We start from the raw sequence: 57,671 nt of genomic DNA on the forward strand, positions 1-57,671 counted from the left end.
AAAGAAGATATGATGGTTCTGATTGCCGGCTTGATCGAAGAAGTACTCAACGATCCTGAAAACGAAGAGGTTATCGCAAGAGTTAGAAGCAAGGTAAACGAAACAATGAAAAACTATCCTTTGTTTGCATACTAAAACTTTTTATCATATTTATAATGGCGGGGTGTCAGGAAATTTATTTTTCCGGCTTCCCGCTTTTTATTTATTATAAAATGATGAAAAACCTAATATGATTTTATCAAATAATCTGACAAAATGCGTATGACAATTCGATTATCTGAAAATTAAAACCTCTTGGACGAAAATAACGGCTGTATTTATGTGCATTTTTATCTTTGTGATATTCAATCTATTACCATAATACAGTCCCGTTTTGTGCATAAAACAACAACGATTATGAAGCCGTTATTTTGTGATTGGCATCTAATTACAGTCCATTCGGTACCTTATTGCAGTGCAACAGGATACTTGTTGGAACGCAACGAGTATCTAAACAGACGACAATTAGCTGCCAAACGCATCACAACAAGTATCCTATTACGAAATAAAGCAAAGAAAAAGTAATTTTAAAACGCAAAAAACAATTTTTGAAATCCTATTTCACAAAAAACAGAGGCATTTTTTTATGATATTATCATTACATTAATGGCTTTTCCCAAATAAAATAACACATGCCTCAGAAATAGGTTTGAACCTTTTAGAGGCATGCGCTATTTTCTCTTTAAATATACCTTTTTACTTCTTTCGCATTTTCATCAAAGCATAAAAACCCTAAAAGAATACGGAGGTAGCGTAACGGTCATCTTACCATCTGCCTTTACGCTATATGTACCACGTTCTGGAATTACTGTGGATTGCCCGGGCTTTCCACTTATACCCTCATACCTTACAACATCGGCAACAGGAATACTTTCTGCATTTAACGTCACATTCAATTCCACAGGAAGAACATTGGCAATCTTCAAGAAAGCCTGTCCCGTATTGTTATCACGCACAATGCTCGCCGCCACACGATGTCTGGCAATGCTGTCAATACTCAACGATGATTTAACGTATCTGTTTCCTGAATATGTGGAAAACAGACGTTGTGTCTCATAACTCGGTGTCCGCTGTATTTTTTCATTATCGAAATACAGCATATCAGGACTCCAATTACTATGACCGTTTTTAGATAGCAGAGGAGCATAAGATGTCATTGTGACTATATCGGCATTTCTCTCTATATTGCACAGATGCACGGCCTCAGCCAAAGCGCAGTCTATATTGCCTTTCCCTTGGCGGGCGGCGTATTCTCCAAGATACACTTTAGGGCCTTTGCGGTCGTAGTTGTCGTAATAATGCTGATTATTCAAGAACCACCCCACGCTCTCATAATAATGCTCATCAACCATGTCTATCACTTCAGCATGTTCCCTGGCAAACTTCCATCCCTCGACATAATCGGACGAAGGTGCATGGAAAGGGCCAACAGTGCCGCATACGATAATATTCGGATAGCGTTCCTTTATCGCTTTACATATCATGAGACATCGTTCCTCAAATGCAGTCGAAATAATATCCTCATTACCAATACCGATATATTTCAGGTTGAAAGGTGCCGGATGACCGGCATCGGCTCTCATCTTTGCCCATTTACTCGTAGCTGGATCGCCATTGGCCCAATCTATCATGTCAAGCAGTTCCTGTATATATGCCGGCATATCTTTCATTGGAATTCCTCCCTGTTGCCCTCCGTAACCGTCTTTGTCCGGAGCAGAATTCTGACATGGTACACCCGCAGCCAATACAGGAAGAGGCTCAGCTCCAATGTCTTCGCAATACAGGAAATATTCAAAGAAGCCGAGCCCCCTTGTCTGGTGATAACGCCATACATTTTTATCGGGTATACGGTCTTGAAGCGGACCTATTGTATGCCACCAATGATATATATTGTCCAATCCGTCTCCATGGCTCATACACCCTCCCGGGAAGCGGACAAACTTTGGATGCAAGTCAGCTATTGCTTGCGCAAGGTCTTTTCGTAGCCCGTTTTTCCTGCCGTTAAACGTATCTTTTGGGAAAAGACTTATCATATCCACGGCAACCTCATTATCTTTCTCGGGAATTATGGCCAATTCAGCCTTTGATACGCTTTCGTTAGCAGCCAAAACCGTCTCGTACTTATTCCATGTACCATGTATGCCCTTGGTTGATATACGTGCGGAAGCAACAATATTGCCATCTGAAATAAGTGCTACAGTAAACCGCTTGGCCTTACTTTCTATGTTGTTCACAAAGAAAGAGAATTCATATTGGGCACCTTTCTTGACCGGAATTCCATCCCATCCAGTATTAATTAATGTATCGGAAGTGAGTATGGCGTAGTTAGGATTGTTTTTGCTCAAAGGCATTGATGAAGAAATTCTTAATTCATTGCCGGATGTGCGCCATGCCGTAGACGGTCCCCAACCGTTACGGTCTTTTGGCGAATATTCAAAATCACGGTTTTGAACCAGTTCCGCATACAGTCCCCCGTCGGCGGCATGACTTATATCTTCGAAAAACACACCGATCAGTTTGTCGCTGATTGCTTTTTGTTTCTTTCCATCCATGTGAAGAATGGCATTCACCGGCTTGCCTCCAAGTTTGTCAAATAGTTTACCGTCATCGGCCAACTTCTCACCATTCAGGCTGTTACGACTATTCCACAAATCAAAATAGGTCTTCACGTCATTTTTAAGTTTCCCGTCCACGTCCCACTTATAACCGACATGTCGCTTTCCCGCAATATCAATAGTGTCTTTCTTTGTCTGTCTGACCACGGCCTCATATTCACCTACCGGTATGGCGACATCTTGTGTGAAATGACGAAAAGCGGCATCCGTGACGGTTTTTCTCGCTTCACCATCCTTTGTTTTAAACAATATAGAATACTTATTTTCGCCATCTTTACGTATCACGGGAGCAATACACCCTTTCACAGACATCCTCGGATAGTCTTGTGGTCTCCATGTTGTCAAATCGTCTGAATATGCCACGGCAAAACAAGGAGAGTAGTCATTAACCTGGAATACGGCAGCATATCCTTTACCATCAAGCCGTGTAATGAAAGGAGAATACATACGTTTCTCTGATCCCCACTGAGAATAATCGGAAGAAAAGAGCTGCCCCAGATGTTCATTCTTGCCGTTTTCGGCTACATGAGCAACATGAAAACCATGTCGTTCATTCGGACAATAAAAAAACAAGGCATGGGTCTCGACCTTTGGGGAAGCTTGTTTCTGCTCCCGTTTGATTTTTGCCTCAATGCCACATGTCATCAGGACTGTAACAGCCAATAACTGAGATCTAATGTTCATAATTAATAAATTGTATTTATAGTTTCCCCAAATAGATAATATACAAGGCGACGAATGAAAAACCATCTATGTCCATCCGATTTACTTCACAACTTGCGCCACGGCATAACCTATACTGTACAAAGATAGAAATAAATAATTTAATAGACAAAAAAAATAAACATAACACGACCTGTTTCCGAATTTTGGATTAACTTTGCATAGTTAAATGACAAATACACACCAACTTGTAATGAGCCTGTCTGAACCACAAAATATATTAACAGTACAAAATAGAAAGGAGTTTCGCCTATGGTTGGAAGCCTATCACACTACTGAAAAGGAATGCTGGTTGAAAGTAAAAAGGGGACGGCCGTACGGAGACATGCACTTCTGGTATATTGACGCTGTGGAAGAGGCTTTGTGCTTTGGTTGGATAGACAGTACGATAAAACGTATTGACGGTGTAGTGCAACAACGTTTTACACCACGGACAAAGAAAAGCACATGGACAGAATTAAATAAAGAACGCTGCCGGAGAATGGAACGGCTTGGAAAAATGACCGATGCGGGAAGGGCCGTGCTTCCGAATATGTCTGAGAATGGTTTCCGCATTGACAAAGACATACTTGAGATATTACAGAACGATGATACTGTATGGAACAATTTCTGTCATTTTCCACCATTGTATATGCGTGTACGTATCAACACGATACAGATAGCCAAACGGGAACAGACACTATTTGAGCGCAGACTGAGTAAGTTTATAGATTATACCCGCAAGAATATTATGTATGGGGAATGGAACGATAACGGAAGATTACTTGAAGAATAAAAACATAAAGGTGTCGACAAATGATTTGTCGACACCTTTATAATAATATATGCTTACAATTTGTCGCATTCTTGTATCCAAAGTGCCCCGGATATATCACTTGACATGCGCCAATCACCGCGTGGACTTAAACTTACACTCCCCACTTTAGGGCCGTCTGGCATACATGAACGCTTGAATTGCTGGCTGAAAAAGCGCCGGAAAAATGTTTTTAACCAATGCTTTATAGTATCGCCGTCATACTTAATGGTGGCTGTTAGGGGTGAGTTAAAAGCGTTCAAAGCCAGCATATATATTTTTGCGGGACTGAAACCAAAACGCAAGAAATGATACAAGAAGAAATCGTGCAACTCATAGGGACCTACCAAATCCTCAGTTTTCTGCTTTATCTCTCCGTCCTCTTCTGCCGGAATTAGTTCCGGGCTTATTGGGGTGTCTATTATATCCCAAAGCGTTGCTTTCGATTTGACATCCATCTCATTATCCGCAATGTAGCCCACAAGATAGCGTATCAGTGTCTTGGGTACCCCTGAATTTACCCCATACATGGACATGTGGTCTCCATTATATGTCGCCCATCCCAATGAGAGCTCACTTAAATCACCTGTTCCGATAACCAATCCTCCCACTTCGTTTGACAAATCCATGAGTATCTGTGTCCTTTCACGTGCCTGACTGTTCTCGTAAGTCACATCATGCACGTTTACATCATGATCAATATCTTTAAAATGTAGTAATACACTCTCGGAGATATTTATCTCTTTAACGGTGATTCCCAAAGAACACATCAAAGAAACCGCATTGTCATGAGTGCGATCCGTTGTTCCAAATCCTGGCATTGTGACACCGACAATTCCCTTGCGGTCAAGTTTGAGACGGTCGAATGCACGCACACAAACTAATAAGGCCAATGTGGAATCAAGTCCTCCACTGATACCAATAACAGCTTTTTTACTGTTTGTATGTGAAAGACGTTTTACCAATCCCATTGTCTGGATGTTAAGTATCTCTTCGCATGCCGATGATATTTTATCGCATTGCGGTATAAACGGATTGGGATTGACCGGGCGAATAAGTCTAAATTCCTTTTCTGTAATTGGCTTACAATTAACTGTACGAATACTATCAGTACGCTCCCTTTCCATAAACGTGCTGTTGGCACGGCGCTCATGACGAAGTTTTTCTATGTCAATCTGTGTTATCATCAATTGACTATCTAATGAAAAACGCTCACTTTCGCAAAGCAACTGCCCATTTTCATATATAAGAGCATTTCCACCATATACAACATCCTGAGTGCTTTCACCATATCCACAACTTGAATATACATAACCACTGATAAGTCGTGCGCTTTGGGTCGAAAGTAAAGATTTCAGATAATCGTGTTTACCTATAAGTTCATCACTTGCCGAAAGATTAAAGATTATATCGGCACCACCTAATGCCAAACAACAACTTGGGGGTATCGGCGCCCATAAATCCTCACATATTTCAATCCCAAACTTAGCTCCCGAACTTGTCGTAAAAATGGTTGGCCCGGATGTCAACATGATTTGTCGGCCGGCAATTACGATAGTCTCTAAGCGCAAATCCGAAGCGGATGCAAACCAGCGCTTCTCATAAAACTCTCCATAATTGGGCAGGTTTACTTTAGGTACAACTCCAAGAATATCACCTCCCTGTATGACCATGGCACAATTAAGCAACATTCCGTTTACAGGAACAGGCAGACCAAGGATTATAATGATATTCAATTCTTTTGTAAAATCAAGCAAACAAGATACCGATTCATTTGTTTTTTTTAACAACAAATCATCATTAAACATATCTTGACAAGAATAACCGGTAATCCCCAATTCTGGGAAACATAATATTTCCACGCCTTGCTCCTCCGCTTGAGATATAAGCGTCGTCATTTCATGAACATTATAATCAACGTCAGCAACACTGACATTCGGAACCGCAGATGCTACTGTAATAAATCCGTATTTCATTGCTTTGCATTACTTGATTGTGACCTGGGTTGCTCCATAACCGTATTCACGAAATGAAGCATCCTGATATGGATAATTCTTAAACCTGTACCGTAATTCATTTATTATGGCATGTCGTAAAACACCTTCGCCTTTACCATGAATGAATACAATCTTTCTACCTTTCTGTTTGGCATATTCGGCCAATGTCTTACGAAATGTATCAAGTTGATAATTCAGTATATCAACAGCCGACATACCTTTTGTTGTATCAAGCAGTTCATTGGCATGCAAGTCTATGACAACCGGGGAGTTTTTTTCTTCCAACTTGTCTTTTTTATTTCCTGATACGATTTTAACTGAATCTGTCACGACTTTGCTCATCAACTCTTTCTTGAATTTATCCGGATCCAAAACCAGAGTTCTTTCTTGTTTATCATTTTCAATGAGGGTATATATTAGAGCCGATTGCTCAAAAAAATCATTCTCTTGAAATGTATGTAGCTTATAAAACTTAACCGTATCTACACGTAACTGTAAATCCACAACTGGTTTGAGCATAAAACTCTTATTTCGCTTGTAAGAATTAATCTGTATACAAATTCTTTCCAAATCATTTAATTGCTCACGGCCGAACTCCTCCATGAACAACTTCGTATTAGGCTCTACCTCACCTGCTGACCTCAGGCACCAATTAGCACCATCAACAGTAAAAAGATGATAACGCATATAATAGTTACTGTCATTCACAAAATATGCCTCAAAGCGAGTTGACATGAGCGAAGTTATATCGACAGGCACAAATGCTATATACGCACTGAGCATATCACCACCTCTGCGTTCCTCGACAGGTGTTTTAAATGTCACCGGCCTATCAGCTGGGTCATAATCCTCTTCCTCATCTATTTGTATCGTTTTTTTTCTCTTGTCGCTATCAACCATATTGGCTGTATCATAATTCTCATCGCCACCAACAACTACAACATCTGTCATCGCCGTTGGTATTTGAAAACCATCCTCATCTTCCACTAAAACAATATTGCCGGACTGAATCCCTGCTATTATTCCACCACCGACATCGTTCAAAAAACGAACCTTATCTCCTATCTTCATTTTATTCTATTCTTTAAGGTATTAATAAAGAGCTATCTCCATAACTTAAAAATCTAAAATCATGTGATAACGCATAGTCATATATCTTTCTCCAATTTCCATTTACAAACGCACTGACCAAAAGTAAAAGAGTACTCTGCGGTTGATGAAAATTGGTTATAAGCATTTTTACTATTTTATATTCGTATCCAGGAACGATTATTATCTGTGTACTTGAATGCAAAACTTCTATTTTTTTACTCTCCATATATGCCAGCAAACACTCTATCGCTTCCAATGGGGTAATATTTGCTGTCGTTTCATAAGGTTCCCATTGGTCAATATGTAATTCTTCACCTGACGAATTGGCATTTTTAAATAAACGTAATCCCATATAATAGAGACTTTCAAGGGTTCTTACACTTGTGGTCCCTACAGCAATGGCCTGACCGTTATACTCTTTTAATCGTTCCAATGTACTTTTATGAACACTGATATACTCCGTGTGCATTTCATGTCCTTCGATCGTTTCACTCTTAACAGGCTTAAAAGTACCGGCTCCAACATGCAATGTTATCTCATCGCGCTCAATACCTCTCATGTCTATATCCGAAAGAACACGTTGCGTAAAATGAAGTCCAGCAGTCGGAGCCGCCACACTTCCTTTTATTTTGGAATATACTGTCTGATAAGTATTCTTGTCGCTCTCTTGTGTTTCCCTATTTAAATATGGAGGAATCGGTAACTCCCCTGCTGCGTCCAAAATATCAGCAAATGTAACTTCTTCATTCCACTCAAAGTCTATGCGATGACATGTATGATATAAATCACCTCTCTTCGCTGTCAAAACAATATGCTTCCCATTAACATCAAATTCAGACGTTAAAACTCCTTCTTTCCATTTTTTCAAATTACCCACAAGACATAGCCAAGAACATTCATGAGTGGTTTGAAAAACTCGCTCATAATCGGATGGAGAATACGGTTCCAACAAAAAAACCTCAATCAAGGCTCCTGTCAACTTCTTAAAATGAAGACGTGCTTGAATAACCTTTGTATTATTAAACACCATCAATGAATTAGATGGTAAATAATCCGTAAGATTATAAAATCTGTCCGTTATGATTTCTCCATGATTATATATCAACAAACTAGAATTATCTCGCTCCTCCTTGGGATATTTAGCAATACGCTCATCTGGTAGATTATAATTATAATCACTTATATTTATATTCTTTATATCCATAAACATCTTCTTCTAATTAAAAACACGCACGAAACAATGCATAAATAAATGTATAAACTAATACTGATATGATAACATCCAAGTCCGTATTGAGATATCCTTGCGATGTATATTGTGACGAAATAAACCGCATTCCACTTGATATATAACGGTTTATACGGAAGTAAACAATATAATATACAAATAATCCAACACAACCACCCCAGATTAATCCGCATATTATATCTCCCGGATAATGCACGCCCAAATACATCCTTGTCCAACAATTCAATAAAGACCAGAAAATAAGCATTACCGAGAATATCTTGCTACGAACAAGCATACTGAAAAAAATCGCTATACTAAATGTATTTGCCGCATGAGCTGAAAAAAAACCATATTTCCCTCCCCTATATCCATCGACAACATCAACAAGCATCGCTATTTGCGAATCATGGGAAGGACGAAGCCGTGCAATATTGGGCTTCACAAACATATCATCAACTGTACCGGATAATAGAACGCACAATGCAGCACAACAAATAATCAAAAGTATTTGCTTCATACTTTCATTATTACGCACCACTATATAAAATAGTGATATATATAATGGGACCCAAGTGACTGCTGATGTCAAAACCATGGCCAAATTGTCCACAAAAAGAGAAGTACTTCCATTCACGGACAATAATAATTCTTTGTCTAACTGTATTAATGCGTCTAAATCCATATCATATTCTTTCTATGTTTGATGTTTCTATCCAGCCCTTTCTTCCATCCAAAAGACGTATCTCTTTCCACTCCATCAGTTCACCATCCAAGATTTGGACCTTTGTTCCCTCATGCAACATAAAAAGATCTGAACCTCCACTTGAAGGACTTTTCTTTATCAAAACAAACGGTGTCAAAATAATAGCTTCATTACGCTCTATCAATTTCTGGTTCTGTTCATAAGCAAATATTGTAGCTGTAACAAATATCACAACAAAAATACTTCCTCCAAAAAATCCTATCTTTCTTAGAACAATACGACGAGAAAAGAAATAAAGCAAGAAAAAGATTATTACCATACCTAATGCAACAAATCCTAAATCGACCCACCCATCAACATTCATAAGATTCATTGCTGAATTGTACCACTCTACGAAAAATATTTTCGGACGAGGAACAATCTTGTCTATTATCCTATTATTCGCAATCCGCAAATTCGTCTTAATATCGTCATCACTAGGATCTAATAACAACGCACGCTCATAATTTATAATAGCTCTCGTTATATTACCTGATTTATAATAAGCATTACCCAAATTATAATATAAATCAGAACTTACTCCCTTACTAAGTACCAATTCATAATCCTTTACTGCCAACTTGTATTGTTTCATCAAATACAAACTATCTGCCTCATCCTTTGTTATAGCAAATAATGAAAGGGGAGCTAAAACAAGTATTATAACAAAATACAATCTCAGTCCAATAATTCTTTTGCCAAAGGATTTTTTCCCCTTCATTCCATCTTCTATTTGCATAATAGCATCCATTACAGTATTAAATGTTTTGTTCATATTTCCTTTTGCATCACCAGGTGCATAACGTTCAAATTCACATTCATCAAGTGCTTCTATAAAACGTTTTATTATTTCATTATCAATTCCAAAGTCAAATAACTTCTGACTTATATTATCACGAGATAGTTGTTCTACTGGAATTCGAAGTTTATATCCTATATATCCCCATAAAGCCCTTAACACTTCATCATAAAATCCAGCTTGGTTGTCCTCCGACATCAACTTCTTGGCTGTCCTCAATCGTTTGGCAGCAACCTTATTAGCCCTATTCTCTTTTTGCTTATACCAATCTGTTCCATTTTTCTTATATTTAAAAATAAAAAACATGCCTATAAACAATAAGAAAAAGAGCGTTAACACCAACTTATATCTAAAAGAACCAAAGAAAATATCGTCAGAAATGACAGATGGCCCAATCTTAATATCTCTTATATCATTGTCACTTAATGCTTGCGACTTTGCCACCTCAATATCATCCTTGGGATTCTTAGAAACGTTTAAAACCAATTTAGAAGACTTTAAGGTCTTATAGCTATTCGATTCTAAATCATAGTATATGAATTCAACAGGGGGAATTTCAAATTTTCCTTGATTTCGAGGCACGGCCAAATAATCATATACCATGCTTCCCTCAACCCCACGACTTGTCAATTCCGTTTTGTCTGTAGTTTGAACATCGTACCTGTCAAAATCCTTTGGATAATTTACACTTGGGGCTTTTATTAACTTCAGATTTCCTGTTCCATTAACAGTCACGCTTACTTTTATCGGCTCATTTGTTTTAACTTCATTCTTATTCAAACCAACAGATAATGTGAATTTACCTACTCCGCCGGAAAAACCAGCAGGTCTGTTTGGCAATGGAACGACTTGAAGTGTCAATCCTGGAGCTTTTATACTATGCTTGACTTCTGTATACCCGGAACCACCATTGAAAAAAGCCTCAAATGGATCCACATTAAGATTCTTAAGCGCAACAATACCATTAAATGTTATACTTGGTATATCCAATTTTCCCACAACCTGTGGAAACATGACATATTGACTCCATGTTACAGTACGATATGGACGTCCGTTAAACATCTCTACTTTAAAATTCTTTTGCTGGGGCAATTCCAGTTCTTGTGTATGAAAACCCTTTAAATCCGGCATTTTCCCAATCAATTGTGTCAAATCAACCAATGTATAAACCTTATATGTCAATAAAACCGGTTCTTGCTCATAAACACTACGTTTATTGGCACTGACCTTCACAAATAAATCGGAACCGGATATCTTTGTACCGGAACCATGAGCAATTGGTTTACCCTGACTTCCTTTATTGGTATTCGATGATTGTGGATTTGAACCGACATATACTTTTACCGAATTAGATTCTATTCTTTTATTACCTACGATTATTTGGGCGGAAGGGATGACAAACGTTCCTTTCTTACTTGCAAACAAAACATAGGTATATGTAAGTGTTTGGGAAGAACTGGCTTTACCATTTACTAATTGATAACTCGATTGATATGATGTTTTAGGTCCAATCAAGACTTCCAATTCTTCCGGTATTTTTCCTATCCTAAACTCTTTTACATCCTGGCTGTTCACCGTGTATGTCAAATGAAACTGTTCACCAACAACGATATTTGGTGATACTTCCGCAATAATTTTTTGCCCAAAAACCGATATTGCAAATACAAAACTTAAAAAAGAAACTATAAATATCCTCATTTTACCAATTCTTTTGATTTCTTCTTGAGCGAGGTTGCTGCATTGCTTTCTTCATTTTCTGCTGGGCATCTTTTTCTTGCTGAATAACAGCATTAAGCAACTGCTCTGCATTTTCCTTACTCATTCCACCTTTTGGCTTGTCCTGTTCCTGATTATCTTTTGGCTGCTGTTTCTGACGTTTATCTTCTTTTTGATTGTCCTCTTTATTATTTTGCTTCATTTTTTGATTATCTTTCTTTTCTTGCTCCTTCTGCTGTTTCAACTGTCGTTTGCATAACTCCAAATTATATCTGGTTTCATCATCATTCGGGTTAAGACGAAGAGAATTCTTATATGATTCTATTGCCTCCGAGTACATTTTATGATTTTGACAGATGACTCCTATATTATGAAATGATCTTGCTTTACGAAATATATTTGTTTCTATACGTGCTGCTTCTTCATATTGACGAATGGCAACAGAATCCTTTTTCTGCATTAATAGAGCATTGCCCAAATTATATATGGCTTGGGGATTTTTTTTGTTTTTTTCTTGAGCTTTTCTATAATAGACCTCTGCTTCGGAGTAATTAGCTTTCTTATAATCCTTATTACCTGAACGAATATAAGATCTATCTACTTGCCCATACATTGGTACTGAAAATAATGCCATCATAATAATGAGCAAGAGTGTTTTTCTATTATCAAAAAGCCTTATATTACGGAATATCGGATTTTTACGCTCAAATATACAAATCTCAATAATGATAACCAATAAAGCTATCAAACAAAATACTTGAAATTGTTCACCATGCTCTGTATACATATTATTAGAAATCTCATTCTTAGATAATTTTGCCAATTCTATATCCAACAGCCTCTGTGCATCACTATTATTATTCACATGTATATAGGCACCTCCACCTGCTTTTGCAATTTCTTCACACATGGCCTCATTCAATGCAGACATAACGATATTACCATTAATATCTTTTATTTCTCTTCCATCAACTATAATTGGTGAGCCCTGTGTTGTTCCTATACCTAAAACAAAAACAGCCATACCGTTTTCTTTCGCTCTCAAGGCTGCCTCATTTGCTCCTCCTTCATGGTTCTCACCATCCGTTATAAGAATTATAGCCTTTCCTATTCCCCTTTGCTTAGTAAAACTATTTGAAGCCATATCTATAGCACCGGCAATATCTGTTCCTTGTGCATCAATTAACGATGGCTCAATCGTATTCAAAAACATTTTTGCTGAAACAAAATCACTTGTAATAGGTAATTGAACAAAAGACTCACCTGCAAAAACTATTAAACCAACCTTGTCATTAGTAAACTTATCTATAAGATTCTCTACTAACATTTTGCTTCTAACCAAACGATTAGGCTCTACATCCTCCGCCAACATTGAATTACTAATATCCAAAGCTATTATAGTTTCAATACCGACACGTTTATCATTAATAACACTTGTCCCAATTTGAGGACGAGCTATTGCAATAACCAATACCGCTATCCCTAACTCCAATAACCAAAATTTTATTCTTGGGCGCCAAACCGAAACATCCGGCATCAAATCTTTTACTAAATTTAAATCACCGAATATACGTAATTTTTGTTTTTGACGATGTATAACATAAAACCGAACTAATGCTAAAATAGGAATTAGCACTAATAAATATAAATACTCCGGATTTCCAAATCTAAACATATTATTATGGTATCTTTCTAAAAACCGTTATTCTCAAAAGTATTTCTAATAACAGAGATATTATTGCAACAATAGCAAATGGCTGATATGCCTCATATTTCTTACTATACTTCTTTAAACTTAATTTAGTCTTTTCTAATTTATCAATCTCTTTATATATATATTGTAACTCACGAGTATTTGTTGCACGATAAAAACCACCTTGTGTCTCTCTTGCTATATCGTCCAATACTTTTGTATCTATTTCAACAGGAAGATATACATATTGTATTTGACCGGCAACCTCTTTCGGATAAGGAGCCAACTTATCCGTACCTACCCCAATCGTATATATCCTAATACCAAAACTTCTGGCTATTTCCGCCGCAGTCATAGGAGACAAATCACCCATATTATTACTTCCATCAGTGAGAAGTATAACTACTTTACTTTTAGCTTTTGAATCTTTCAAACGACTTATTGCATTAGCCAATCCCATACCGATAGCCGTTCCATCTTGTATTAACCCTCTCGCTGCAATATCAGTTCTAACATTCTTCAATAAATTAAGTAAAGATGCATGATCAATTGTCATGGGACATTGAGTAAATGCCTCACCCGCAAATATCGTTAACCCAATATTGTCATTGGGCCGATCCACGATAAACTCTGATGCAACTTGTTTTGATGCCTCCAGCCTATTGGGCTTCAAATCCTCTGCCAACATACTTGTGGAAACATCCATAACCATCATTATATCAATTCCCTCCACAAACTCATTATTCCAAGAGTTATTTGTTTGGGGACGAGCCATGGCAAATACTATAAAAACAAAAGCAATTATACGAAGAAGTATCTGTACTGGCATTAATCTTATCCTCCAACTTTTAGGAAAATATTGGTATGCCGACGAATCACTGACCCGAATTGTTGATTCTGTTTTGTTCTTATACATTATATGCCATATCAAATATGGTATTATTAGTAATAATAAAAACAGATATTCTTTATTCGCAAATTCTATCACATTCATTGTTATCAAACAATTCTATATTCATTGATGCTTAAACTTTATAAAATTAGTATTTGACTAATTTCATATACAATATAACACAATAATGTCAAACACGAGATTGCTATTCCAATTATTATTATTCTCAAAAAATTACGGGTTTTAATAGATTGGACCTCTTTATTGGTTAATTGCGGATAATGGTCTTTTTCATCTATAACCTTTTCTATTTTTGTAGAATTAATAAATGCAATAGCATTTACAAGGTTTTTATCATCTTCATTTATAAGCGTTGAGTACTTCGCAAATTTAACTAAATCTGCCACTTGAAACAAAGAACCAAGCTCATATATATCTTTTGGCTCCTGTATATTTTTCAATCTTTCAATAATTTCATTACTAGTCATTTCCATCGCATTAAATCCAAATCGCTCCTGAATATATTTACGCAGGGCATCCGTCAGTTTGGTATAGTACTCTTTTGGATTGTCCGATGCGGGATATTTTTCGGCTTTAATTTGTTCTATGGCCTTAATTGCTTTTTGATGTGGTAAAAGACGTTTTACAAATTTTACTTTCTTTATAATTGGTTTATTATCACGTAAACGCAAATAAAAATAATAATCCAAAGACAACAATATTAGCATTAATATACTCAGTCCAAACAACCAACTCCAATCACTCCATTTAAACGGATTTGTCTGAATATCTTTTGGACCATAATACTTAAATACATCAGTTGTGTCCACATTTACAGACAGTACTTTCAATGCCAAACTTTCACTTTTATATACTTTTTTGTCTACATTTATTTCAAATGGTGGTAAATAATATAAACCCGCATCAAACGAAGTTAAAGTATATACACGTGAATACAACACTCCATTTTCTATTGCATCTATTTTTGTTTCACTTGTATTTAAAACCTCAACTCCGGGAATTATCTGTTGCTGGGGGGTAAATACCGGAAAAAAAACATTCGCAGATTTATCTGTTGTTACTGATAACGTAATTTGCACTTGTTGGCCTATGAATATTTCAACAGAGTCCAACCGTGCATCAACTGACACCTTTGCTATCGCAGATAGTTTAAGAACAAATAATATGGTTAGAATAAATAGTCGCTTTCTCATTCTCAACTTCTCTGTTTAAACATTATCATCAATGACTTTACATAATCCTCATCAGTCGAAATACAGATATTGTCAACATTACTTTTATTAAAAATATCTTTCAACATCCTTTGACGCTTCAACCAATAATTATAATGAGCCTCACGTAAACGTTTACTTCCCGTATCAATATACTGTTCAATACCTGTTTCCGCATCAATAATTCTCATTATTCCAATATCAGGTAATTCTTTTGCTCGTTTATCATAAACCTGAATAGCAATAACATCATGCTTACGACTACATATACTCAAAGGTTGTAAAATGTCATTTTTTACATAAAAATCACTAAGGATAAACATTGTACATTGTCGTTTCATCATGCCTGACATAAATTCCAAAGCACCTTTTAAATCTGTTTTTTTACTATCAGGCTTAAAATTAAGCATTTCATGGATTATATACAAAATATGCCTACGTCCTTTCTTTGGTGGAATATACTTTTCTATTCTATCAGAGAAAAAAACTACTCCGATTTTGTCATTATTCAAAATAGCACTAAATGCTAATGTAGCGGCAATTTCAGCCACCATATTACTTTTAGTTTGATGATGGGTACCAAAGTCAAGAGAACCGCTGACATCGATTAATAACATCACGGTTAATTCTCTTTCTTCTTCGAAAACCTTCACATAAGGATGTCCAAAACGTGCTGTAACATTCCAGTCTATATCACGAACATTATCGCCAAACTGATATTCACGAACCTCACTAAATGCCATTCCACGCCCTTTAAACGCAGAATGATATTGTCCAGCAAAAATATTAGCACTCAGACGACGAGTCTTTATCTCTATTTTGCGTACTTTGGTTATAAGTTCATGAGCTTCCATCAAGGCACTTCTACCTTATTTATTATTCTACTTATAATTTCTTCACTTGTAACGTTATTTGCCTCTGCCTCATAAGTCAGCCCGATGCGATGACGGAGGACATCATGTGCAACCGCACGTACATCTTCTGGTATCACATATCCGCGACGTTTAATGAAAGCATAAGCACGAGATGCTTTTGCTAAGTTTATACTTGCACGTGGACTACCACCAAACGAAATAATCCCTTTCATATCATTTAATCCATAACGTTCTGGGAACCTTGTCGCAAAAACAATGTCTGCAATATATTGTTCTATCTTCTCATCTATATAAACGTCATATACTACCGTACGAGCTTTCAATATCTCTTCTGATGATATCACTGGTTTTATTTCTTTTGGTACACCTGATATATTCTCCCGTATAATTCGTTTTTCTTCTTCTAATGTTGGATAGTCAATAATTACTTTAAGCATGAAACGATCAACTTGTGCTTCTGGCAATAAATATGTCCCCTCTTGCTCTATTGGATTTTGAGTTGCCATAACAAAAAAGGGATTAGGTAACTCAAAAGAATCACTGCCTATAGTAACTTGTTTCTCCTGCATTGCTTCCAACAACGCACTTTGAACCTTTGCTGGCGCACGATTTATTTCATCAGCTAATACAAAATTGGCAAAAACTGGTCCTCGTTTTACTTGAAATGTTTCCTCTTTCTGAGAATATATCATTGTCCCTAAAACATCCGCCGGAAGCAAATCTGGCGTAAACTGTATTCTGCTATAATCTGTATCTATTAATTGTGATAAAGTTTTTATAGCCAATGTCTTCGCTAATCCCGGAACACCTTCCAATAAAATATGTCCATCACTTAACAAACCTATTAATAGAGATTCTACAAGGTGTTTTTGACCAACAATAATTTGATCCATCCCTTTTATCAAATTTGTAATAAATGAACTTTGTTGCTCTATCCGTATATTTAATTCACGAATATCAATTGCCTCTGACATAATTATTATTTTAATTCTACTATATTATATATTCAGAATACAAAAGTAGTCAATAAATAAGTTTTTTTCAGAAAACTACACCTTAATAAATCAAAAAAAGTTTCTTAATTTTTATATTTTAAGAAACTTTTATATTCAACTTACTTTCGTTTTTTCTTTAATTCCAATTTAGGTATTTTTATTTTTTGCCCCTCTTTTATTTTTGCATTCTGCTCCAAATCATTATAAACCTCAATATAGCATACCATACCATCACCCAAAGTGACCCGAGATATACCAGTAAGAGTTTCCCCCGCTTTAACTGTTCTCACATGATCTGTCCCAATAATACGATAAGCACCTGTTCTCACACGATGATCTTTTGCTTCATATTGGTCATAATTCGATATTTGAATATTATCAAGAACAGTATTTTCTTGCTTTTGCAATGTATCTTTTTTGAATGCAGCCTCACTCACATCTGATATCTCTTTTTTCTCAACTTTCGTTATTTTCTTTTTTATATTGATATTGGCCTTTTTAGCAACTGAAAATTTTGGAGTTTGAACATTTGGAGTTGAATCATATATTCCATAACGATAACCTCCATATGCAAATGCACAACATGCTATTGCTGAAATTATAAAAAAAACAATCTTATTGTCTTTTTTAGTTGATAACATTATACTGTTAATATTATCATCCGTCATATTTTGAGAATCTAACTCTCCTTTGGTTTCACTATTAATTTGAGAACTTAATAAAGAACTCTTACATTCCATTGGTCCTGCTACATTTTGCTTTTTATCTTCAACTTCATCATTCTCTATATCATCAATCTTGCTATCCAAGAATACTTCTGTGTTATTTTCATTTATTACAGAATCACCGTCATCTTTTTTTTCGACTTCGTCCGCTTCTTGAACATTCTCATCTATATTAACTATTTCAATATCCTCCCCCAAAATAACTGTATCAAATTGTGAAAATGGTTTATTAACCAACTCTTTCATTGTTGAATCTGGTGTGAAAGTTATTTTTCCATGACTTTCTATCACAACTCGTTCTCCAGTATTAACATTAACACTTTCACGAGCATCAACTCCAATTATTTTAAAAGTCCCCAATCCTTTAACTTTGACAAACCCGTCATTGTCTAATCCCGTCCTTATTACATTAAATATTGCATTGGCAAAGCCTTCGGACTCCAGACTCCCCAACTGATACCTTTCAATTAATACCTTTGATATTTCTTGTATTGAAATTCTCCCCATTTTACTTATCCTTACTTTCTGTCTTTAACTTATCTTTCCATGACGTATTGGGTTTGAACCCCAGTACAAGCTTTGGAGGAACAAGCATACGCTGCTGTGTTGAAGGATTAATCATTATACGCTCCAGCTTCTTCTTTACTTCGAAACAACCAAAATTTGATATCATCACAGAATCTCCATCCATGAATTTATCACTCATAACATCTATGATATCTGTAACCATTCTTTGTGTATCAGATATACCATAACCTGTATCACGAGCCAATGCTGAAATAAACTCTTTATTATTCATTATTCTCAATTTTGTATGACAGTTCCAAATAAATCAAAACTTTCTGCATCAACAATCTTCACATCATAAAAACCACCTATAATCAATCGTCTCTCCGCAATAGGAATCAAAACTTCTGGATCTACTTCTGGAGAACTGTATTCTGTACGTCCTACATAATACTCTCCTTCTTTTCTATCTATCAACACACGTACTATATTTCCGATCCTTTCTGCTTCAAATTCTGCATTTATTCGTTGCTGCAAAGTCATAATTTTATCAAGACGTTGCTGCTTTATTTCTTCAGGAACATCATCTTCGTAATGTAATGCAGAATACGTATTTTCTTCTTCTGAATAAACGAATGCCCCCATACGTTCAAAACGCATTTCACGAACAAAATCGATCAGTTCATTAAATTCCTCTTCCGTCTCTCCAGGAAAACCGACCATTAATGTTGTCCTAATATAAATTCCTGGCACTTTCCTACGTATACTTTCTATCAACTCATAAGTTTCTTTTTTAGTAATATTCCTATGCATACGCTTTAATACATTATCCGACACATGTTGTAAAGCAATATCCAAGTATTTACATACATTCTGCTTTTCGCGCATCACATCCAATAATTCTAAAGGGAAATTTGCAGGATAAGCATAATGCAAACGAATCCATTCCACCCCCGGAACATCTGCCATGCGGGATATCAATTCCGCAATATGCTGTCTACCATCTATATCTACACCATAATATGTAAGTTCTTGAGCGATTATCTGAAACTCCTTTGTTCCATCTGATACAAGTGAACGTACCTCATTTAATATTTCGTCCATCTGACGACTCTTATGCTTGCCTGTGATAATGGGTATTGCACAATAAGCACACCGTCTGTCGCAGCCTTCACTTATCTTTAGATAAGCATAATGCCGTGGAGTTGTTATATGATGTCTAATTCTTTCGGTCTCATCATCAGAAACTCCAAGTTCATTGAGTAATTCCGTATAATCAAACTTCCCATAATATTTATCGACTTGTGGTATCTCCGCTTCAAGTTCACCCTTGTATCTTTGTGACAAGCACCCCATCACATAAAGTCTCTCTATCTTACCTTCATCTTTCGCCTGTGCAAATTCCAATATTGTATTTATACTTTCCTGTTTGGCGTCTCCAATAAATCCACATGTATTTATTACAACTATTTCTCCATGAGGATTTTCACTATCATGAGTACAATAATACCCCTTATTTTCAAATTTGTTCATAAGAATTTCAGTATCCACCAAATTCTTAGAACACCCCATTGTGATAAAATCAATCGTTTTCTTCACTTTTCAATCTGTTGTATTAAACAGAGAATTTACAAAATGATGTTTTCTAAACAACTGTAAATCTTCCATACCCTCACCAAGTCCTATATATTTCACAGGCACTTTCAATTGATCGCTTATGCCAATCACAACACCACCTTTGGCTGTGCCATCAAGTTTAGTTATAGCCAATGATGTAATCTGCGTAACCGCAGCAAACTGCTTGGCTTGTTCAAAAGCATTTTGGCCCGTACTTCCATCTAGCACAAGCATGACTTCATCCGGTGTTTGTGGAAGTACCTTTTTCATTACATCCTTTATTTTTTTTAACTCATTCATCAAGCCTATTTTATTATGAAGACGACCAGCCGTATCAATAATTACAACATCAGCATCATTTGCTTTTGCACTACTTAGTGTGTCAAACGCCACAGATGCCGGGTCACTACCCATTTGCTGCTTAACAACAGGGACACCGACACGTTCTCCCCAAATGCAAAGTTGCTCCACAGCCGCAGCTCTAAATGTATCGGCTGCACCAAGATAGACTTTCTTTCCTGCTTTCTTAAATTGATAGGCAAGTTTTCCTATTGTTGTTGTTTTTCCAACACCATTTACTCCAACAACAAGTATTACATAAGGCTTATGACCAGAAGGCAACTCCCAATCATCATTATTCCCATTATTATTTTCAGCAAGTAAAGATGCAATCTCATCACAAAGAATACGATTAAGCTCGGAAGTACTTACATATTTATCTCGTGCCACCCTATCCTCAATTCGCTGTATAATTTTCAGAGTTGTATCTACTCCTACATCACTCGTTATAAGTACTTCTTCCAAGTTGTCCAGAACGTCATCATCAACCTTCGACTTGCCTGCAACCGCACGTGTCAATTTGTCAAATACACTTGTTTTAGTCTTTTCCAAGCCCTTATCAAGCGTTTCTTTTTTGTTCTTATTAAAAAAGCCGAAAATTCCCATATTAATACATTTTAGTTGCAAAGGTACAACAAAAAAATTGATAGACGGAGAAAAACAAAGGAAAAACAAGAAAATACAAAACTCAAATGTGTTTATGTAATAAAATAAGAGTTCTGAAATATTTATTCCAGAACTCTTATGCGGTGCGTACGGGACTCGAACCCGTGACCCCATGCGTGACAGGCATGTATTCTAACCAACTGAACTAACGCACCAATCTTTCTCCATTTGCGGATGCAAAGGTACTAATAAAAAATTGAACAACCAAATTTATTCTGTAAAAATCACAAAAAAGTTTGTACCAATAGTGCATTTTGAAACCTATTACCGTCATACAACCAATCATGTAATACTCCACCGATTGAGTATCCCATTTTTTCAAACAAGTGTATAGATGCATTATTAGTTTCAGCTACAAATGCATAAAGTTGATGCAAATGCAATATATTCTTAGAATACGTTGCAAGATGATTTAATATACTTCCGGCATATCCCTGATTACGATATTTGTCAATAACAACAATACTGACTTCTGCACGCAAATGACGAGGATCAAAATTTATGACATCAGCGATCCCAACAATTTCATTATCTTTGTTTTCAACCATTAATCTTACTTGTTTGTCTGTATATATATCTCCGGTAACAGATAAGATATAATCATGCAGTGTAAATTTTGAATATGGCACATTAGTTATTCCGACATTCCACAACGCTACATTATTTTCTATTTCATAGAGAATTTCAAGATCTTCCGGTTCCAACGCCCGTAATTTTACATGTGGAAAAATATCCATATCTCTCATTTATCTTATTATTTCATCCGGAGTTATAAGTATCCCTGTATTAACGTTAAATGTTCCCAACTTGACATTAGTATCCTTATTTTTTGACATAAAATTAATTATATTCTCATAACTGTACACTGTTGTATCAAAAACTATATATGTCACCGCCTTTCCATCCGCACAAACTGAGAAAGGTATTTTCCTTATTTCATTCTCATTTTTCACACAAAACGATTCTGTCGTTAATCCCATACGATGGGATATTTCTATACACGATTTCAACATTCTTTCATTTCCGATAAATATAAACTTAGGCTCATTACCAAACTTTTCTACAAAACCGAGAGATTTACGCATCCATTTAGTCATCATCACAACAAACGCAATAAAAGCCTTCATATATATGGCAACCTTTATAGGCAAAACAACCCCCAATTTAAGATGTCCATAATGCTTACGAAAAAAGATCAACATGGCTTGATAAAACACATGAACGTATCTAAAAGATGTCTTGTGCGTGCTTTCTCCTTTATAATGCAATATTTGAAACGGCAAATACCAGTTATCAAATCCCCCCTTCAGTAATCTATATGACAAATCAATATCCTCTCCATACATAAAAAAATCAGTATCAAGAAGTCCCACTTTATCAAGCGCAGAGCGCCTTACCAAAAAGAATGCTCCGCTTACCACATCTATTTTTGCCGGTTTGTCCCAGTCCAAATAACTCATATAATAACGTCCGAAACGTTTACTTTTCGGAAATTTTGCGCAAAGTCCGCACATTTTATAAAAAGAAGTCATTGGTGTAGGTAAACCACGTCGCGATTCCATTGCCACAGTCCCGTCTGCATTATACATCTTAACCCCGACTCCTCCTGCATTCAAATGCTTATCCGAAAATTCTAAAGCCCCACGAATTGTATTCTCACCCACAAACGTATCAGGATTAAGCAGCAATATATATTCTCCCGAAGAGCGTCTTATCGCAATATTATTAGCTCTTGCAAACCCTAAATTTCTATTAGACTCTATTATATTTACATATTCAAACCGCTTACGAAGATACCCGATAGAATCATCTTCTGAATGATTGTCAACTACAAAAATTTCACTTTCTATACCTTTGAGAGCTTTCTCCAAACTATTAAGACACTGCTCTATATAGTATTTTACATTATAGTTTACGATTACAACTGTCAGTTTCATCCCCTTGCATTATATAGTTCCTCCTCACATTTTGTCTTGCCTGGATACACAAAAAACATGCTTATAAATACTATAATAGCAAGATAACCGAATGAACTTTGCATGAATAGATAATACAACAAAATATTCATTGCAAACAAACTGCCAAGGATAACCAACCTTATCTTGCCCCATTTTACTAACGCACGTTTTCCACTGAAAGCCAATTCCTTACGAACTTTGGTAAACTTAAACAACCGAAGTGAGACTGGTATACATATTATGGTTACCAATTCCATAACAGACATAACGACAAACTCTAATTGACCGTATGCATCTAAAAGTATTCCTTGTCCTATACCCCAAAGCTCAAAAAAGCCAACAAATAATAATGGCAACAATATCGCAATAATGAATATTGTCAATAGATTTTTTCTTGTTTTATCCATATTAGATTTATTTTTTATCAAATGGTGTCCTGTTTAATATAGATCTACCAAGAGTAACTTCGTCTGTATACTCCAATTCGTCTCCAACAGATATGCCTCTTGCGATAACGCTAAGTTCAATATCAAACGACGATAGTTTCCTGTATATGTAAAAGTTGGTCGTATCACCTTCCATAGTCGAACTCAGAGCCAATATCACCTCTTTTATATCACCTTCAGATACCCTGTTTACAAGAGACTCTATCTCTATATCTCCTGGGCCAATACCATCCATAGGCGATATTACTCCACCAAGAACATGATATAAACCATCGAACTGCTGCGTATTTTCGACAGCCATAACATCCTGAATATTTTCCACTACACATATAACAGTGCTGTCACGCCTCATATCTGCACATATAGGACAAATATCCGTATCGCTGATATTATGGCATTTAGAACAATGCTTTACTTCATTGCGCATTTTACTTATTGAACCCGCAAAAGCATTTACAGATTCCACGTCCTGCCGCAATAGATGAAGAACCAACCTAAGAGCGGTCTTGCGCCCCACTCCCGGTAGTTTGGCAAACTCGCCCACCGCCTTTTCAAGTAATCGTGAAGGATAATGATGTTCCATGCCTGAATTACTTTATTTCTATCTCACTAAGTTCAAGCCATCTCATACTTTTCTCTTCCAGTTCTTGTTGTAATACGGGAAGTCGCTTACTATTCTCAGTCAATTCATCAACACTAAGTGTTCCGCTGCACAATGCAGCTTCAATATTCTTCTGTTCATGCTCCAAATCTGATATTTCTTTTTCCAATATAGAGAACTCCATCTTTTCTTTGTAAGTCATCCTACGCCTTGTATCATTATGGTAGTTCTTTTTACCCGATACCTTTTTGTCACATCCCACCTTTCTATCTTCCTTAGCCGACTCCAATGCATTCCACGATCTGTATTGCGTATAATTACCGGGAAAATCCTTTATTTCCCCATTGCCCTTGAATACTAGAAGATGATCAACTACCTTATCCATAAAATAACGGTCATGGCTCACAACAATGACACACCCTGGAAAATCGGCAAGATACTCCTCCAACACCTGAAGTGTCACTATGTCAAGATCATTCGTCGGCTCGTCTAATACAAGAAAATTAGGATTACGCATCAGAACCGTACATAAATAAAGTTTACGCCGCTCGCCGCCACTCAACTTATATACGTAGTTATGCTGCTGCTCGGGAGTAAACATGAAATACTGCAGAAATTGAGATGCCGTCATATGACGTCCGCCACCTAAATCAATATAGTCAGCAATTGCCGTTATAACATCTATAACTTTTTGTCTTTCATCAAATACAAGACCTTCTTGGGAAAAATAACCGAACCGTACAGTCTCACCAACAACGATTTTACCAGAATCAGGTTTCTCTTGCCCAATTAGCATTTTGACAAATGTCGACTTTCCTGTACCATTATTTCCTACTATACCCATTTTCTCATACCGTGAAAAATTATAATAGAAATCATTCATCACCACACACTCAGGCGACCATGCTTTGGATATATACTGGCATTCAAAAATTTTTGTACCTATATATACACTACTTGATTTCAACCGTATCTGTCGCTCCTCTACACGCCGTTTAGCCACCTTTTCCAACTCATAGAAAGCCTCCTCCCTGTATCTTGCCTTATGCCCTCGAGCCTGAGGCATACGCCGCATCCAATCCAACTCTGTTCTATAAAGATTATTAGCCCGTGCAATCTCAGCGTTTTTGGCATCTATACGTTCTTGTCGTTTTTCTAAATAATAACTATAGTTTCCACGATAGGTATATATTTTATTGTCGTCAAGCTCCAAAATAACACTGCACACCCTGTCAAGAAAGAACCTGTCATGGGTCACCATCAGTAAAGTTTTGTTACCGCGGGCAAGAAACAATTCCAACCACTCTATCATTTCAAGATCAAGATGGTTTGTCGGCTCATCGAGTATCAATAAATCAGGCTCCGTAATAAGTACATTTGCCAATGCGACCCTTTTTTGCTGACCTCCACTAAGTTGATTGATCTGTTGAGAAAGATCTGTAATTTTAAGCTTTGTCAATATTTGCTTGGCCTTAAGCACCATTTCATCGTCACCACGATGATTGAAGCAAGCGTCAAGTACGGAATCTTCCGGATTAAATTTAGGAGACTGTTCAAGGTACCCTATTTTCAAATTGCGCCTAAAAACAATTTCTCCGGAATCATAAGTATCTTGCCCAGATATAATAGACAATAACGTTGATTTACCCGTACCGTTTTTTGCTATAAGTCCTACTTTCTTGCCTTCTGCTATGCTGAAACTTATATCCTCAAATAATGTAAGAGCACCAAATGATTTTGTCAGGTTCTGAACATCTAAATATGGAATTTCTTTTGCCATTGCGTTATTTTATTCAGCAAATGTCTTGTTTACTGCTTCTATATAATTAAGTACTTCATCCCGTCCTTGCCTATTTTCTGACGATGTTACAAACATTGGTGGAAGTTCTTCCCATGTCTCACCTAGTTTCTTTTTATAAGATATAAGGTTTGATTGCACTTTTGTTGTATTAAGTTTGTCTGCTTTCGTGAAAACAATTGCAAAAGGCACACTGCTAGCACCAAGCCAATTTATAAAGTCTATATCTATTTTCTGGGCTTCAAGACGAATATCCACAAGTACAAAAACATTTACAAGCTGTTCTCTTTGCAATATATATCCATTTATCATCTGTTCCAGTTTCGCTATCTCTTTTTTTGAACGTTTTGCGAAACCATATCCAGGCAAGTCGACAAGATACCATTCTTTATTTATTATAAAATGATTTATCAGCATTGTTTTGCCAGGTGTAGCGGATGTTTTTGCCAATTTTTTATTTCTACACAACATATTTATCAGGCTCGACTTACCCACATTGGATCTTCCGATAAATGCATATTCAGGTTTCACATCCTTAGGGCACATTGATACCATGGGGGAACTTATGACATACTCAGCGTTCTTTATTTCCATATCAATAATACTATTTAAGGTGCAAATTTACGGTAAAATAGACAAAACACAAAATAAAAACAATACTTTTAGACTTATGTTATAATGTATATAAAATAAAAAGAGAAGCGGAAGTGCTTCTCTTTGTGACTCCTATAGGATTCAAACCTATAACCTTCTGATCCGTAGTCAGATGCTCTATTCAGTTGAGCTAAGGAGCCTCTTTTTGTATTGTTTGCGCCTCATTTCTGAATTGCGATGCAAAGGTAGTCACTTTTTTTGATACTACCAAACATTTCACAAACTTTTTTCAAAAAAAATCAATATTTTATTGAAAAGGACACCAAAACTAATAAAATTAAGCATAAATATTCACGTCAACTTTTATTCGCATCAATACCACAAAAACATAACTGCCCATTGTGCCTTTATCCACAAATTTATTAAAATATCAATTACCCTTTGGATAATTATTAATCATTTTCACATAGGCCTCATGATATTTGTCTATTATTTTTATCAACCAGACAATATTTTCGAGTTTCAAACGCCTTAATAGACACAAAACGATAAACCAGTTGCATTTTATCGATATACAATAAAAAAATCAGATGGTGGCCTGAGTCCCCAATTAGCAGACAACAAATAACTCTTAGCATATATTAGAGCAAGTTACCTGACAAACGGCAAAGCAAAAAAAATATAACTAGCAAACATCTCATTGGGAAAAAGATTATAATTTTAAATCAATCATGAACTCTTTTTCTACAATACTCCTCCATTTATAACTCTATTTCACCCATTTATTATACGGAAAAATAGGATAATTATATTTACAAATAAAACAATAACATTCATTTTGATTAAATTTTATCAAAAATATGTTTTTAAACATACAATTTGATTTGCGAGTATTAGAATAAAGATTTACCTTTGGGGCAGTTATCCTGAATACAATCTTTTTACCTTAAAAAAGCTAATACCTATTGAAGAAGAATGTCTCACACTGTGAAGTGCGAGACATTTATTATATACTTACGGTGTGACTCATTAATTTTCCAATGCAATCTATCATCCTAAATGTCCAACCTCGCTTACATATAATCTGGGTTCAGTTCATAGAAATTTAGTGGGGATTTTTTCGTTGTTTTAAAGAAACTCCCGATTTTTACTTTATGGAAACAAATCAATTAGAGGTTTTGGCGCACATCGTGCTTCCCTCAGAAATCCTCAACTACTTTTCAGTAGTCGGTATTAAGCAAACATCTACAGAAATACACATTCATCTGGATGAATTAATGAATCCGGACTTGTCTGGTAACGTTCACTTTGAATCCAAAGGCTTCATGAATGCAGTAAGCGTCACCTACTTCCCAATCCGTGACCATAGGGTCATCTTGATGATACGCCGCCGTCGCTGTACTGACACGCGTACAGGCAAAAGTTTCAGTATCCCCATCGATCTGGATGTGGTTTGTAAAGGCACCCGTTACTCCAAGGTATTTGGAGCTTTTTTAAAAGAGACGTATGGAGACATCCCCGGTGACCTGCCATACGCTTGAGGAGTTCTATCATATAAATGGTCATACATTTGAGAAACAGTATAAGGAAACACTCAGTGGGTTCTGGGATTGGGAACAACTCGATCATGCGGACAGATGGATGTTGTTCCCTGACAACATAGGTCCACATTTGGCTATAGACAAGTCGTCTCTATCGAACGGTGAACTATATACCTTTATCACCAACCGTGACCGGCATGGTCGTGAGGGGTGTCTCGTGGCAGTCATGGCAGGGGCTAAGTCGGAGGATGTCATACAAAGCAAATAGACGAGGATACACGAGAAGCGGTGGAGGAAGTGACTCTTGACCTGTCCGATTCCATGCGCAAGATTGTTTCCGTTGCTTTCCCGAAAGCTAAACGTGTCATAGACCGTTTTCATATACAGAAACTTGCCTGTGATGCCGTACAGGAAATCAGTGTAGTTCACCGGTGGGACGCGTCGCAACAAAGCAATGAAGAAATGGAGGAATGCAAACAGACTGGAAAAGCGTACATGCCTTACCGTTTTCCAAACGGAGACACACGTCCGGAACTACTTATCAGAAGTAGGTATCTCCTGTTCAAGCCTGCAGACAAATGGACTGAACGACAGAAAGAAAGAGCTGGAATTCTATTTGAAGAATATCCAGACATTCAAATGGCGTATGGACTCTCGCATTCCTTAAGGATGATATTTTCTAAAAACACAATTAAGGACGCCGCAAGACTGGGCATGGCCCGGTGGTACAATAAAGTGGATGAGTCAAAGATAAAATCGTTCAATGTTATAGCAGCTACATTCTATGAACACTATGATGACATCCTGAATTTCTACAATAACAGGGCCTCAAATGCGGCAGCGGAGTCATTCAATGCAAAAATTAAACTCTTTAGGGCAAACTTACATGGAGTAGTGGATAAAAAGTTCTTCCTTTTTAGAATAGCAAAGATATATGCATATCCCCACTAAATTTCTACTGACCCATATCTGGCTTACATTAACATAACTATACATAAACTCATACAGCCTTCATAAAATTTCCTCGCATCGTTATTAAAGAAATAAACGATGCGAGGAAAACCGAAATTGATTATCATCACGACAACCAACTTTTCATTAACCTTAATAATCTAATACCATGAAAAACACAGTGCAAAATTATAACATAAATTATACCTGCGCCATGATATAGTGATAATTAAGCATATTTTCTTGACCTATTTAAATATATTACCATCCCATTTTAATGTTTTAGGAATAAATAGGCTTCCTATCTCACCCTTATCTTCCTCTGTAAGAAGAGGTATTGACAATTTAAGAATTAAATCTGTTGTCTCTGGTGATAGATTGGCCGATACCATGAATGGACATAATTTGTCGGTCAAAATTCTAAGTCTTTCATCACTTACAGTATGATCTTCAATCATAAAATTGGATATTTCAAACTTAATTGGCACCAAAGACTTCATGGATTTCCAACTGGTGGTATAGAACTGAACAGAACTTTCTTTTATGTCACTGCCAACAGATGAGACCATACATATTATTAATGAATCTCTGAAACTGTTACCATGATATGGCAGTATCTTCAATTCAACAGATGACGACGGACTTAATCTCAAATACAAATAATCATGAGTAAGTCTGGTTAATGTCACACTGTCACCTAAATTATCATTTACCTGTGCTTCCATCCCTGATTCCGCAAAATCTATTAAATCAAGCTTATTACCGCTTGACATATATGGTAACAGCGTATCCGGCATATTGACGAATATGGTACGCATGGATACTTCCTGAGCAAACAGTTGAATACTCATAGGGAAAAGCAATAATGTTATTATAGTCTTTATATTCATTCTGATTTATGTTTCCAAATGTCGTTTGTCACTTTATTGCGGATTATAAGACTGTTTATCATTGTTATAAAAACAAACAAAACACCTCCAAATACCATCGAAGGCAATAACGTTCCCCCATTGAGATTGGGATATATACTCTCTATTGTATCCATATAATATCTGCGGACAAAATATATTATTACGCACGCTACCGCAACGATAGATAGGTTCAATAATGCCGTAAGCATTTGATATGGAAACGCCACTTGTCTTGGGCTATATCCTATAAGCAACAAATTCTCCAATTTTGACGAGTTTTTCTGCACCAAAAGATAAATACTGAGCATGAGTATATAAAAACTCAGAACGCTTATAATGATACCGACCGACATGACAAGTGATACTACCATTCGAAGAAAGAACATATTCTTTTCTGCATTCAGTTTATTGTCTTCCACCTCATAACCGTTTTCGTCAATGAATCGCGATATACGATCATCTGTCGGATTACCTACTTCAATAACTATTCGTGTCGGTTCCTCTGGCTGCCTGTCGGAATATTTGGCATTACTCCAATCCATAAATGCTTGTGGTACAAGTATAGTGTTCAACCGGCTGGAAAATCCAATTACCTTTCCCTTGTATTCGTCTTTCATACCGTTACCAGAGATAAGTATGCGGAAATCAATCATGCCGACTAATCCTTCGCTGATCTTAGGTAGCGAACGTGATTGGGCGAATCCGAAATTATACATATTAATATATGTACGCGGCAAGATGATAGGTACCACACTACTACCTTTATCCCATGTCCAATCATCCTCAGAAGCATCCACAAAATCATCCGGAACGCTTTCAAAAAAAATCTCGGAGCTCAATATGGGAGAACCACCCACTCCCATATAGGCACTCACATTATATAATGTAGAAGTAAATTGCCCTGTTTTATTTACAAATCTCTGACTGGAAATATCGTTTATCTCCGCTCCAGTAAACGTATTGGATTGACCAGACAATGTATTTCCTATACTGATTTGTTTACTGATAATAAGATAATCTGCACTCATGAAAGAATCCGGTTGTGTAAACACTGGCTCTACATCACGATAGAACTGAAAACCGAGAATAACTATCAGCACTCCCATAAGATTAGCAAAAAAGAACCCTACGAACTGCGGCACACTGATATGATGCCGAAGTAATTTCCAAACAAGCTTCATAACCTTAATGTTTTTTCGTATTTCATATCTATATGCTTTCCAATACTTGTCATTATTATTCCTGCTCCCTGGCGTTGTGCCTCGGCAACAATCATTTTCCCCATTATAACAGCATTATTGTCATCAAGGTGACTTATCGGCTCATCGGCAATAATGAAATCAAACGGTTGCACCAATGCTCTCATAAGAGCGACACGCTGCTGTTGACCAAACGACATATACCTCACCGGAACATTCAATTTATCAGCTATTCCCAATACTTCAAACCAATCTTTTATTTCTTTTTCTTCTTTAAAACCGACAAGATTGTTTTTTATAATGACATTCTCCAACGCTGTCAATTCCGGAAACAACCTTAGTTCCTGAAACAAATGACTTATATGATTCTTTCTTATATCACACCAGTTACTTACCGTAAAGCTTTTAATATCTTCATGATCAAAACTTATTTTACCGGAATAATCATTCCGATATCCTAACATATAACTGCAAAACGTACTTTTACCTTTACCGCTTTCAGATTCCATCAAGTAGACATGCCCGCGTTCAAAAGTCACGTTACTATTCCATACATCCGAACACAGTCTGTCATTATCAGCAAAGACAGAAGGCAAAACGGAACATAATTCTAGTTTATCCATATTTATTTCATGCTATATACAACGACATTGACATTTCCGAATATAGACGAAAAAATGTCCATCGCTGTTTGTAATTGCGGCATCTGCTTGGTAAGAGCATCTAAGCTCACTATAACGCAAGCACGTTTCCCACGTATCCCATTTCTCACACACTCCGACAAACGCTCTCCTGACGGTAAACCGGCCGTTTGAGCCAAGTTCTCTGTTGTACTTATATATAATTGGTTCTGTTTATTTATACCGAAATACATATTCCACCCGGCACCGGAATAAAAGAACTCACGATCATTTTTGTTCCTTATTTCATAACCACTCGGGGTCGTCTTTTTCCAATAATCCACATCAGCCAACCAATCCGTATCACGAACGTTTGCCAACAACTGAAAATCAAAATTCTTTCCTTTCGCAGAAGGCATTGCCATCAATATATCTCCATCAATACTTTTCAATATCATATCTATATCCAATGCCGTATTCAATCCTATAAGCAGTGTACGGAATGGTATATTATTACGTAAAAGATTTAAATAATTCTCACCATTCACGCCGCTTAGAATTGTCAACACATTATTCAATGATATACAATCTATATATTTGCCTTCTATAGGATGATAGGTTGCCAACGACGATTTTATAGACAAGTCTATATCGTTATCAAAAGAAAATGTCTCACCAACAATATTGAGACATCCGTCACTGACAGTTGCTGATGCAGCCATTAAAATATCATTCGGCTTTGCTTTGGACAATGCACCCATAGAAAAAAGAGAGAGCATCTTTTCCGGCAGTGCTTGCCCTCTTATTATCATGGCTATCGGAGTTTCTATTGAATCCAGACGTTCATACATTGGAGTGTTAACTATACTGTTATCATTTTCTGTTCCAAGATACTTAGTAATCTTTGCCTGCAACTTTGATTGTCCAGATCCAATGGTAGGTCCCATCAATATTATCGCACTTTTAGAAAAACCTGCCACAAAACTATCATTGAATACGGAGAATTTATATCCTTTCCTCTCTTTTATTTTCGTACATTTATTCTTTTGTGATAATTCTTCAAACCATGACTCAACTTTCTTTTCATTATCAACACATGCCACAAGCCCCAACATTCCTTCCGCATCCTCAAACAGATATATGCGTTCATTTAAATCAATACCACTTTGACCGATATCTTCTATTTGCAAAATACTGTTGATAATACTTTTATCACCAGCATTATCTGCTTCAGAAATTCCTTTTACATCCAAAGAAAGTAACGCTATGCTATTTGCAGGAATGGCATTTCTGTAATCAGATGAGCATGAACTCAATACTACGCCAATCGTTATTATATATATAATTATTCTTTTCATCATTTACCATTTAATTTGTCGGACAGTTGCATCATCATCAAAGCTGCTATCGCAGCTGTCTCTGTACGAAATCTGCTTTCTCCCAAATGCACTGGTACATATCCTTTATCTATTGCCAAACGCACTTCTTCAATAGAAAAATCCCCTTCAGGCCCAATTAAAACCGTCACATCATCCATCTGCCCTTGTGTTTTCAATTCATCAAAAAAGTATTTCCTTGGTATCTCTGTATAACAATGAGCTATAAATTTAAGCCCGGCACGTGGTGTTGAAATAAACTGCTTGAAAGCAATCATGTCATTAACTTGCGGTTTCCATGCCTTATGGCTCTGTTTAATTGCAGAAATAACTATTTTATCAATTCTCGGCAGTTTTATTATTCTACGTTCGGAAAATTTACAGTTAAGAAAGGAGAATTCATCTATTCCTATTTCCGTTGCCTTTTCTACCATCCACTCCATACGCTCCATCATCTTGGTTGGGGCTATCGCTATATGATAATGCCGTGCCCATTGACATTTCTGAGGATGTTCCTCTAAAATCTTATATACGCAACGTTTATTGGAAGCGAAAGTTACTTCTGCATTGTAATACTTACCGCATCCATCCATAAGGACTATTTCATCTCCTACATTTAATCGTAGAACCCTAAGCGCATGCAGGGCCTCTTCTTCGGGCAATTCTTCGGAAATGCTTGCATTCGGCACATAAAAAAATCTTGTTTCTTTCATAATACAATCATTTTCTGTTTTCCAATTCTTCTTTGATATATGATGCCAACCTGTAATTCTCCTGCTCTATCGCTTTCTTCAACTCCTCTTTTAATTGCTGTGTGGTAATGGAATTTATTGGTATAGACATTCTGCTTGAATTCAATTTGTACTGTTCACTTTGCTTTAACATCAGTTTAGTGTCTATGTAGAGGGGTATACTACATATTAGTGATAATAGAACCGCATCGCTAAGTCTAATAGGATATGAACTTAAAGCGTTTGCATCCAATAATGCTACTTTATATTCTCCTTCGTCAATGCCATGAATCATTATCTCAAACCTCTGAATATCAACCAAGTCTTTCAACAAATGAACAAGAACTTCTGGTACAAATGTTTTCGAAAGAGTTTTATCCGAAAGTCTGATACTTATCTGATACTTCATGATTTCATCACAGACAAAACTCAATGCTCTTTTCTTTTCCATATCAGTAAGTACAATAACACTCATCTTACTATTGCCTACCACTTCCGATATGCCATTAAAGTAAAGCTGTATTCTGCTCATTTATTTAACTTATCTTTATTCGGTCGGAATACTAAAGCAAAGAGAACACCAACAGTAAGTGCATAAGCCGCAAATATGTACCAGCAAGTCTTCCATTCTACACCTTCGGAAGACGTATGTAATGTTACTACCGCTTGGGCGATCAATGCTCCAACAGTAGCACCGACTCCATTTGTCATCATCATAAACAGTCCCTGAGCACTTGAACGAATAGACGCATCGGTCGTTTTATCTACAAATAGCGAACCGGATATATTGAAAAAATCAAATGCGACTCCATATATTATCATAGAGGCAATAAACAGCCAGACACCATTGCCTGGATTTCCGGCTCCAAGCAATCCAAATCGGAATACCCATGCAAACATTGCTATCAGCATTACATTCTTTATTCCAAACCGTTTCATGAAAAATGGAATCAAAAGAATACAACATGTCTCACTAACTTGAGATAAGGAATAAAGTATATTAGCATGTTGAACCCCAAAAGTATCAACATATTCCGTCATTGACTTAAAACTTTCTATATATGGTGTCGCAAAACCATTCGTTATTTGCAGACATACACCGAGCAATGCTGAGAAAATAAAAAATATCGCCATGTCTTTATGACGGAACAAGGAAAAGGCCTTCAATCCAAATGCATCAACAAAACTTTGCTTATCCCCGTCTCTGGCAATCGGACATGCAGGTAAAGTAAAAGTATATAGGAACAATAAAAGACTCAACACTCCCGAAGTAACAAATTGATTATGATTTGACATAAAGCCTGTAATATCGACAAACCACATCGCACATATAAAACCGATAGTACCGAAGACTCTTATCGGAGGAAAATCCTTAACGGTATCCATACCAGCTTTTACCAACGCACTATATGCCACCGAATTTGTCAATGCCAACGTAGGCATATAAAAAGCCATACTTATGGAATAAAGGGAAAACAAAACAGCAAACTCCGAGTTGTTCCCTTCCGTATACCCATACCATGCTGCCGCCAACATAAACAATCCGGCCATAAGATGACACAAACCGAGCAATCGTTGTGCAGGTACCCATCTGTCCGCAATAATACCCATTATTGCCGGCATGAAAATAGAGACTATACCCTGTATCATAAAGAAATAGCCAATCATGGATGCCATTCCTATTTTAGTAAGATATACTCCCACACATGTTAAATATGCTCCCCATACGGCGAACTCCAAATAGTTCAATAATGCCAAACGTACTTTTAGATTCATAATGTTAACTTTTTCTTTATTGTTATTAATTCATGTAGCTGTATAAAACACTTATATAAATCTTGCCCCGTTTCTGTAAGCGATGATATTACCACACTCATCATTTCGCAACTCCATGACACCACCGACCCACTCCACCATAGGCTCTTCCGCATTAAACTGATGATATCCGGTTATAATCCCATCATCAATATCCAATATACACATATTTAATGTCTGTCCATTAAAAATAACCTCATGGACCGCAATATGCCTTCTTCTACCCTTTTCCACTCTTACCCGGTTTTAAAAGCATCCGTTTCTCTTTACGTACATTCAATATTGTCGTATCAGAAATATTATTCTTCATTGCTGAATCAGGAACAGCCTTTAAAGCATCATGTTTTTCCGGACTAATACTATCCGATAACAGCTTGTGAAACCTGACAAACTGGATATTATCTATAAACATGACCTTTTGAGTCCGTGACTCATCATTACCTCTATTAAGATAAATAAATCCTCTAAGATCCTTTATGCCATTATCATCATTACCTTTTATACGCAACTGTGACAGACCAGACACTGTTACATGGGTTGAATGTGTCGAAATACTATCATTGTCGTATCGAACAGCTATGTACGCCACTGCATCCTTGGTTCCACTTTGATAAAAGAACGTTGTCATGAAATTAAACAAAAATGAATCTCCTTTTTTGAATGTCGAATCACCCTCTATCGTAAAGACCAACTTATCATAAGGAGATACCGGCATCAATATGGCAGCCTGTTCTCCCTTCCATATATTTGCTGTATCTCCATCTGTTGTCAACATTGAATATTTCCCCATTTCACCGACAGAAGCACCTAATCCTAACGCCTCATTCTCCAAACGGTCGCCAACGCTCTTATATATTTTATAAAGTCGCTCCGAATGTGTATAATAATACACCATGGATGAATCAAATTGTGCTTCTGTCACCCCATGTTTCTTCAATACCGCATAGTAATAAAGACTTTTGTTGAATGACACCGAGTTTGACTCAGACGCACGTCCACCCACTGCTTGGGATATATAATAATCATATAATATATCTTCCATATCGTCAGGCTGAATAAACTCGCCAGGTACTGTCGGTTTACAAGCCACCAACAATAACGAAAACACTATTGCCTTTAATATATTAGTAATTGTACTGACTTCACACCTCATCTGCACCCAACAAACTAAATATATTTATTTTCTTAATGTTATTTCACTCAATTCTTTGCGATAGAAAAGAAGCAACAACACAACTCCGACACTTATACTTGCATCTGCGAAATTAAATATCGGGCTGAAAAATATAAACTCACTTCCTCCATATACCGGAATCCACTCGGGCCATGTGGTGACAATCAACGGGAAGTAAAACATATCAACGACCTTTCCCATTAGAAAAGGCGCGTAACCTGTACCGAAAGGAACGACAAAAGATGTATAGTACTCAGACGACGCATTAAATATCAGACCATAAAACATACAATCAATCACATTACCGACGGCACCGGCGATGACCAATGCCAAACAAGCTATATAACCGAACTTAGCTCTTCTTATCGTTTGAAGATATAAATAATAAACACCAACACTTATAGCGACAATACGAAATAAGGATAATAGTAATTTACTTCCGATTTCCATGCCATATGCCATGCCGTTATTCTCTATAAAACAAATCTTAAACCATGAAGTAACTGAAATCACCTCATGAAGAGTCATGTTGGTCTTTACCCAAATCTTTATTATCTGATCTATCAAAAGAATGGCTATAACGATAAGCATAGCCATTCTTCCTCTTGTAAATACGTCTTTTATACTCATTTCTTTCTGTTCTGTTTCGACTCCACGCTTAATGTCGCATGAGGCACCGCACGTAGGCGCTCTTTCGGAATTAACTTACCGGTTATTCTATCTATACCATAAGTCTTATTCTTTATACGCATCAATGCCGCCTCTAATCCGGCTATAAACTTCTGTTGTCGACTTGCAAGCTGGATGATCTCCTCTTTGCTTTGAGCAGCACTTCCCTCTTCAAGGATCTTATATGTCGGCGACGTATCATCAACATCATTACCATCCTGATTCATAAGCACTTTCATCATCTGCTCATAATCACGCTTGGCCAATGCCAATTTCTCATTTATGATATTGCGGAACTCTTCAAGTTCCTCATCACTATAATGTGTTTTTTCTGTCATAATAAAAAGGTTTTTAGATTAATACTATTTCTGTTTAAACTTTCTCTATCTTTATATTCACCTTTATCGTGTCAAACTCAAACTCCTGTCCGTCATTATCAACCACATCGATGGAATCGGCCAAAACCTGTGTCTTTATGTATTCGCAGTACTCATTGACAGCCTGACAGATACCATCACGAGGTGAAACAGAAATCCTGATACGGTCAGTGATTTCCAAACCAGATTCCTTACGTACATTCTGTATACGGTTTATCAATTCGCGGGCAACGCCTTCATTGAGCAACTCATCTGTCAGTTTTACTTCAAGAGCAACCGTAAGATTTCCCTCATTGCTTACCAACCATCCAGGAATATCCTCGCTGATTATTTCCACATCGGAGAGTTCCACTGTCACATCCTGTCCTTCCACAATCACACCGATAAGCCCATTATTCTCCAATATGCCGATCTCTTCCTGAGTGAGAGCGTCCATACATGCAGCCACGCCCTTCATCAACTTTCCGAACTTCTTGCCCATTGTCCTGAAGTTGCACTTCACTTTCTTAACCAGAATGCCAGAGCCTTCGGCAAATTTCAATTCTTTTACATTTACCTCATTCATTATCAGTTCTTTAACGGCATCAACGCAAGCTTTTTGTCGGTCGTCTATTGCAGGTACCATTATCATCTGTAACGGTTGACGCACCTTTATATTAACCTTGCGGCGAAGTGCAAGCACCATAGAGGTTATCTTTTGAGCAATACCCATCCGCTCTTCAAGACTTTCGTCTATCAGATTATCGTCAGCTTCTGGGAACGCGGCCAAATGCACAGAACAAACATTATCGCGTCCTGTCGCCTTGGTCAAGTCAAGATACAAGCGATCAGCATAGAAAGGAGAGAACGGAGCCAATAATTTGGCTACAGTTTCAAGACAAACGTACAAAGTCTGATAAGCAGACAATTTGTCGGCACTCATCTCCTTGCCCCAAAAGCGTTTACGGTTCAAGCGTACATACCAATTGGACAAATCGTCATTCACAAACGATTCTATCAGTCGACCTGCACGTGTCGGGTCATAACCACCCAATTCATGGTCCACACCCTTTATCAGAGAATGAAGCACCGAAAGAATCCAGCGGTCAATCTCCGGACGCTCGTTTACCGGTACTTCCGGTTGGGAATAGTCAAATCCGTCAACATTTGCATATAGGCTGAAGAAAGAATATGTATTATATAATGTGCCGAAGAATTTACGACGTACTTCATCTACTCCCTCCGGATCAAACTTCAAGTTATCCCAAGGCTCAGAGTTTGTCATCATGTAAAAACGTACCGGATCTGCCCCATACTTATCCATCATTTCAAACGGATCTGTAACATTGCCGACATGCTTGCTCATCTTATTGCCTTTGGCATCGAGCACGAGACCTGTCGATATCACATTCTTGAACGCCACACTGTCAAACACCATAGTTGCTATCGCATGCAATGTGAAGAACCAACCACGAGTCTGATCCACGCCTTCATTAATAAAATCAGCGGGGAACGCCAATCGTTTGTCTATCAGTTCTTTATTCTCGAATGGATAATGTATCTGCGCATATGGCATTGCACCGGAGTCAAACCAAACATCAATGAGGTCGGTCTCACGCTTCATCGGCTTTCCGCTCTCGCTCACCAAAACAATGTTATCTACATAAGGACGATGAAGGTCTATCTTGTCGTAGTTCCCGGCCGAGTAATCTCCGGGTATAAAACCATTCTCTTTAAGAGGATTGGACTTCATAAATCCGACTGCTACGGATTTATCTATTTCATCGGACAATTCCCGCAAACTGCCGATACACTTCTCTCCACCATCCTCGTCGCGCCAAATGGGAAGTGGCGTACCCCAAAATCTTGAACGTGAAAGGTTCCAGTCGTTAAGATTTTCCAGCCAGTTGCCGAAACGTCCCGTTCCCGTAGACTCCGGTTGCCAGTTTATGGTCTTGTTCAACTCGGCCATACGCTCTTTCTTTGCCGTAGAACGGATGAACCAACTGTCGAGCGGATAATAAAGAACAGGCTTGTCCGTACGCCAGCAATGAGGATAGTTGTGCGTTTGCTTCTCTATCCTGAAAGCCGTTCCGGCCTGCTTCATCTCCATACATATTACAATATTGAGGTCTTCCGCCTTATTCGCCGCTTTCTCATCGTATTTCCCATTTACTGTAAATTCAGCCTTATATGCGTTTTTAACATAGTCACCGGCATGATGTCCGTATGCTACTCCGTCAACACATACACTTACAAAATTGTTGTCAAGTTCTTCCGTAATATAGTATTTTCCTTCAAGATCAACCATCGGACGTGTCTCGCCTTTCTTATTAATAAGGAACAACGCTGGTATTTCAGCATCGTTAGCCACCTTGGCGTCATCCGCTCCAAATGTTGGGGCTATATGTACGATACCCGTACCGTCTTCTGTCGTCACATAGTCTCCCGGAATTACACGGAACGCTTTTTCGCCCATTTCAACGAAAATATCCTTGCCGTTTTCACAGGTGAAAATCTTTTCTGGGTGCTGCTCGGCATAAGTATTCACGTAAGCGGGAGCATTCGCCCCTGTCTTTTGACACGGCTTAACCCAAGGCATCAACTGATTGTAGCCTATTCCTACGAGTTCCGAGCCAATATATGACCCAACTATTCTGTATGGAATTACTTTGTCACCATGCTTATAATCTTCCATCGGCACATCTTTGCCTTCCGGCTTGAAATATGCCGACACTCTTGCCTCAGCCATTACAATCGTCACAGGCTCATCATTATATGGATTGTATGTCTGTACTGCCACATAGTTGATCTTCGGGCCCACACATAGGGCTGTATTTGATGGAAGAGTCCATGGTGTGGTGGTCCATGCGGCGAAATATGGAGTTCCCCACCCTGTCCATTCGGCCTTGGGTTTTGTTATCTTGAATAAAGCCGTGACCGTGGTATCTTTCACGTCACGATAACATCCTGGCTGGTTCAACTCGTGCGAACTGAGTCCGGTTCCGGCAGCGGGAGAATAAGGCTGGATAGTATATCCTTTATAGAGCAAACCCTTCTGGTAAAGCTGTTTCAAAAGCCACCACAGTGTCTCGATGTATTTATTGTCATAAGTGATATAAGGATTGTCCAGGTCTACGAAATAGCCCATTTCCTCTGTCAGCTTACGCCATTCGGCTGTAAATTTCATTACATTCTCACGGCACTTTTTATTATAATCTTCTACCGAGATGTACTTGGCCGACTCCTTGTTGTCTATATCGGCTTTTGTTATACCCAATTCTTTCTCTACCCCAAGTTCCACCGGCAATCCATGAGTATCCCACCCGGCCTTGCGGTGTACCTGATAACCTTTCATGGTCTTATATCTGTTGAAAGTATCTTTAATTGAACGTGCCAGGACATGGTGAATACCAGGATGTCCGTTAGCAGAGGGAGGCCCTTCGAAAAACACGAACTGCGGACATCCTTCACGTTCGTCTATAGACTTATGAAAAACATCATTATCGTTCCATGCCTTCAACACTTCATTATTAACCTGAGTAAGATTCAATCCGTTATACTCGGTGAATTTTTTAGCCATACTTATATTGTTATTTATTATACATTGTTATATAAGCCGCAAAGATAGTGCTTTTTTTTAAGCGAACAAAATAAATAAATATTTTTAATAAATAAGATAAAGGTATGGCATGTTATATCGGATTTACATGCACTTTGACTATTTCTGATTTATCATTTTCATTTTTTATGCCAAAAATAAGATTCTGCATTTTTTGAATTAAAGAAACGTTGCGAATGACTTACATCATAATATTGTAAATAACAAATAACATGGTTACAGAGTCTATAAAAACCATTGAAAGCAAACAATGAAAATATCATACAAAACAGCTTCCACAATTCGAGTATTTAAAAATAAAAAACTTCTGGTCGAAAAAATTCAAGTATTTCATGTGCAAATGTAACAACCAATAAATCACCAACATAAATCATAATAAATCTATTTTGTGCAAAAACATTTTGAGTTTTCAGTAATACAATTCCGCAATGAGGTACTTGTTACGTTGCATTTAGTATCCCATTGCGAGCTAACGAGCATCCCGTCATCTTGCAATAAGATGCCCAATGCGTCCTAACAAGCGGCTTAATGCAAACGAAAAAGAATATTTATTCAAATAACCATATAAAAACAGATAGCAAAGAGGCATTTAACAGACTATTATTTTTCTATTTCACAAAAAATAAAAGGTACTTTTTTATGATACTATTTTTACATATTTACATACAAATCATAGAATATCATCATACATACGCTGTATAATACGAATCAGTTCAAAGAAATATTGAAACAACTTCTTAAAGAGAATGTTCATAGAAGCTCATTTACCAACATCATAAAACTCAAAAACGCGCCACTCACCAATTATTTATATAATATTTTTCGTACTTTTGCATGCAAAACAATACCAGATATAAATGATAAAAAGAACGATATTCGCTATAATGACACTTTTTTTAGCTACACACGCAATGGCTGGCAACAAAAAAATAAATATCAGAATAATAGAGACAAGTGATGTACACGGATGCTTTTTCCCTTACGATTTCATTGAGAGAAAGCCCAAAATCGGCAGTCTCGCAAGAGTAAGCACATATGTGAATAAGTTGCGTAAGAGCTATGGAGACAATGTCATATTGCTTGACAATGGAGATATTTTGCAAGGACAGCCTGTGTGTTATTACTCAAATTACATTGCCGACAAAGAACCGAACATAGCCGCCGAGGTGGTAAACTACATGAAATATGACGCTCAGGCATTCGGAAATCATGATGTGGAAACCGGACATAACGTGTACGACAAATGGATAAATGAGACTAAATGCCCTGTAATTGCAGCCAATATTATCAACATCGAAACCGGCAAGCCGTATGTACAGCCATATACTATAATAAACAAGGAAGGCATAAAGATTGCCATATTGGGCATGCTTACCCCCGCAATACCTAATTGGCTAAGTCCCGACCTATGGAGCGGAATGACATTTGAGAGTATAAAGAAATCTGCCGCATTCTGGATTGACTACCTGAAAAAAAATGAAAACCCCGATGTAATAGTGGGGCTCTTCCACAGCGGATGGGATGGCGGAATAAAAACGGCCGACTATATGGAAGACGAGACAAGCGAAGTAGCAAGAACAATTCCCGGTTTTGACATCATATTTTTCGGACACGACCATACAGAAAAGAACGAGACTATAACAAACAATTACGGTGAAAAAGTATTGTGTCTCGATCCGTCGTGCAACGCCATGATGGTGGCTGACGCTGAATTGGAAATAGAGATGTGCGGAAGCGAAATCATAAGCAAAAAAATAACCGGCAAAATACAAGATATACGCAACGAGGGTATAGACGAAGATTTCATTTACAGATTTGAAGAAAGTATCAGCAAAATAAACAGTTATGTAAATCGCAAGATAGCAGATATAACTTCAACAATAAGTATGAGAGACTGTTTCTTCGGCAATGCTCCCTTCACGGATTTGGTACACAACATACAGTTAAAACAGACCGGTGCCGATATATCGTTCTGTGCCCCACTGTCTTTTGACATTCAGATACCTGAGGGGCCTGTGTTTGTAAGCGATATGTTCAAAATCTGCCGGTTTGAAAACCAAGTATACGTACTGAACATGACCGGCGAGGAGATACGTAAATATCTTGAAATGAGTTATGGGTTATGGGCAAATACGATGAAAACTCCTGATGACCATATAATGCTGCTTGATGATGCAAATCAAGACGACATGCAACGAAGAGGATTCAAGAACTTCACTTTCAACTTTGACAGTGCTGCCGGCATAGACTATGAGGTTGATGTGACACGCCCCGAAGGAAATAGGATAAACATTATTAGGATGAGCAACGGAAAGCCATTCGACAAAAACGCATGGTATAAGGTCGTGATGAACAGTTACAGAGGAAGCGGAGGCGGAGAGCTACTGACAAAGGGTGCCGGAATACCCAAAGACTCATTGGCAGGAAGAACGGTATATCAGAGTGAAAAAGACCAGAGATATTATATAATGAAAGAAATAGAGGATACCGGCATTGTAACGCCGACAGCTAACAGAAACTGGAAATTTGTGCCTGAAAAATGGACTATACAGGCAATAAAAAGAGACAGACAAATTATTTTCGGGAAATAAGTACTATCATGAAGAAGCATTACTTTGTATTCCACAAAGACTATATCCTGCTGGAAAAGCATGAAGACGGTTCTTTCAACATACCATACTCTGAAGTTCCACCAACAACAATTACGAATAGAGCGGACATTATGACCGTCACAGCAGCTGACGGAGAGGAAGTATTGACGTACAGCGTAGACATTCCCATTGCTGACAACTCTGGACTTGAACTATGCGGACTGAGAGAGAGTTACTACAAACTGCCATACAGTCAATACCTGAAAGCCGGAAAATGCAAAGAATTATTGTATTGGGATCACAACTCTAAATTTTGCGGCGCATGTGGCGGACTTATGCAAAAAAGCACAGACATCAGCAAGAAATGCGGTAAGTGCGGGAAAGAAGTCTGGCCCCAGTTGGCCACCGCTGTCATCGTTTTGATTAGTAAAGGCAACGATATATTGCTTGTACACGCAAAGAATTTCCGTGGTAATTTCTATGGGTTGGTGGCAGGCTTTGTTGAGACGGGTGAGACACTTGAACAAGCCGTATCGCGCGAGGTTCTCGAAGAAACCGGACTAAAAATTAAAAATATCAAATACTTCGGAAGTCAACCTTGGCCATACCCTTGCGGACTGATGATTGGTTTCACGGCAGACTATCAAGAGGGAGAAATAAGCCTGCAACAATCCGAACTTACGTCTGGTTCATGGTTTGATGCGGCAAACCTCCCCACCATACCGGAAAAACTGTCTATCGCCCGAATGTTAATCGACGACTGGCTGAAAAAGCAAAAGAATAAAAACTAATACTCTATCAACTCCATCGACATTTTACCATCAAAGGATATTCTTGTATCAAGCAAATAACAACTGGCACCATCAGGCACACAGATAATGGTATTAAAGTGAAATCCTTTCGAGTCTACCGAATCAAACTCTATATTGCTCAATATTGCCTGTGAGAGGAAACCGTCAGGAACGAACCTTGAATACATTCGCTTGTTGAAATCACGAGAATATAACTTTTTAGTACCATTAAAGACACTGATGTGAATGATATTATCATAATAAACGCTCTCCACCTTCACCCCATCGTCATTGTAGGAATACTTTATCACCTTATACGTTGTAGGATTTACGGCTATATAACAATGATAGCGTACGCTGTTATACACCACAACCGTATCTTTCTTCAAATCGTGTGTAACGATTGGCAATTGAGGCTTTTCTATTTTAAAGGCTTTTTCTTTATCCGGTTCCATGCTTTTCACCAGTTTCAGAACATCACCATTATGATTTTTCAACAAAAACAAGTTCTTTGTCAATTTCAAAATCGGATATTTGGTTATGTCACGACCGATACATAATGTATCCGCACTGACACGGAAAAATGTCGGCTGACTTGTGGTATCAGGATAAAAGATAGTATCCTTTTCTATCTTAAAAACAGGGGCTTCGGTTTCGAAGTCGACCCAAATTCCTTGTAAATTTGCTTTGGCTTCTTTGTCTTCCGTTATAAAACCAACCTGTGATTGTTTTTCATTTTGTCCACACCCGCAAACAAAAACAACAATGAGGAATAAAAGAAAAAGCCACTTGTTCATTCTATAAGTATTATCTGTATATATCATTTGCCAATACAATGATACTCGAAACCGTTCTCTTTAAGCTCCTCGCTATCAAATATATTACGCCCGTCTATCACCAGAGGATATTTCATGGCTTTCTTTATGACCATCCATGTAGGCAAACGAAATTCTTTCCATTCAGTAAGCAGAAGCAAAGCATCTGCATCAAGCACCGCATCATATTTGTCACGACAATAAGTAACCTTATCACCGATGCGCCGTTTGCACTCATCCATGGCTACCGGGTCATAGACCCGGACTGTGCAACCGGCTGAAAGCAAATGTTCTATCATGACAAGAGCTGTACTTTCCCGCATGTCATCCGTTTCCGGCTTGAAAGACAAACCCCACAAAGCAATCGTCTTACCTTGTAAGCCGACTTCCTTATATACATTTTTCAATTTGTCAAACAACACTGCTTTCTGCTTTTCATTGACTCGTTCAACGGCTTTAAGGACTTCCATAGAATATCCTTTCTTGTCAGCTGTCTTTATCAAAGCCTTGACATCTTTTGGAAAACAAGAACCGCCATAGCCGCATCCGGCATACAAGAACTTCCTGCCTATACGTGTATCAGCCCCTATTCCCGCTCTTACCATATTGACATCCGCACCGACCAACTCACACAAATTAGCAATATCGTTCATAAAGGAGATGCGGGTAGCCAACATCGAGTTTGCGGCATATTTAGTCATTTCGGCCGAAGGAATATCCATAAATATGACACGGAAGTTGTTTATAAGGAATGGTTTATATAATTTAGTCAGGACTTTCTTTGCCTGTTCACTCTCGACTCCAACAACAACACGATCGGGAGACATGAAATCACTTACGGCATTACCTTCCTTTAAAAACTCAGGGTTACTTGCCACATCAAATTTCACGTCTACCCCACGCTTATCCAGCTCATCCTGGATTGTCGCACGCACTTTGGCCGCAGTTCCGACAGGAACCGTACTCTTGGTTACCACCACGAGATATTTAGTCAAATTCTTGCCAATGGTGCTCGCTACCTCCAACACATATTTGAGATCTGCACTACCGTCTTCATCCGGTGGGGTGCCAACAGCCGAGAAAACAATCTCCTGATCATTCAGTACAGAAGCTAAATCGGTCGTAAACCTCAATCTCCCGGCCTTTACGTTTTTCACAACCAACTCATCCAGCCCCGGCTCATAAATAGGTATTTCGCCTCTTTTAAGACGCTCGATTTTATTTAAATCGACATCTACACATGTGACATTCGCCCCTGTATCAGCAAAACACGTTCCGGATACAAGACCAACATAGCCGGTACCTATTATAGCTATATTCATTTTTCAGATATTAATACTCAATCAAACAAAACCGCATCTTTAAGCAATTGCGCTTTGAGATCCTTGTCGCTCATCACAACATTATTTTCCTCAATCGGCCACTTAATTCCAAGCGCAGGATCATTATACAATATACTCGCCTCGCTCTGTGGCGAATAAACATTGTCCACCTTATAGGTAAACACCGCTTCATCGCTCATTACAAGAAACCCATGAGCAAAACCACGCGGTATAAAAAACTGTCGCTTGTTCTCTTCACTAAGTTCAACCATCACATGTTGCCCGAAAGTAGGACTGCTTTTACGCAGGTCGACCGCAACGTCAAGTACTTTCCCTTTTATGACACGGACCAATTTGGCCTGAGAAAATTCTCCTTTTTGATAATGCAGACCGCGCAATACACCATAACTTGATTTTGACTCATTGTCTTGTATGAAATCGACATGACCTATATTGCTTTCAAAGTCAGCTTTTTTCCAAGCCTCGAAAAAATATCCACGTGCGTCATTAAAGACTTTCGGCTCTATAATATAAACACCTTCTATACTTGTTTTTTTGTATTCCATAAGATAATAAAGATTTATATTTCCGTTGTGCAAATGTAATAAATAAATTCCGTTTAGATATTGTTTTGCCAATTTAATTCTACATTAACTTGCTTTTATTTGCAAATATCCGCGAAAAGACTTAATTTTGCAGCCATGATTGAATTGGAAAGACATATTGAGATTCTTTTACTTGGTAATGACTGTGTAATAGTCCCCGGATTAGGAGGCTTTATGGCACATCACTCAGAGGCGCGTTATGACGACAACGAACATTTATACCTGCCGCCATTGCGCACAATAGGATTCAATCCACAACTTAAATTAAATGATTCTTTACTTGCCCAGTCATATATTGAGGCATACGATATAAGTTATCCGGAGGCAATACGAAGGATAGAAGAAGAAGTACATGAGTTGAAACAACATCTTCGGAACGACGGTAAATACGAGCTGAACGATATTGGGATATTATACATCAACGAAGAAAACAAGTATAATTTCGAGCCATGTGAATGCGGAATACTATCGCCGGATTTATACGGTTTGGATTCTGTTGAAATAAAAAAAATATCAAAAGATGAAATGACTTCATCCATAGCCGATATTGACAAGGAGGTCATTATATCCGAGAATACCGAAATTGAGGATGACAACCTTTCAGACGATAAAACAATAAGAATCAAGGTCGCATGGATTAGAAACGCTGTTGCTGTAGCCGCGTCACTCATTGCATTCTTATTCATCACGACTCCTATCTCAAACAGTAACAACAGCTATATCACCGGAAATATCAATAATGGAATAATATCCAATATCAATCCGACATCCGGTAGTGAAAAAATGCACAAAATAACTCCAAAAGAGATTAAGGCAGCTGTTTCACAAAAAGATACTATCACAGGCATTAAACCGGATGCAAATCACAATATATCCACAAAAGATCAAGATACTGGAGCATACTGCATTGTTTTGGCGAGTAGAACGACAGAAAGAAATGCTAATATGTATATTCAGGAATTACATAAAAACGGGTATAAAGACGCACATATATACATCAACAACAATATCGTAAGGGTCGTATATGGCCATTACAATAATGAGTCCGAAGCGTATTCCGCATTGCGTTCTGCACATAATAATGAATATTTTGAACAAGCTTGGGTATATAAAAAGAAATGAAAAGAGTAAGATGCCCGAAATGTGATAACTATATCACATTTGATGAAACAAAATACGAATCAGGCCAATCACTGTTGTTTGAATGTCCTGAATGTGGAAAACAGTTTAGAATAAGAATTGGAGTATCTAAATTGCGAGCAACTCAAAAGGAAGAAAATCCCGATGAGAATGCAAATGAAAACGGCTTTGGTTCTATTGTTGTGATAGAAAACGTCTTCCATTATAAGCAAGTCATCCCATTACAATATGGAGATAATGTCATAGGACGCTATATGAAAGGTAGCAAAACAAATACTCCTATCGAGACCAACGATCCAAGTATAGATATAACACATTGTATAATAAATGTCTGTCGCGACAAAAAAGGTAAATTGAGATATATTTTACGTGACGGTCCTAGCTATACCGGAACATTCGTTGATAATGAAATTTTAGGCGATAAAGAACGTAGGGTTATCAGCGACGGCTCTCTTTTCACGATTGGAGCTACAAGTATAATACTACGGGAAGCCCAAACCAAAGATACAGATAGTATTTAGATTTTTTGTTCAAACACTTTCATTATCGTCGTTTGATATGTGATAATGAGTAACCCATATTTGCCTTGCATCTAAAAATCAGGCTCAAATTCTGTATCAATAAATTTATTGATACAGAATTTGAGCCTGATCAATTGTTAATCGGCCTTATAAATTTATTTACTCATCAGGACATAAGTATTTCTTACCTGTTTGCTTGATAAGTTCACGAGCATAGTTTGCAGGATATCCGGGACGTTCAACCTTTGAACCAAGACCATATTTTGTTCTTGTAAATTTACCGTCTTTCTCTGGTTTAACTATCATATCATTGTATTTTACAATAAGATAGAAAGCGAGTTGCTGCCAACGAGAAAGCATTTGACCAGCTTTTTCAGCTGTATAATTTGTCAAATATTCCACAGCCTGTGCCGGCTCTTTAGCATATAACTCCATTGCCTGTTTCTCAACCTCCATCTGCAAGTCAAAATAAGATGCATCAAGAGAATCACGAACAGCTTCAAGACTATGAAACATCTGGCTATATCTGGGATATACCATATTACTAACCCAATTGCAAACCCAATAAGCACTATTCATTTTAAATGTTAAGGCATCAGCACCAGGAGCATTATAACATTCCGGAACACGTACTGCACAACAATAAACAGGAGTGAATGGTACCATATTCCCGTCATCATTGCCAAACCACAATATTCCACCTATCTCACGAGGAAGCCATGAACGCATCTGACTTACATAAACGAAACCAGACTGTTGGGTCGACGTGGGACGTTCGTTGAAATATGTCTTGCCATCAACTTCAAACGCCAATGGTGTAGGGCGGTAAGGCATCTGCCATATTCCGCCACCTATATCACTGTCAAGAGCGAACGGTGTCCCCTCATAATGGTCACGCATACAGTTTTCCAAATCATGAACACTTATCTTTTTATTAGGCGTAATCCATAAAGGCATTGGTTTCGCATCTTTAACCTTACCTTCGGCGTATGGTATATACTGAGCCATTTCGGTACTATAATGATTGAAAAAACTCCAAACACGAGCTTCACAATAGCGACGTCCGCCAAAATCCGGATAAGCATAAGCCTCACAGAAGCTGAAATCAGCATCCTTTCCATCAAACCATCCCTTACTGCGAGCAAACTTTATAACATTCTTTGAATACATTACATTCTGCTTGTCTTTCTGGTTAAATGTACGTATTCTGCTTTGATTTGCATGCGCACAGATTGCATCATCCGGTATACGCAAAGCTACCCATACTACGGATTTACTACCGGCTCCGCATCCCATCATCTCCATTATCCACGCTTCATTAGGGTCACAAACAGTAAACGTCTCCCCCTCGCTATTGTATCCGTATGTCTCTGCCAAAGTTGTCATAGTCCTAATAGCTTCACGAGCAGTACGAGAACGTTGTAATGCAATATAAATCAATGAACCGTAATCAAGAATACCGGTTGAATCCACCATTTCTTCGCGCCCTCCGAATGTTGTCTCTCCTATCGTAACCTGATATTCATTTATATTTCCAATAACATTGTAAGTCTCAGGCGCTTCTGGTATTTCTCCGTGATACTTGTTAGTATCCCAGTCAAAAATTTTACGCATTGCTCCTTTCTCATGCTTGGCAGCCGGATAATGACATAATGTCTGATACATTCCATAATCATCAGCACTATACGTACACATCACGGAGCCATCCGCACTTGCTTTCTTACCAACGATAAGATTGGTACACGCCATGGCACTTCCATACACCATAAGCGCAAATACTATTAACGCTTTCTTTCTCATCATTATTTATATTAAACTCTTTTTCTATTTCATTTATTCTTTCTACAAATATTCGTAAATTAGGCTTAATACACAATTTTAGTATTAAACACCCTTGTATTTTCACGATGATCTGTTGCGAAGAATTTCAAGTGATGAACATTTCCAGTCTTCTCTATTGGTGTATCACTTAAATCACAGACTACCATTGAGCACTTTTCAACTTTCTCGAAAAGTACAAACCGACCATCGACATATCCCTTATAAGTCTTGATCCCGCTTTTGTTATCATCTACTTCCAATTCTACAACAGCCAATTTGCTCCATTGTTCCTGTCTTACCGGAGTTATTTCCGGAGCTTCATCGTCATAATCCAACTCATATAAAAGTCCTAGATCCCTTATTTGTCCTGTCACCCAACCGTTTCTATACTCGCCTCCATAATACCGATATTTATCATCATGCCCGACGATAAAAAGTTTGCTCGGATCCTTTACCTTTCCTTTAACAGCAATACTCAGTTCAGCCCATTGTAATAACGGATATGAAGTATTACTAAAAGAATACATTGGAGAACTCTTGCCTTCCTTTTGCCTTACCTCTGGTCTCAAATGAATATCGTCCGCCAAAGTACCGTAAGGAATTACAAGCTGCATGCCCGGCAATGAATAACAATTTGTTTTATCCCACTTCAGCATTAACGTAAAATCCCCATCGTCATCCTCTTTCGAAATATTTTGTGCAATTCCACTCACCACAAATTTGTAATTTGACGTATTTCCAAATATATCCCGTAAAATATATTCCAAATGATAATCACGCTCTTCATTTATGTCTACTATCCCCAAACTATCATCCGCTTTCAACATGTCAAGCCTGTTGCTTGGTGTCGTAAATGATTTCATATACCATACTCCGCTTTGATAATAATGACCGTAATCTCCCCAAACATTCACCATCCTTGTGCTTTGCGAGGGGAAGTCCGTAACACATGCATGAAAAACTTCCTTTCCATCAACCAATAGTATTGTTTCATACACTCCATATCTATTATACGTGGCCTCTGAATAATCATTTGCCCATAAACCAAATCCAATTTTACCCCAACCTATGAAATGCTCCTCCATGTTATGTGAGATAAATCGAAATGCCTGACAGGTACGATTTTTATTAAACAATCCCAAATCCTTCATCGGATACACCAGAAATCCGTGAGCCATTGGTGGGGTCTCATCTTTAATATATGAACTTAACACACTAAGAGGATCTAATAATCTACCAGTTTTTGTGTCTCGCAATTCAAGATGCAAGTGTGGAGCTTGACTAGCACCCGTATTTCCACTAACAGCGATAAATTGTCCTTCAGACAATGGACAATCCAATGGAGACAATCTTACGTCTGCAATATATGATTGATTTTCATACTGCCATTTCCTCAATAGCGATTTTATGCGTGGTGAAAAAGATTTCAAATGACAATACACGCTGGTCTTTCCATCCGGATGAGCCACATAGACAGCATTACCGAAGCCAAACATTCCGACTGTAATTCTGCTCACATATCCTTCACCGATAGAATAGATAGGTTTACCCTCTACCCCACCTGTTTTCACATCAATACCGTTATGGAAATGATTGGGGCGAGGCTCACCAAAATTCCCCGCCAAAGACATTTCATAGTCTACCGGCGGGGTGTAATTGATTGATATTGCCAAAAACAATCCGGCAATAAAACTCAACATGCCTTAAAACTCATATCAAGTCCTTTTACCGAGTGTGTCAAAGCGCCAACAGAAATAAAATCGACCCCACACTCTGCATAATCACGAATAGTGTCGAATGTTATTCCACCGCTCGACTCAACTTCGTATACACCATTCACAAGCTCTACAGCTTTCCTGGTATCATCCACAGAGAAATTATCAAGCATTATTCTATTCACTCCACCACAGTCAAGCACCTGACGCAACTCATCAAAATCACGAACCTCTATTTCTATTTTCAAGTCAAGTCCATTGGTTTTGAGATAATCATGACATCTGTTTATTGCATTGGATATACCTCCTGCAAAGTCTATATGATTGTCTTTCAGCAATATCATATCGAAAAGTCCGATACGATGATTGCACCCTCCACCTATCTTTACAGCCTGCTTTTCAAGCATTCGCATTCCGGGTGTTGTTTTTCTTGTGTCCAATATTCGCGTTTTCGTTCCTGCGATACGCTCCACATATTTATTAGTCATGGTTGCAATACCGCTCATACGTTGCATTATATTCAACATGAGCCTTTCTGTTTGCAACAAAGAACGTACTTTTCCCGTGACAACCATCGCCACGTCACCTTTACTCACCTTAACACCATCATTTATAAGCACTTCCACATTCATTGACGAATCAAAACGTGCAAAGACCTTTTGGGCTACTTCCACTCCTGCCAATATACCGTCCTCCTTTATCAGAAGATGCGATTTTCCCATAGCTTCATCCGGTATGCAACATAGCGTTGTATGATCCCCATCACCTATATCTTCCGCAAAAGAAAGATCTATCAGTCTGTCTGTCAATTCGTTTACACTTAACATAGCTATCTCTATTATATTATATTATATTATAAATAAATACCAAATCCTACTCGGAAACCTACAGTACTATAATCACTGTGACTCTTGAAAGACTGATTATAATATATTTCCGGTTCAATTGTTACGGTATGGCTGATGAAAAAAGCATAACCCACCTGCAAACTCGGCATAAAATCATCATAATTATTGTTTGAATGCATATAATTTACAGAGGCTCCTAAATACAATCCGTTCTGAACTATATAATAACGTGCGCCTGCGCCAAGAGTATAAGCAGCCGGCACGTCTTTTTTCTTATCATAGCCGATCTGTCCCGTTATCATGAAATCTTCACTGAAAAGATAACCGGCTTTGGCTTGTAAGCCCAAAGAACTTTTTTCTGTTCCGTTATAACTCAGGTTTAGCCCAGACAAAGAAGAGCCTATATACTTCTTACCTTGCTCAAATTGCGCATTGGCAGCCATTGTCACAACCAATCCGACAAGCATAAAAACTAATTTCTTTTTCATTGTTCTATTATTTAATTTTGTGATTTTTTATATTTCCCGTACCACATCCTAAACCACACCGTCGCTATCACAAAAACGAGTGTGCCCAAAGCATAAGCTACCTGAGCATCCATATGAAACGCTTGCCTTGAAGCGAAAAGGAAAGTAGCACATACAGTGGTCATAAATAATGCCGGTATCAATGCTATTATATAACACTTATTCTCCCTTACAAGATATACTGTAAGTGTCCATAAAGTAAATACAGACAATGCCTGATTGGCCCATCCGAAATATTGCCATATTATATTAAATCCGTCCGGATTGCCAATCTGCCACAACAAAAACATAATAGAAACAACAAACAACGGAACAGAAATATAAAAACGTTGCAATATGTTTTTTTGTCCGATACTGATATTTTCCGCAATAATCAAACGAGCAGATCTGAAAGCCGTGTCACCACTCGTAATCGGAGCGGCAACAACACCAAGCAGAGCCAACACTCCACCAACAACACCCAACCAATCATTACAAATGATATTCACCACGGCTGGAGCCGATGTATGGAACCCCGTTTCTCTCGCTGCCTCCAATACATGATAGCCAGGGGTCGGCTCTCCATAAAAGAAATACATCGACACGGTAGCCCATATCAACGCTACAATTCCCTCTGTTATCATAGAACCGTAAAAGATCGGACGCCCCATCTTCTCACTCTTCACACAGCGAGCCATCAAGGGACTTTGTGTAGCGTGAAAACCACTAATTGCGCCACAGGCCACTGTTATAAACAGACAAGGGAATATATTGTCTGTCCACGATATATCGGTTTTTACAGCCATATTATCAAGACCATCCCAAAATTCCGGTAAACGTGGCATCTCGATGAGAAGAATTACCATCAATGCCAACGCCATGAAAAGCAGGGATATGGCAAACAACGGATAGATCTTGCCTATCACCTTATCTATAGGCAACATTGTCGCTACCACATAATAAATAAATATTACAAATACCCACATCATGGAAGAACCTCCGATTGACTCAAGTATCACTGCCGGACTGTACACAAAAACCGTTCCAACCATTATCAACAACAATACCGTGAATACAAGCATTATTTTCTTTGCTGCCTGTCCGAGATACTTGCCTACCAAAACAGGAAGACCGCTTCCCCCGTTACGCATAGACAACATTCCACTGAGATAATCATGCGTGGCGCCGGCAAAAATACATCCTAACACTATCCAAAGATAACAAGACGGCCCGAATTTAGCCCCCATTATAGCTCCGAAAATAGGTCCTGTACCTGCTATATTGAGAAACTGAATCATGAATATCTTCCAATTAGGAAGAACAATATAATCTACCCCGTCAGCCTTTGCCACCGCAGGTGTAATCCTGTCGTCCGGACCAAAGACCCTTTCTACGAAACGGCCATAAAAAAAGTACCCGATTACCAAAGCCGCAAGGCTCAATATAAAAGAAATCATATTATCGGTTTTTATTTTAAAATCTTCATGCAAAAGTAAGTATTTAATTTGAGATATAAAAAAATAATGATAACTTTGCGCCAAAATACTTTAAACATGAAAGTTTTAAAACGTATATATAAATACATAGCTATAATATCACTCTTTTTTTCTATATCTCAATTATCGGCCAATGCACATATCCCGTCACCCAAACACGAGGTGCGGGCAGTATGGCTCACAACAATAGGAGGGCTTGACTGGCCGCACTCTTATGCACGGTCGGAAAACTCAGTGAAAATACAAAAGAAGGAGTTATGCGACATTCTTGACAAATTGAAAAAAGCAAACATAAATACCGTTCTGCTGCAAACACGTATACGAGGAACCGTCATTTATCCATCGGCATACGAACCATGGGACGGTTCTATGTCAGGTATTCCCGGGCTTTCACCTGGATATGACCCATTGGCATTCGCCATAGACGAATGCCACAAACGGGGAATGGAGCTACACGCATGGGTTGTCACCATCCCCATAGGAAGATGGAACAACACCGGGTGCACAAAATTGAGATATAAATATCCGAACATGATAAAAAGAATAGGTGATGAAGGATACATAAACCCCGAACACCCACAAGCCGGTTCATACATAGCAGATATATGCGGTGAGATTACAGAAAACTATGACATAGACGGGATACACCTGGATTACATCAGATATCCTGAAACATGGAACAGGAAAATCAATCGCAGACAAGGCAGAGAATATATAACCGGTATCGTGAAAATGATACATAACAGGGTGAAAGGAAGAAAACCATGGGTTAAAATAAGCTGCTCACCAATAGGAAAATTTGATGATTTGACAAGATATAGAAGTCACGGCTGGAATGCTTATACCACAGTATGCCAAGATGCACAAGGCTGGTTACAAGACGGATTTATGGACGAATTATTCCCGATGATATACTTTAAAGGCAACCAGTTTTATCCGTTTGCCCTTGACTGGAAAGAGAACAGTAATGGGCGCATAATCTGCGCAGGATTAGGCATTTATTTCATGTCTGATAAAGAAAAAGATTGGGATGTTGAGTTGTTTAAAAGAAAGATGAATGTATTAAGAGCAAACGGAATGGGGCATGCATTCTTCCGCTCACGTTTCTTCACGGAAAATATCAAAGGAATATATGATCTTACTTCCGATGAAATCGATAAAAATCCAGCGTTGATACCACCGATGACATGGCAATGGAATGTTAAACCGTCCGCACCATCGTCCATGACCATTACCAATACAAAAACAGGATATCTCATCTGTTGGAGCGGTGCCAAAGACATGTCAGACGGTACTTACCTATCTTATAACATATATTCATCTCCTTCATATCCCGTAGACATCGATGATGCAAGAAACATCATTGCTACACGATACTTGAAACAAGAAATATTCATAGCTCACGAAAGAAACAAAAGGCCACGATATTATGCTGTAACAGCCATGGACAGGTACGGTAATGAAAGCCAGCCTATAAGCATTCCCCCAAAAACAACAAAAGAAAACAGAAGTTATTTACTAAAAAACGATGGCAAGACACTAAGTGTACCACAAAAAACAAACATTCTATCGGCTGATTATCTGATAATTGAAACACTTCAAGGAGGAATTGTTGCAACAAGACCGTATATCGATAAAACCGCCGATATTTCAAATCTTTCGGAAGGAATGTACGTTCTAAGGTCGTTAGGTCAAAAAGGCATAACTCACAGACTTGGAACATTCATAATAAAACGGCATTAATCTTATAAATTAAGAATCATAAATAAAGACGATACTAAATAAAATGCGAAGAGCGGATAAATGTAATGCGAAAACCCCGATTAAAATACAAAAAGGCTTAATCATGG

At 37.8% G+C, this 57,671-nt stretch carries 49 protein-coding genes, 2 tRNA genes and 1 pseudogene (1 of these 52 only partly in view); 9 read left to right on the forward strand and 43 right to left on the reverse strand.

Annotated features, from left to right (window positions below):
- Window positions 1-135, forward strand: partial view of a serine hydroxymethyltransferase gene (gene glyA / locus HPS53_RS06995; RefSeq protein WP_104369913.1) — the 3' end only. It extends 1,146 nt beyond the left edge of the window; 135 of the gene's 1,281 nt are visible here — the last part of the coding sequence; the start codon falls outside the window, past its left edge; the stop codon is at window positions 133-135.
- Window positions 136-755: 620 nt separating this feature from the next.
- Here glyA and HPS53_RS07000 read toward each other — a convergent pair.
- Window positions 756-3,338: an alpha-L-arabinofuranosidase C-terminal domain-containing protein gene (locus HPS53_RS07000; protein WP_253942839.1), complete on the reverse strand. Its 2,583-nt coding sequence runs from the start codon at window positions 3,336-3,338 to the stop codon at window positions 756-758.
- 331 nt (window positions 3,339-3,669) lie between these two features.
- On the opposite strand from HPS53_RS07000, the gene HPS53_RS07005 reads away from it, so the two are divergent.
- Window positions 3,670-4,152: a YdeI family protein gene (locus HPS53_RS07005; protein ID WP_253942840.1), complete on the forward strand. Its 483-nt coding sequence runs from the start codon at window positions 3,670-3,672 to the stop codon at window positions 4,150-4,152.
- 53 nt (window positions 4,153-4,205) lie between these two features.
- On the opposite strand, the gene HPS53_RS07010 is transcribed toward HPS53_RS07005, so the two are convergent.
- The 22 genes from HPS53_RS07010 to HPS53_RS07115 all read right to left on the reverse strand — a co-directional run bounded on the left by HPS53_RS07010 (window position 4,206) and on the right by HPS53_RS07115 (window position 26,885).
- Window positions 4,206-6,146 carry an NAD(+) synthase gene (locus HPS53_RS07010; protein ID WP_172205320.1) on the reverse strand — a complete coding sequence of 647 codons (1,941 nt, stop codon included), beginning with the start codon at window positions 6,144-6,146 and terminating at the stop codon, window positions 4,206-4,208.
- 9 nt (window positions 6,147-6,155) lie between these two features.
- On the reverse strand, window positions 6,156-7,238 hold the full coding sequence (locus tag HPS53_RS07015; RefSeq protein ID WP_104369915.1) for a DUF2027 domain-containing protein: 1,083 nt from the start codon (window positions 7,236-7,238) through the stop codon (window positions 6,156-6,158).
- 13 nt (window positions 7,239-7,251) lie between these two features.
- Complete coding sequence (locus HPS53_RS07020; RefSeq protein ID WP_104369952.1) at window positions 7,252-8,463, reverse strand: S-adenosylmethionine:tRNA ribosyltransferase-isomerase; 1,212 nt, start codon at window positions 8,461-8,463, stop codon at window positions 7,252-7,254.
- A 16-nt stretch (window positions 8,464-8,479) separates the two neighbouring features.
- Entirely contained in the window at window positions 8,480-9,172 is a 693-nt protein-coding gene (locus HPS53_RS07025; RefSeq protein WP_104369916.1) for a phosphatase PAP2 family protein, read from the reverse strand.
- A 1-nt stretch (window position 9,173) separates the two neighbouring features.
- Window positions 9,174-11,729 (reverse strand): BatD family protein, encoded by a 2,556-nt coding sequence (locus tag HPS53_RS07030; RefSeq protein WP_172205323.1) that lies wholly within the window; start codon window positions 11,727-11,729, stop codon window positions 9,174-9,176.
- A gap of 1 nt (window position 11,730) precedes the next feature.
- Window positions 11,731-13,422, reverse strand: a complete 1,692-nt coding sequence (locus HPS53_RS07035; RefSeq protein WP_172205326.1) for a VWA domain-containing protein — start codon at window positions 13,420-13,422, stop codon at window positions 11,731-11,733.
- Window positions 13,423-13,426: 4 nt separating this feature from the next.
- Complete coding sequence (locus tag HPS53_RS07040) at window positions 13,427-14,425, reverse strand: VWA domain-containing protein (protein WP_172205430.1); 999 nt, start codon at window positions 14,423-14,425, stop codon at window positions 13,427-13,429.
- 47 nt (window positions 14,426-14,472) lie between these two features.
- Entirely contained in the window at window positions 14,473-15,546 is a 1,074-nt protein-coding gene (locus HPS53_RS07045; RefSeq protein ID WP_172205329.1) for a BatD family protein, read from the reverse strand.
- 2 nt (window positions 15,547-15,548) lie between these two features.
- Window positions 15,549-16,418: a DUF58 domain-containing protein gene (locus HPS53_RS07050; protein ID WP_104369920.1), complete on the reverse strand. Its 870-nt coding sequence runs from the start codon at window positions 16,416-16,418 to the stop codon at window positions 15,549-15,551.
- On the reverse strand, window positions 16,418-17,413 hold the full coding sequence (locus tag HPS53_RS07055; RefSeq protein ID WP_172205332.1) for a MoxR family ATPase: 996 nt from the start codon (window positions 17,411-17,413) through the stop codon (window positions 16,418-16,420). The genes HPS53_RS07050 and HPS53_RS07055 overlap by 1 nt, the downstream gene beginning before the upstream one ends.
- Window positions 17,414-17,553: 140 nt before the next feature.
- Complete coding sequence (locus tag HPS53_RS07060; protein WP_172205335.1) at window positions 17,554-18,666, reverse strand: HU family DNA-binding protein; 1,113 nt, start codon at window positions 18,664-18,666, stop codon at window positions 17,554-17,556.
- A 1-nt stretch (window position 18,667) separates the two neighbouring features.
- A complete protein-coding gene (locus HPS53_RS07065; protein WP_172205338.1) occupies window positions 18,668-18,958 on the reverse strand; it encodes an HU family DNA-binding protein in 291 nt (96 codons plus the stop codon).
- Window positions 18,959-18,963: 5 nt separating this feature from the next.
- A complete protein-coding gene (gene rimO, locus HPS53_RS07070) occupies window positions 18,964-20,265 on the reverse strand; it encodes a 30S ribosomal protein S12 methylthiotransferase RimO (protein ID WP_172205341.1) in 1,302 nt (433 codons plus the stop codon).
- Window positions 20,266-20,268: 3 nt separating this feature from the next.
- Window positions 20,269-21,228 carry a signal recognition particle-docking protein FtsY gene (ftsY, locus tag HPS53_RS07075; protein ID WP_104369925.1) on the reverse strand — a complete coding sequence of 320 codons (960 nt, stop codon included), beginning with the start codon at window positions 21,226-21,228 and terminating at the stop codon, window positions 20,269-20,271.
- A 141-nt stretch (window positions 21,229-21,369) separates the two neighbouring features.
- Window positions 21,370-21,443 (reverse strand) — tRNA-Asp (locus tag HPS53_RS07080).
- Between the two features lie 69 nt (window positions 21,444-21,512).
- A complete protein-coding gene (locus HPS53_RS07085; RefSeq protein WP_104369926.1) occupies window positions 21,513-22,034 on the reverse strand; it encodes a GNAT family N-acetyltransferase in 522 nt (173 codons plus the stop codon).
- Window positions 22,035-23,225, reverse strand: coding sequence for a glycosyltransferase family 2 protein (locus HPS53_RS07090; protein WP_172205343.1), 1,191 nt, complete (start codon window positions 23,223-23,225; stop codon window positions 22,035-22,037).
- On the reverse strand, window positions 23,222-23,653 hold the full coding sequence (locus HPS53_RS07095) for a hypothetical protein (protein ID WP_104369928.1): 432 nt from the start codon (window positions 23,651-23,653) through the stop codon (window positions 23,222-23,224). The genes HPS53_RS07090 and HPS53_RS07095 overlap by 4 nt, the downstream gene beginning before the upstream one ends.
- 7 nt (window positions 23,654-23,660) lie before the next feature.
- Window positions 23,661-24,275, reverse strand: a complete 615-nt coding sequence (recR, locus tag HPS53_RS07100) for a recombination mediator RecR (protein WP_104369929.1) — start codon at window positions 24,273-24,275, stop codon at window positions 23,661-23,663.
- A gap of 7 nt (window positions 24,276-24,282) precedes the next feature.
- Entirely contained in the window at window positions 24,283-26,073 is a 1,791-nt protein-coding gene (locus tag HPS53_RS07105; protein ID WP_104369930.1) for an ABC-F family ATP-binding cassette domain-containing protein, read from the reverse strand.
- Between the two features lie 9 nt (window positions 26,074-26,082).
- Window positions 26,083-26,685, reverse strand: a complete 603-nt coding sequence (gene yihA / locus HPS53_RS07110) for a ribosome biogenesis GTP-binding protein YihA/YsxC (RefSeq protein ID WP_104369931.1) — start codon at window positions 26,683-26,685, stop codon at window positions 26,083-26,085.
- A gap of 126 nt (window positions 26,686-26,811) precedes the next feature.
- Window positions 26,812-26,885 (reverse strand) — tRNA-Arg (locus tag HPS53_RS07115).
- A 954-nt stretch (window positions 26,886-27,839) separates the two neighbouring features.
- Between HPS53_RS07115 and HPS53_RS07120 the strand changes: the two genes are divergently transcribed.
- Complete coding sequence (locus tag HPS53_RS07120) at window positions 27,840-28,226, forward strand: hypothetical protein (protein ID WP_172205346.1); 387 nt, start codon at window positions 27,840-27,842, stop codon at window positions 28,224-28,226.
- Window positions 28,192-29,177, forward strand: a pseudogene (locus tag HPS53_RS07125) (transposase). Before HPS53_RS07120 ends, HPS53_RS07125 begins: the two are co-directional and overlap by 35 nt.
- A gap of 248 nt (window positions 29,178-29,425) precedes the next feature.
- Here the strand turns inward: HPS53_RS07125 and HPS53_RS07130 are convergent.
- From HPS53_RS07130 to ileS, 12 genes are read right to left on the reverse strand one after another with little or no spacing between them, the layout of a single operon-like run.
- A complete protein-coding gene (locus HPS53_RS07130; RefSeq protein ID WP_172205349.1) occupies window positions 29,426-30,067 on the reverse strand; it encodes a DUF3256 family protein in 642 nt (213 codons plus the stop codon).
- Window positions 30,064-31,269: an ABC transporter permease gene (locus tag HPS53_RS07135; protein ID WP_104369934.1), complete on the reverse strand. Its 1,206-nt coding sequence runs from the start codon at window positions 31,267-31,269 to the stop codon at window positions 30,064-30,066. The genes HPS53_RS07130 and HPS53_RS07135 overlap by 4 nt, the downstream gene beginning before the upstream one ends.
- The gene (locus HPS53_RS07140) at window positions 31,266-31,910 is read right to left on the reverse strand and encodes an ATP-binding cassette domain-containing protein (protein WP_104369935.1); all 645 of its coding nucleotides are present in this window, start codon (window positions 31,908-31,910) and stop codon (window positions 31,266-31,268) included. Before HPS53_RS07140 ends, HPS53_RS07135 begins: the two co-directional genes overlap by 4 nt.
- A 2-nt stretch (window positions 31,911-31,912) precedes the next feature.
- On the reverse strand, window positions 31,913-33,268 hold the full coding sequence (locus tag HPS53_RS07145) for a DUF4836 family protein (RefSeq protein ID WP_104369936.1): 1,356 nt from the start codon (window positions 33,266-33,268) through the stop codon (window positions 31,913-31,915).
- The gene (locus HPS53_RS07150; protein WP_104369937.1) at window positions 33,265-33,996 is read right to left on the reverse strand and encodes a 16S rRNA (uracil(1498)-N(3))-methyltransferase; all 732 of its coding nucleotides are present in this window, start codon (window positions 33,994-33,996) and stop codon (window positions 33,265-33,267) included. Before HPS53_RS07150 ends, HPS53_RS07145 begins: the two co-directional genes overlap by 4 nt.
- A 7-nt stretch (window positions 33,997-34,003) precedes the next feature.
- Entirely contained in the window at window positions 34,004-34,546 is a 543-nt protein-coding gene (locus HPS53_RS07155) for a bifunctional nuclease domain-containing protein (RefSeq protein ID WP_104369938.1), read from the reverse strand.
- Window positions 34,543-35,790 carry an MFS transporter gene (locus tag HPS53_RS07160; RefSeq protein WP_172205352.1) on the reverse strand — a complete coding sequence of 416 codons (1,248 nt, stop codon included), beginning with the start codon at window positions 35,788-35,790 and terminating at the stop codon, window positions 34,543-34,545. Before HPS53_RS07160 ends, HPS53_RS07155 begins: the two co-directional genes overlap by 4 nt.
- 51 nt (window positions 35,791-35,841) lie before the next feature.
- On the reverse strand, window positions 35,842-35,997 hold the full coding sequence (locus HPS53_RS07165; RefSeq protein WP_172205355.1) for a hypothetical protein: 156 nt from the start codon (window positions 35,995-35,997) through the stop codon (window positions 35,842-35,844).
- A gap of 52 nt (window positions 35,998-36,049) precedes the next feature.
- Window positions 36,050-36,982 (reverse strand): DUF4296 domain-containing protein, encoded by a 933-nt coding sequence (locus HPS53_RS07170; RefSeq protein WP_104369941.1) that lies wholly within the window; start codon window positions 36,980-36,982, stop codon window positions 36,050-36,052.
- A 24-nt stretch (window positions 36,983-37,006) separates the two neighbouring features.
- Window positions 37,007-37,633 carry a lipoprotein signal peptidase gene (locus HPS53_RS07175; RefSeq protein WP_233210249.1) on the reverse strand — a complete coding sequence of 209 codons (627 nt, stop codon included), beginning with the start codon at window positions 37,631-37,633 and terminating at the stop codon, window positions 37,007-37,009.
- Entirely contained in the window at window positions 37,630-38,010 is a 381-nt protein-coding gene (locus HPS53_RS07180) for a molecular chaperone DnaK (RefSeq protein ID WP_104369943.1), read from the reverse strand. Before HPS53_RS07180 ends, HPS53_RS07175 begins: the two co-directional genes overlap by 4 nt.
- Before the next feature lie 34 nt (window positions 38,011-38,044).
- Window positions 38,045-41,611 (reverse strand): isoleucine--tRNA ligase, encoded by a 3,567-nt coding sequence (gene ileS / locus HPS53_RS07185; RefSeq protein ID WP_172205358.1) that lies wholly within the window; start codon window positions 41,609-41,611, stop codon window positions 38,045-38,047.
- A gap of 896 nt (window positions 41,612-42,507) precedes the next feature.
- Here ileS and HPS53_RS07190 point away from each other — a divergent pair.
- Entirely contained in the window at window positions 42,508-44,241 is a 1,734-nt protein-coding gene (locus HPS53_RS07190) for a bifunctional UDP-sugar hydrolase/5'-nucleotidase (RefSeq protein WP_253942841.1), read from the forward strand.
- Window positions 44,242-44,249: 8 nt separating this feature from the next.
- Window positions 44,250-45,032, forward strand: a complete 783-nt coding sequence (gene nudC / locus HPS53_RS07195) for an NAD(+) diphosphatase (RefSeq protein WP_104368303.1) — start codon at window positions 44,250-44,252, stop codon at window positions 45,030-45,032.
- Here nudC and HPS53_RS07200 read toward each other — a convergent pair.
- The 3 genes from HPS53_RS07200 to rfbC all read right to left on the reverse strand — a co-directional run bounded on the left by HPS53_RS07200 (window position 45,029) and on the right by rfbC (window position 47,735).
- The gene (locus HPS53_RS07200; protein WP_216651899.1) at window positions 45,029-45,529 is read right to left on the reverse strand and encodes a DUF4738 domain-containing protein; all 501 of its coding nucleotides are present in this window, start codon (window positions 45,527-45,529) and stop codon (window positions 45,029-45,031) included. The genes nudC and HPS53_RS07200 overlap by 4 nt on opposite strands.
- Before the next feature lie 323 nt (window positions 45,530-45,852).
- A complete protein-coding gene (locus tag HPS53_RS07205) occupies window positions 45,853-47,169 on the reverse strand; it encodes a UDP-glucose/GDP-mannose dehydrogenase family protein (RefSeq protein WP_104368305.1) in 1,317 nt (438 codons plus the stop codon).
- A gap of 17 nt (window positions 47,170-47,186) precedes the next feature.
- Window positions 47,187-47,735: a dTDP-4-dehydrorhamnose 3,5-epimerase gene (gene rfbC / locus HPS53_RS07210; protein WP_104368306.1), complete on the reverse strand. Its 549-nt coding sequence runs from the start codon at window positions 47,733-47,735 to the stop codon at window positions 47,187-47,189.
- Window positions 47,736-47,870: 135 nt separating this feature from the next.
- On the opposite strand from rfbC, the gene HPS53_RS07215 reads away from it, so the two are divergent.
- Entirely contained in the window at window positions 47,871-48,896 is a 1,026-nt protein-coding gene (locus tag HPS53_RS07215) for an SPOR domain-containing protein (RefSeq protein ID WP_172205364.1), read from the forward strand.
- Entirely contained in the window at window positions 48,893-49,435 is a 543-nt protein-coding gene (locus HPS53_RS07220; protein ID WP_104368308.1) for an FHA domain-containing protein, read from the forward strand. The genes HPS53_RS07215 and HPS53_RS07220 overlap by 4 nt, the downstream gene beginning before the upstream one ends.
- A gap of 159 nt (window positions 49,436-49,594) precedes the next feature.
- Here HPS53_RS07220 and HPS53_RS07225 read toward each other — a convergent pair whose 3' ends face one another.
- The 5 genes from HPS53_RS07225 to HPS53_RS07245 all read right to left on the reverse strand — a co-directional run bounded on the left by HPS53_RS07225 (window position 49,595) and on the right by HPS53_RS07245 (window position 55,782).
- Window positions 49,595-51,238 (reverse strand): dipeptidase, encoded by a 1,644-nt coding sequence (locus tag HPS53_RS07225; protein ID WP_371741805.1) that lies wholly within the window; start codon window positions 51,236-51,238, stop codon window positions 49,595-49,597.
- Between the two features lie 62 nt (window positions 51,239-51,300).
- Entirely contained in the window at window positions 51,301-52,956 is a 1,656-nt protein-coding gene (locus HPS53_RS07230) for a M23 family metallopeptidase (protein ID WP_253942842.1), read from the reverse strand.
- Window positions 52,950-53,798, reverse strand: coding sequence for a carboxylating nicotinate-nucleotide diphosphorylase (gene nadC, locus HPS53_RS07235; RefSeq protein ID WP_104368310.1), 849 nt, complete (start codon window positions 53,796-53,798; stop codon window positions 52,950-52,952). Before nadC ends, HPS53_RS07230 begins: the two co-directional genes overlap by 7 nt.
- Before the next feature lie 26 nt (window positions 53,799-53,824).
- Window positions 53,825-54,307, reverse strand: coding sequence for an outer membrane beta-barrel protein (locus tag HPS53_RS07240; protein WP_172205370.1), 483 nt, complete (start codon window positions 54,305-54,307; stop codon window positions 53,825-53,827).
- Window positions 54,308-54,318: 11 nt separating this feature from the next.
- Window positions 54,319-55,782 (reverse strand): carbon starvation protein A, encoded by a 1,464-nt coding sequence (locus tag HPS53_RS07245; protein ID WP_104368312.1) that lies wholly within the window; start codon window positions 55,780-55,782, stop codon window positions 54,319-54,321.
- A gap of 96 nt (window positions 55,783-55,878) precedes the next feature.
- On the opposite strand from HPS53_RS07245, the gene HPS53_RS07250 reads away from it, so the two are divergent.
- Complete coding sequence (locus HPS53_RS07250) at window positions 55,879-57,564, forward strand: glycoside hydrolase family 10 protein (RefSeq protein WP_172205373.1); 1,686 nt, start codon at window positions 55,879-55,881, stop codon at window positions 57,562-57,564.
- Window positions 57,565-57,671 lie beyond the last annotated feature (107 nt).

The sequence above is a fragment of the Prevotella sp. PTAC genome (genome assembly GCF_013166535.1).
GTDB lineage: Bacteria > Bacteroidota > Bacteroidia > Bacteroidales > Bacteroidaceae > Prevotella.

Coding starts and splice junctions, on each gene's coding strand:
- HPS53_RS07000 (WP_253942839.1), bottom strand. CDS start 3,338: ATGAACATTAGATCTCAGTTATTGGCTGTTACAGTCCTGATGACATGT.
- HPS53_RS07010 (WP_172205320.1), bottom strand. CDS start 6,146: ATGAAATACGGATTTATTACAGTAGCATCTGCGGTTCCGAATGTCAGT.
- HPS53_RS07015 (WP_104369915.1), bottom strand. CDS start 7,238: ATGAAGATAGGAGATAAGGTTCGTTTTTTGAACGATGTCGGTGGTGGA.
- HPS53_RS07020 (WP_104369952.1), bottom strand. CDS start 8,463: ATGGATATAAAGAATATAAATATAAGTGATTATAATTATAATCTACCA.
- HPS53_RS07025 (WP_104369916.1), bottom strand. CDS start 9,172: ATGGATTTAGACGCATTAATACAGTTAGACAAAGAATTATTATTGTCC.
- HPS53_RS07030 (WP_172205323.1), bottom strand. CDS start 11,729: ATGAGGATATTTATAGTTTCTTTTTTAAGTTTTGTATTTGCAATATCG.
- HPS53_RS07035 (WP_172205326.1), bottom strand. CDS start 13,422: ATGTTTAGATTTGGAAATCCGGAGTATTTATATTTATTAGTGCTAATT.
- HPS53_RS07045 (WP_172205329.1), bottom strand. CDS start 15,546: ATGAGAAAGCGACTATTTATTCTAACCATATTATTTGTTCTTAAACTA.
- HPS53_RS07050 (WP_104369920.1), bottom strand. CDS start 16,418: ATGGAAGCTCATGAACTTATAACCAAAGTACGCAAAATAGAGATAAAG.
- HPS53_RS07055 (WP_172205332.1), bottom strand. CDS start 17,413: ATGTCAGAGGCAATTGATATTCGTGAATTAAATATACGGATAGAGCAA.
- HPS53_RS07060 (WP_172205335.1), bottom strand. CDS start 18,666: ATGGGGAGAATTTCAATACAAGAAATATCAAAGGTATTAATTGAAAGG.
- HPS53_RS07065 (WP_172205338.1), bottom strand. CDS start 18,958: ATGAATAATAAAGAGTTTATTTCAGCATTGGCTCGTGATACAGGTTAT.
- ftsY (WP_104369925.1), bottom strand. CDS start 21,228: ATGGGAATTTTCGGCTTTTTTAATAAGAACAAAAAAGAAACGCTTGAT.
- HPS53_RS07085 (WP_104369926.1), bottom strand. CDS start 22,034: ATGAGAGATATGGATATTTTTCCACATGTAAAATTACGGGCGTTGGAA.
- HPS53_RS07090 (WP_172205343.1), bottom strand. CDS start 23,225: ATGAAACTGACAGTTGTAATCGTAAACTATAATGTAAAATACTATATA.
- HPS53_RS07095 (WP_104369928.1), bottom strand. CDS start 23,653: ATGGATAAAACAAGAAAAAATCTATTGACAATATTCATTATTGCGATA.
- recR (WP_104369929.1), bottom strand. CDS start 24,275: ATGGAACATCATTATCCTTCACGATTACTTGAAAAGGCGGTGGGCGAG.
- HPS53_RS07105 (WP_104369930.1), bottom strand. CDS start 26,073: ATGGCAAAAGAAATTCCATATTTAGATGTTCAGAACCTGACAAAATCA.
- yihA (WP_104369931.1), bottom strand. CDS start 26,685: ATGGAAATAAAGAACGCTGAGTATGTCATAAGTTCCCCCATGGTATCA.
- HPS53_RS07120 (WP_172205346.1), top strand. CDS start 27,840: ATGGAAACAAATCAATTAGAGGTTTTGGCGCACATCGTGCTTCCCTCA.
- HPS53_RS07130 (WP_172205349.1), bottom strand. CDS start 30,067: ATGAATATAAAGACTATAATAACATTATTGCTTTTCCCTATGAGTATT.
- HPS53_RS07135 (WP_104369934.1), bottom strand. CDS start 31,269: ATGAAGCTTGTTTGGAAATTACTTCGGCATCATATCAGTGTGCCGCAG.
- HPS53_RS07140 (WP_104369935.1), bottom strand. CDS start 31,910: ATGGATAAACTAGAATTATGTTCCGTTTTGCCTTCTGTCTTTGCTGAT.
- HPS53_RS07145 (WP_104369936.1), bottom strand. CDS start 33,268: ATGATGAAAAGAATAATTATATATATAATAACGATTGGCGTAGTATTG.
- HPS53_RS07150 (WP_104369937.1), bottom strand. CDS start 33,996: ATGAAAGAAACAAGATTTTTTTATGTGCCGAATGCAAGCATTTCCGAA.
- HPS53_RS07155 (WP_104369938.1), bottom strand. CDS start 34,546: ATGAGCAGAATACAGCTTTACTTTAATGGCATATCGGAAGTGGTAGGC.
- HPS53_RS07160 (WP_172205352.1), bottom strand. CDS start 35,790: ATGAATCTAAAAGTACGTTTGGCATTATTGAACTATTTGGAGTTCGCC.
- HPS53_RS07165 (WP_172205355.1), bottom strand. CDS start 35,997: ATGTGTATATTGGATATTGATGATGGGATTATAACCGGATATCATCAG.
- HPS53_RS07170 (WP_104369941.1), bottom strand. CDS start 36,982: ATGAGGTGTGAAGTCAGTACAATTACTAATATATTAAAGGCAATAGTG.
- HPS53_RS07175 (WP_233210249.1), bottom strand. CDS start 37,633: ATGAGTATAAAAGACGTATTTACAAGAGGAAGAATGGCTATGCTTATC.
- HPS53_RS07180 (WP_104369943.1), bottom strand. CDS start 38,010: ATGACAGAAAAAACACATTATAGTGATGAGGAACTTGAAGAGTTCCGC.
- ileS (WP_172205358.1), bottom strand. CDS start 41,611: ATGGCTAAAAAATTCACCGAGTATAACGGATTGAATCTTACTCAGGTT.
- HPS53_RS07190 (WP_253942841.1), top strand. CDS start 42,508: ATGATAAAAAGAACGATATTCGCTATAATGACACTTTTTTTAGCTACA.
- nudC (WP_104368303.1), top strand. CDS start 44,250: ATGAAGAAGCATTACTTTGTATTCCACAAAGACTATATCCTGCTGGAA.
- HPS53_RS07205 (WP_104368305.1), bottom strand. CDS start 47,169: ATGAATATAGCTATAATAGGTACCGGCTATGTTGGTCTTGTATCCGGA.
- rfbC (WP_104368306.1), bottom strand. CDS start 47,735: ATGGAATACAAAAAAACAAGTATAGAAGGTGTTTATATTATAGAGCCG.
- HPS53_RS07215 (WP_172205364.1), top strand. CDS start 47,871: ATGATTGAATTGGAAAGACATATTGAGATTCTTTTACTTGGTAATGAC.
- HPS53_RS07220 (WP_104368308.1), top strand. CDS start 48,893: ATGAAAAGAGTAAGATGCCCGAAATGTGATAACTATATCACATTTGAT.
- HPS53_RS07225 (WP_371741805.1), bottom strand. CDS start 51,238: ATGATGAGAAAGAAAGCGTTAATAGTATTTGCGCTTATGGTGTATGGA.
- HPS53_RS07230 (WP_253942842.1), bottom strand. CDS start 52,956: ATGTTGAGTTTTATTGCCGGATTGTTTTTGGCAATATCAATCAATTAC.
- nadC (WP_104368310.1), bottom strand. CDS start 53,798: ATGTTAAGTGTAAACGAATTGACAGACAGACTGATAGATCTTTCTTTT.
- HPS53_RS07240 (WP_172205370.1), bottom strand. CDS start 54,307: ATGAAAAAGAAATTAGTTTTTATGCTTGTCGGATTGGTTGTGACAATG.
- HPS53_RS07245 (WP_104368312.1), bottom strand. CDS start 55,782: ATGATTTCTTTTATATTGAGCCTTGCGGCTTTGGTAATCGGGTACTTT.
- HPS53_RS07250 (WP_172205373.1), top strand. CDS start 55,879: ATGAAAGTTTTAAAACGTATATATAAATACATAGCTATAATATCACTC.